At 66.2% G+C, this 55,946-nt stretch carries 56 protein-coding genes (2 of these 56 cut by a window edge); 30 read left to right on the plus strand and 26 right to left on the minus strand.

Going from position 1 to position 55,946, the window contains the following annotated elements; translation table 11 throughout:
- The 9 genes from rpiB to aguB all read left to right on the plus strand — a co-directional run.
- Positions 1-385 carry the 3' portion of a ribose 5-phosphate isomerase B gene (gene rpiB, locus ACT53M_RS04625; protein WP_476231788.1) on the plus strand. Its footprint begins 68 nt before the window's first position, so the window shows 385 of its 453 coding nt (coding positions 69-453); its start codon lies off the left edge, out of view; its stop codon occupies positions 383-385.
- The gene (glyA, locus tag ACT53M_RS04630; protein ID WP_476231789.1) at positions 382-1,689 is read left to right on the plus strand and encodes a serine hydroxymethyltransferase; all 1,308 of its coding nucleotides are present in this window, start codon (positions 382-384) and stop codon (positions 1,687-1,689) included. Before rpiB ends, glyA begins: the two co-directional genes overlap by 4 nt.
- A gap of 129 nt (positions 1,690-1,818) precedes the next feature.
- Positions 1,819-2,280: a transcriptional regulator NrdR gene (gene nrdR / locus ACT53M_RS04635; RefSeq protein WP_476226694.1), complete on the plus strand. Its 462-nt coding sequence runs from the start codon at positions 1,819-1,821 to the stop codon at positions 2,278-2,280.
- Positions 2,277-2,999: an RNA methyltransferase gene (locus ACT53M_RS04640; RefSeq protein ID WP_476231790.1), complete on the plus strand. Its 723-nt coding sequence runs from the start codon at positions 2,277-2,279 to the stop codon at positions 2,997-2,999. Before nrdR ends, ACT53M_RS04640 begins: the two co-directional genes overlap by 4 nt.
- 287 nt (positions 3,000-3,286) lie before the next feature.
- A complete protein-coding gene (gene rpsD / locus ACT53M_RS04645; RefSeq protein WP_476231792.1) occupies positions 3,287-3,901 on the plus strand; it encodes a 30S ribosomal protein S4 in 615 nt (204 codons plus the stop codon).
- 115 nt (positions 3,902-4,016) lie between these two features.
- Entirely contained in the window at positions 4,017-5,648 is a 1,632-nt protein-coding gene (locus ACT53M_RS04650; protein WP_476231793.1) for a M28 family metallopeptidase, read from the plus strand.
- Between the two features lie 64 nt (positions 5,649-5,712).
- Positions 5,713-6,687: an agmatine deiminase family protein gene (locus ACT53M_RS04655; RefSeq protein WP_476231794.1), complete on the plus strand. Its 975-nt coding sequence runs from the start codon at positions 5,713-5,715 to the stop codon at positions 6,685-6,687.
- Entirely contained in the window at positions 6,684-7,034 is a 351-nt protein-coding gene (locus ACT53M_RS04660; protein WP_476231795.1) for a DUF3147 family protein, read from the plus strand. The genes ACT53M_RS04655 and ACT53M_RS04660 overlap by 4 nt, the downstream gene beginning before the upstream one ends.
- 8 nt (positions 7,035-7,042) lie before the next feature.
- Positions 7,043-7,891, plus strand: coding sequence for an N-carbamoylputrescine amidase (aguB, locus tag ACT53M_RS04665; protein WP_476231797.1), 849 nt, complete (start codon positions 7,043-7,045; stop codon positions 7,889-7,891).
- A gap of 38 nt (positions 7,892-7,929) precedes the next feature.
- Here aguB and ACT53M_RS04670 read toward each other — a convergent pair whose 3' ends face one another.
- Complete coding sequence (locus ACT53M_RS04670) at positions 7,930-9,552, minus strand: alkaline phosphatase D family protein (RefSeq protein WP_476231799.1); 1,623 nt, start codon at positions 9,550-9,552, stop codon at positions 7,930-7,932.
- Between the two features lie 170 nt (positions 9,553-9,722).
- Between ACT53M_RS04670 and ACT53M_RS04675 the strand changes: the two genes are divergently transcribed.
- Positions 9,723-11,270 carry a hypothetical protein gene (locus tag ACT53M_RS04675; protein ID WP_476231801.1) on the plus strand — a complete coding sequence of 516 codons (1,548 nt, stop codon included), beginning with the start codon at positions 9,723-9,725 and terminating at the stop codon, positions 11,268-11,270.
- Positions 11,271-11,288: 18 nt separating this feature from the next.
- On the opposite strand, the gene ACT53M_RS04680 is transcribed toward ACT53M_RS04675, so the two are convergent.
- Both ACT53M_RS04680 and ACT53M_RS04685 read right to left on the minus strand, forming a co-directional pair.
- On the minus strand, positions 11,289-11,813 hold the full coding sequence (locus ACT53M_RS04680) for a DUF2141 domain-containing protein (protein WP_476231802.1): 525 nt from the start codon (positions 11,811-11,813) through the stop codon (positions 11,289-11,291).
- On the minus strand, positions 11,810-12,733 hold the full coding sequence (locus ACT53M_RS04685; RefSeq protein ID WP_476231804.1) for a hypothetical protein: 924 nt from the start codon (positions 12,731-12,733) through the stop codon (positions 11,810-11,812). Before ACT53M_RS04685 ends, ACT53M_RS04680 begins: the two co-directional genes overlap by 4 nt.
- A gap of 189 nt (positions 12,734-12,922) precedes the next feature.
- On the opposite strand from ACT53M_RS04685, the gene ACT53M_RS04690 reads away from it, so the two are divergent.
- Positions 12,923-14,017 (plus strand): glycosyltransferase, encoded by a 1,095-nt coding sequence (locus tag ACT53M_RS04690; protein WP_476232395.1) that lies wholly within the window; start codon positions 12,923-12,925, stop codon positions 14,015-14,017.
- A gap of 57 nt (positions 14,018-14,074) precedes the next feature.
- Here the strand turns inward: ACT53M_RS04690 and maiA are convergent, their stop codons facing one another.
- Genes maiA through pyrE form a run of 6 tightly spaced genes read right to left on the minus strand, consistent with a single transcriptional unit; the run spans position 14,075 to position 18,458 of the window.
- Positions 14,075-14,716 carry a maleylacetoacetate isomerase gene (gene maiA / locus ACT53M_RS04695; RefSeq protein ID WP_476231806.1) on the minus strand — a complete coding sequence of 214 codons (642 nt, stop codon included), beginning with the start codon at positions 14,714-14,716 and terminating at the stop codon, positions 14,075-14,077.
- A 3-nt stretch (positions 14,717-14,719) separates the two neighbouring features.
- Complete coding sequence (locus tag ACT53M_RS04700; RefSeq protein ID WP_476231807.1) at positions 14,720-15,811, minus strand: AI-2E family transporter; 1,092 nt, start codon at positions 15,809-15,811, stop codon at positions 14,720-14,722.
- On the minus strand, positions 15,808-16,701 hold the full coding sequence (gene lepB / locus ACT53M_RS04705; RefSeq protein ID WP_476231809.1) for a signal peptidase I: 894 nt from the start codon (positions 16,699-16,701) through the stop codon (positions 15,808-15,810). The genes ACT53M_RS04700 and lepB overlap by 4 nt, the downstream gene beginning before the upstream one ends.
- Positions 16,698-17,111, minus strand: a complete 414-nt coding sequence (acpS, locus tag ACT53M_RS04710) for a holo-ACP synthase (protein ID WP_476231811.1) — start codon at positions 17,109-17,111, stop codon at positions 16,698-16,700. Before acpS ends, lepB begins: the two co-directional genes overlap by 4 nt.
- 40 nt (positions 17,112-17,151) lie before the next feature.
- Positions 17,152-17,880, minus strand: coding sequence for a pyridoxine 5'-phosphate synthase (locus ACT53M_RS04715; RefSeq protein WP_476231812.1), 729 nt, complete (start codon positions 17,878-17,880; stop codon positions 17,152-17,154).
- Positions 17,877-18,458, minus strand: coding sequence for an orotate phosphoribosyltransferase (gene pyrE, locus ACT53M_RS04720; protein WP_476231814.1), 582 nt, complete (start codon positions 18,456-18,458; stop codon positions 17,877-17,879). The genes ACT53M_RS04715 and pyrE overlap by 4 nt, the downstream gene beginning before the upstream one ends.
- A gap of 217 nt (positions 18,459-18,675) precedes the next feature.
- Between pyrE and coxB the strand changes: the two genes are divergently transcribed.
- Both coxB and ctaD read left to right on the plus strand, forming a co-directional pair.
- Positions 18,676-19,740 carry a cytochrome c oxidase subunit II gene (gene coxB / locus ACT53M_RS04725; protein WP_476231816.1) on the plus strand — a complete coding sequence of 355 codons (1,065 nt, stop codon included), beginning with the start codon at positions 18,676-18,678 and terminating at the stop codon, positions 19,738-19,740.
- A gap of 3 nt (positions 19,741-19,743) precedes the next feature.
- A complete protein-coding gene (gene ctaD, locus ACT53M_RS04730; protein ID WP_476231818.1) occupies positions 19,744-21,396 on the plus strand; it encodes a cytochrome c oxidase subunit I in 1,653 nt (550 codons plus the stop codon).
- Positions 21,397-21,452: 56 nt separating this feature from the next.
- On the opposite strand, the gene ACT53M_RS04735 is transcribed toward ctaD, so the two are convergent.
- Positions 21,453-21,761 (minus strand): HNH endonuclease, encoded by a 309-nt coding sequence (locus ACT53M_RS04735; RefSeq protein WP_476231820.1) that lies wholly within the window; start codon positions 21,759-21,761, stop codon positions 21,453-21,455.
- 26 nt (positions 21,762-21,787) lie between these two features.
- Positions 21,788-22,843, minus strand: a complete 1,056-nt coding sequence (locus tag ACT53M_RS04740) for a mannose-1-phosphate guanylyltransferase/mannose-6-phosphate isomerase (protein WP_476231822.1) — start codon at positions 22,841-22,843, stop codon at positions 21,788-21,790.
- Between the two features lie 160 nt (positions 22,844-23,003).
- Here ACT53M_RS04740 and ACT53M_RS04745 point away from each other — a divergent pair, with 160 nt between their 5' ends.
- From ACT53M_RS04745 to ACT53M_RS04765, 5 genes are read left to right on the plus strand one after another with little or no spacing between them, the layout of a single operon-like run.
- Positions 23,004-24,392 carry a TIGR03013 family XrtA/PEP-CTERM system glycosyltransferase gene (locus ACT53M_RS04745; protein WP_476231823.1) on the plus strand — a complete coding sequence of 463 codons (1,389 nt, stop codon included), beginning with the start codon at positions 23,004-23,006 and terminating at the stop codon, positions 24,390-24,392.
- Positions 24,392-26,458 (plus strand): XrtA/PEP-CTERM system histidine kinase PrsK, encoded by a 2,067-nt coding sequence (gene prsK, locus ACT53M_RS04750; RefSeq protein ID WP_476231825.1) that lies wholly within the window; start codon positions 24,392-24,394, stop codon positions 26,456-26,458. Before ACT53M_RS04745 ends, prsK begins: the two co-directional genes overlap by 1 nt.
- On the plus strand, positions 26,455-27,819 hold the full coding sequence (gene prsR, locus ACT53M_RS04755; RefSeq protein WP_476231826.1) for a PEP-CTERM-box response regulator transcription factor: 1,365 nt from the start codon (positions 26,455-26,457) through the stop codon (positions 27,817-27,819). The genes prsK and prsR overlap by 4 nt, the downstream gene beginning before the upstream one ends.
- On the plus strand, positions 27,803-29,878 hold the full coding sequence (locus ACT53M_RS04760; protein WP_476231827.1) for a tetratricopeptide repeat protein: 2,076 nt from the start codon (positions 27,803-27,805) through the stop codon (positions 29,876-29,878). Before prsR ends, ACT53M_RS04760 begins: the two co-directional genes overlap by 17 nt.
- A gap of 23 nt (positions 29,879-29,901) precedes the next feature.
- Positions 29,902-30,711, plus strand: coding sequence for a DUF815 domain-containing protein (locus ACT53M_RS04765; protein ID WP_476231829.1), 810 nt, complete (start codon positions 29,902-29,904; stop codon positions 30,709-30,711).
- A gap of 1,244 nt (positions 30,712-31,955) precedes the next feature.
- On the opposite strand, the gene ACT53M_RS04770 is transcribed toward ACT53M_RS04765, so the two are convergent.
- Entirely contained in the window at positions 31,956-32,402 is a 447-nt protein-coding gene (locus ACT53M_RS04770) for a hypothetical protein (protein ID WP_476231830.1), read from the minus strand.
- Between the two features lie 180 nt (positions 32,403-32,582).
- A complete protein-coding gene (locus tag ACT53M_RS04775) occupies positions 32,583-34,367 on the minus strand; it encodes an ABC-F family ATP-binding cassette domain-containing protein (RefSeq protein ID WP_476231831.1) in 1,785 nt (594 codons plus the stop codon).
- A gap of 104 nt (positions 34,368-34,471) precedes the next feature.
- Here ACT53M_RS04775 and ACT53M_RS04780 point away from each other — a divergent pair, with 104 nt between their 5' ends.
- From ACT53M_RS04780 to ACT53M_RS04790, 3 genes are all read left to right on the plus strand, one after another.
- The gene (locus ACT53M_RS04780; RefSeq protein ID WP_476231833.1) at positions 34,472-34,816 is read left to right on the plus strand and encodes a hypothetical protein; all 345 of its coding nucleotides are present in this window, start codon (positions 34,472-34,474) and stop codon (positions 34,814-34,816) included.
- A gap of 31 nt (positions 34,817-34,847) precedes the next feature.
- Complete coding sequence (locus ACT53M_RS04785; RefSeq protein WP_476231835.1) at positions 34,848-35,510, plus strand: response regulator transcription factor; 663 nt, start codon at positions 34,848-34,850, stop codon at positions 35,508-35,510.
- A gap of 158 nt (positions 35,511-35,668) precedes the next feature.
- Positions 35,669-37,012 carry a sensor histidine kinase gene (locus tag ACT53M_RS04790; RefSeq protein WP_476232397.1) on the plus strand — a complete coding sequence of 448 codons (1,344 nt, stop codon included), beginning with the start codon at positions 35,669-35,671 and terminating at the stop codon, positions 37,010-37,012.
- Between the two features lie 151 nt (positions 37,013-37,163).
- Here ACT53M_RS04790 and ACT53M_RS04795 read toward each other — a convergent pair whose 3' ends face one another.
- Entirely contained in the window at positions 37,164-38,162 is a 999-nt protein-coding gene (locus ACT53M_RS04795) for an LLM class flavin-dependent oxidoreductase (protein WP_476231837.1), read from the minus strand.
- Positions 38,163-38,244: 82 nt separating this feature from the next.
- Positions 38,245-40,440: a S8 family peptidase gene (locus ACT53M_RS04800; RefSeq protein ID WP_476231839.1), complete on the minus strand. Its 2,196-nt coding sequence runs from the start codon at positions 40,438-40,440 to the stop codon at positions 38,245-38,247.
- A 273-nt stretch (positions 40,441-40,713) separates the two neighbouring features.
- Between ACT53M_RS04800 and ACT53M_RS04805 the strand changes: the two genes are divergently transcribed.
- The 3 genes from ACT53M_RS04805 to trhO all read left to right on the plus strand — a co-directional run bounded on the left by ACT53M_RS04805 (position 40,714) and on the right by trhO (position 43,395).
- Positions 40,714-41,376 (plus strand): pyrimidine 5'-nucleotidase, encoded by a 663-nt coding sequence (locus ACT53M_RS04805; RefSeq protein WP_476231840.1) that lies wholly within the window; start codon positions 40,714-40,716, stop codon positions 41,374-41,376.
- A gap of 1 nt (position 41,377) precedes the next feature.
- A complete protein-coding gene (dapD, locus tag ACT53M_RS04810) occupies positions 41,378-42,199 on the plus strand; it encodes a 2,3,4,5-tetrahydropyridine-2,6-dicarboxylate N-succinyltransferase (protein WP_476231842.1) in 822 nt (273 codons plus the stop codon).
- A gap of 230 nt (positions 42,200-42,429) precedes the next feature.
- On the plus strand, positions 42,430-43,395 hold the full coding sequence (gene trhO, locus ACT53M_RS04815) for an oxygen-dependent tRNA uridine(34) hydroxylase TrhO (protein ID WP_476231843.1): 966 nt from the start codon (positions 42,430-42,432) through the stop codon (positions 43,393-43,395).
- A gap of 6 nt (positions 43,396-43,401) precedes the next feature.
- Here the strand turns inward: trhO and ACT53M_RS04820 are convergent, their stop codons facing one another.
- Genes ACT53M_RS04820 through ACT53M_RS04850 form a run of 7 tightly spaced genes read right to left on the minus strand, consistent with a single transcriptional unit; the run spans position 43,402 to position 47,274 of the window.
- Positions 43,402-44,004, minus strand: coding sequence for an SURF1 family protein (locus ACT53M_RS04820; protein WP_476231845.1), 603 nt, complete (start codon positions 44,002-44,004; stop codon positions 43,402-43,404).
- Complete coding sequence (locus tag ACT53M_RS04825) at positions 44,004-44,405, minus strand: DUF983 domain-containing protein (RefSeq protein WP_476231847.1); 402 nt, start codon at positions 44,403-44,405, stop codon at positions 44,004-44,006. The genes ACT53M_RS04820 and ACT53M_RS04825 overlap by 1 nt, the downstream gene beginning before the upstream one ends.
- 1 nt (position 44,406) lies before the next feature.
- Entirely contained in the window at positions 44,407-45,291 is an 885-nt protein-coding gene (locus tag ACT53M_RS04830) for a cytochrome c oxidase subunit 3 (protein WP_476226655.1), read from the minus strand.
- Positions 45,292-45,324: 33 nt separating this feature from the next.
- The gene (locus ACT53M_RS04835; RefSeq protein WP_476231849.1) at positions 45,325-45,864 is read right to left on the minus strand and encodes a cytochrome c oxidase assembly protein; all 540 of its coding nucleotides are present in this window, start codon (positions 45,862-45,864) and stop codon (positions 45,325-45,327) included.
- The gene (locus tag ACT53M_RS04840; RefSeq protein WP_476226653.1) at positions 45,861-46,037 is read right to left on the minus strand and encodes a hypothetical protein; all 177 of its coding nucleotides are present in this window, start codon (positions 46,035-46,037) and stop codon (positions 45,861-45,863) included. The genes ACT53M_RS04835 and ACT53M_RS04840 overlap by 4 nt, the downstream gene beginning before the upstream one ends.
- Before the next feature lies 1 nt (position 46,038).
- Positions 46,039-46,941, minus strand: coding sequence for a heme o synthase (locus ACT53M_RS04845; RefSeq protein WP_476231850.1), 903 nt, complete (start codon positions 46,939-46,941; stop codon positions 46,039-46,041).
- Between the two features lie 45 nt (positions 46,942-46,986).
- Positions 46,987-47,274 (minus strand): hypothetical protein, encoded by a 288-nt coding sequence (locus ACT53M_RS04850; RefSeq protein ID WP_476231852.1) that lies wholly within the window; start codon positions 47,272-47,274, stop codon positions 46,987-46,989.
- Between the two features lie 205 nt (positions 47,275-47,479).
- On the opposite strand from ACT53M_RS04850, the gene thrC reads away from it, so the two are divergent.
- Together thrC and ACT53M_RS04860 are read left to right on the plus strand one after the other, a co-directional pair.
- On the plus strand, positions 47,480-48,871 hold the full coding sequence (thrC, locus tag ACT53M_RS04855; protein ID WP_476231853.1) for a threonine synthase: 1,392 nt from the start codon (positions 47,480-47,482) through the stop codon (positions 48,869-48,871).
- Positions 48,868-49,737 carry a class I SAM-dependent methyltransferase gene (locus ACT53M_RS04860; RefSeq protein WP_476231855.1) on the plus strand — a complete coding sequence of 290 codons (870 nt, stop codon included), beginning with the start codon at positions 48,868-48,870 and terminating at the stop codon, positions 49,735-49,737. The genes thrC and ACT53M_RS04860 overlap by 4 nt, the downstream gene beginning before the upstream one ends.
- Before the next feature lie 6 nt (positions 49,738-49,743).
- Here ACT53M_RS04860 and ACT53M_RS04865 read toward each other — a convergent pair whose 3' ends face one another.
- The 3 genes from ACT53M_RS04865 to ACT53M_RS04875 are packed head-to-tail and all read right to left on the minus strand — an operon-like array spanning position 49,744 to position 51,355.
- Positions 49,744-50,388, minus strand: coding sequence for a heme exporter protein CcmB (locus ACT53M_RS04865; RefSeq protein WP_476231857.1), 645 nt, complete (start codon positions 50,386-50,388; stop codon positions 49,744-49,746).
- Entirely contained in the window at positions 50,385-50,954 is a 570-nt protein-coding gene (ccmA, locus tag ACT53M_RS04870; protein ID WP_476231858.1) for a heme ABC exporter ATP-binding protein CcmA, read from the minus strand. Before ccmA ends, ACT53M_RS04865 begins: the two co-directional genes overlap by 4 nt.
- Positions 50,951-51,355 (minus strand): metallopeptidase family protein, encoded by a 405-nt coding sequence (locus tag ACT53M_RS04875; RefSeq protein WP_476231860.1) that lies wholly within the window; start codon positions 51,353-51,355, stop codon positions 50,951-50,953. The genes ccmA and ACT53M_RS04875 overlap by 4 nt, the downstream gene beginning before the upstream one ends.
- Positions 51,356-51,403: 48 nt before the next feature.
- Between ACT53M_RS04875 and ACT53M_RS04880 the strand changes: the two genes are divergently transcribed.
- Positions 51,404-51,697 (plus strand): 4a-hydroxytetrahydrobiopterin dehydratase, encoded by a 294-nt coding sequence (locus tag ACT53M_RS04880; protein WP_476231861.1) that lies wholly within the window; start codon positions 51,404-51,406, stop codon positions 51,695-51,697.
- 12 nt (positions 51,698-51,709) lie between these two features.
- On the opposite strand, the gene ACT53M_RS04885 is transcribed toward ACT53M_RS04880, so the two are convergent.
- A complete protein-coding gene (locus tag ACT53M_RS04885; RefSeq protein WP_476231863.1) occupies positions 51,710-52,498 on the minus strand; it encodes an SDR family oxidoreductase in 789 nt (262 codons plus the stop codon).
- Positions 52,499-52,558: 60 nt separating this feature from the next.
- Here ACT53M_RS04885 and ACT53M_RS04890 point away from each other — a divergent pair, with 60 nt between their 5' ends.
- The 3 genes in view from ACT53M_RS04890 to ACT53M_RS04900 are tightly spaced (at most 44 nt apart) and all read left to right on the plus strand, a layout consistent with a single transcriptional unit that may run on beyond the window.
- Positions 52,559-53,326: an ATP-binding cassette domain-containing protein gene (locus ACT53M_RS04890; RefSeq protein WP_476231864.1), complete on the plus strand. Its 768-nt coding sequence runs from the start codon at positions 52,559-52,561 to the stop codon at positions 53,324-53,326.
- Complete coding sequence (locus ACT53M_RS04895) at positions 53,323-54,846, plus strand: ABC transporter permease/substrate-binding protein (RefSeq protein WP_476231865.1); 1,524 nt, start codon at positions 53,323-53,325, stop codon at positions 54,844-54,846. The genes ACT53M_RS04890 and ACT53M_RS04895 overlap by 4 nt, the downstream gene beginning before the upstream one ends.
- 44 nt (positions 54,847-54,890) lie before the next feature.
- Positions 54,891-55,946 carry the 5' portion of a glycoside hydrolase family 3 protein gene (locus ACT53M_RS04900; protein ID WP_476231867.1) on the plus strand. It continues 1,398 nt past the right edge of the window, so only the first 1,056 of its 2,454 coding nucleotides appear in the window; the start codon lies at positions 54,891-54,893; its stop codon lies off the right edge, out of view.

The following is a 55,946-nucleotide window of genomic DNA, read 5'->3' on the forward strand; positions in this document are numbered from 1 at the left end:
GTTGCGTGACGCCGGCCACGACGTCCGCGATCTGGGCACCAACGGGCCGGAAAGCGTCGACTATCCCGATTACGGCTATCGCCTGGGCGCGGCCATTGCTGCCGGCGAAGCCGATTTCGGCGTCGCGCTGTGCGGATCGGGTATCGGCATTTCCATTGCGGTGAACCGCAACCCGGCTGCGCGCTGTGCGCTGGTTTCCGAACCGCTTTCGGCCAGCCTTGCGCGCCAGCACAACGATGCCAATGTGATAGCCTTGGGCGCGCGGCTGGTCGGTATCGAAATGGCCAAGGCCTGCATTACCACGTTTCTTGAAACGGCTTTCCTCGGCGACCGGCACCAGCGTCGCGTCGACAAGCTGAGCAACCCCGAAAGGAGCCCCGCATGAGCACCAACCCCGTAACGGCAGGCCTTCAGCCGGATGGCTTCTTCACCAAGACGCTCGCCGAAAGCGATCCGGCGATCGCCGCCGGCGTTGCCCACGAGCTCGACCGCGAGCTGCACCAGATCGAGCTGATCGCATCGGAAAACATCGTCTCCAAGGCGGTGCTCGAGGCGCAGGGCTCGGTCTTCACTAACAAGTACGCCGAGGGCTATCCCGGCAAACGCTATTATCAGGGCTGCCACCCGTCCGACGAAGTCGAGCAGCTGGCGATCGACCGCGCCAAGCAGCTGTTCGGCTGCGGCTTCGCCAATGTCCAGCCGCATTCGGGCGCGCAGGCGAACGGCGCAGTGATGCTGGCGCTGACCAAGCCGGGCGACACGATCCTTGGCCTCAGCCTCGATGCCGGCGGCCACCTGACCCACGGCGCCCGCGCGGCAATGAGCGGCAAGTGGTTCAACGCCGTCCAGTACGGCGTGCGCCCCGACGATCACCTGATCGACTTCGACCAGGTCGAGCGGCTGGCCAAGGAACACAAGCCGACGCTCATCATCGCCGGCGGCTCGGCCTATCCGCGCCATATTGATTTCGCCCGCTTCCGCGCGATCGCGGATGAGGTGGGTGCGCTGTTCATGGTCGACATGGCCCACTTCGCCGGCCTGGTCGCCGGCGGCGTGCACCCGACGCCGTTCGGCCATGCCCATGTCGTCACCACCACCACGCACAAGACGCTGCGCGGCCCCCGCGGCGGCATGGTGATGACGAATGACGAGGCGATCGCCAAGAAGATCAACTCGGCGGTATTCCCGGGCCTGCAGGGCGGTCCGCTGATGCACGTGATCGCCGCCAAGGCCGTCGCGTTCGGCGAAGCGCTGCGGCCTGAGTTCAAGAGCTATGCCGCAGCCGTCGTCGAAAACGCCAAGGTGCTGGCCGCGACTCTCAAGGAGCGCGGCGCGAACCTCGTCTCGGGCGGTACCGACACGCATCTCGCGCTGGTCGACCTGACCCCGCTGGGCGTGACCGGCAAGGACGCAGACGAGGCGCTGGAGCGCGCCGCGATCACCTGCAACAAGAACGGTATCCCCAACGATCCGCTGCCGCCGGTCAAGACCAGCGGCATCCGCGTCGGCTCGCCCGCGGGCACCACCCGCGGCTTCGGCCCGGCCGAGTTCCGCGAGATCGGCAACATGGTCGCCGACGTGCTCGACGGCCTGCGTGCAAAGGGCGAGGCAGGCGACGCCGCCGTCGAAGCCGATGTGAAGGCCCGCGTCCGCGCGCTGTGCGAACGCTTCCCGATCTACGGCGGCTGATGCAGTATACCCCTCTCCCCGCTCGCGGGGAGAGGGCCGGGGAGAGGGGCCTGACGCCTCTTCCCTCGCTGCCCCTCTCCCCCCGCCGCTTCGCGGCTCCTCCCTCTCCCCGGCGGAGAGAGGGCTGATATGCGCTGCCCCTTCTGCTCCAACGAAGCCAGCCAGGTAAAGGATAGCCGCCCCACCGACGACGGGGCGGCTATCCGGCGGCGGCGACAGTGCGAGGCGTGCGGTGCGCGCTTCACTACCTTTGAGCGCATCCAGTTGCGCGACCTCACCGTCGTGAAGAGCGGTGACCGGCGTGAGCCGTTCGAGCGCGACAAGTTGATGCGCTCGGTCTCCACCGCCTGCCGCAAGCGGCCGATCCTGCCCGCGCAGATCGAGCGGCTGGTGTCGGGTATCCAGCGCCAGCTGGAAACCACCGGCGACAGCGAAATCCCCTCGCAGCGGATCGGTGAACTGGTAATGGAAGCGCTGAAGGGGCTGGATTCGGTCGCCTATATCCGCTTTGCCAGCGTGTATAAGGATTTCCGCGAGGCGAAGGATTTCGAGGATTTCGCCGGCAATGTCAGCGAGGTCGGCAAAAGTTGAATTCCCCCGTCATCGTGCTCGTCCGCCCGCAGTTGGGCGAAAATATCGGCAAGGCTGCCCGCGCCATGCTCAACTTCGGCCTGACCGAGATGCGGCTGGTGAGCCCCCGCGACGGCTGGCCCAACCCGTCAGCCGGGCCGGCGGCGAGTGGTGCCGATCTGGTGCTGGAACGCGCGCAGGTGTTCGACAGCGTCGCCGATGCAGTGGCCGACTGCGCCGATGTGTATGCGACGACCGTGCGCAAGCGGGGCGTCACCAAGCCCGTAGTGACACCTGAGGTCGCTGCCCGCGAAATCCACGCGGCGCAGCGCCGCAGCGCGATCCTGTTCGGGCCGGAACGTTCGGGGCTGGAGACAGACGATGTCGCGCTCGCCCGGACGATCGTCACCGTGCCGATCAACCCCGAATTCGGTTCGCTCAACCTTGCCCAAGCGGTGATCCTCGTCGCCTATGAGTGGTCGAAGCATGTCGGGCTGGAAAGCCCGCCCGCCGTCGACCTCGATCCCCCTGCCCCGCAGGAGGAGCTGGACGGGATGATCGGCCAGCTCGACGCGATGCTCGAGGAATCGGGTTATTATTTCCCACCCGATCGGGTGCCGTCGACCAAACGCACGCTGCGCACGCTGCTGACCAAGCCCGGCTGGTCGAGCCAGGAACTGCGCACGCTGCGCGGCGTGCTGTCAGCGCTGGAGGGCAAGAAGCGCCATCGGGCGGATTGACAGAATACCACCCTCCCCCTCCCATCGCCTTCGGCGGCGGGCCCCTCCCTCTCCCCTTGGGAGAGGGAGGGAGCGGCGAAGCCGCGGAAGGGTGAGGGTGATTTGCCAGCGCTTGACTCCAGCCCCCACCCCCGCTAGGCGCGCCGCTTCGCAATTGGCCCCGCACCCCGGTGAAGCGGTGGCCCTGCGCCCTTTCTCTCACGCGAAACGGCACAGGCGAAACCGGGATCGCGATCAGGACGGTTCGCCGCCCGGGTCAACGTCAACGCAATTGGTAAGGAATTACGATGTCGAAGCGCTCCAGCGCCAAGCATAAGCTCGATCGCCGCATGGGCGAAAACATCTGGGGTCGTCCCAAGTCCCCGGTGAACAAGCGCGAATATGGCCCCGGCCAGCACGGCCAGCGCCGCAAGGGCAAGATGTCGGACTTCGGCATCCAGCTACGCGCCAAGCAGAAGCTGAAGGGCTATTACGGCGACATCACCGAGAAGCAATTCAAGCGCTCGTACGAAGACGCGTCGCGCATGAAGGGCGACACCGGTCAGAACCTGATCGGCCTGCTCGAACAGCGCCTCGACATGATCGTTTATCGCGCCAAGTTCGCGCCGACGATCTTCGCCGCCCGCCAGCTCGTCAACCACGGCCACATCCGCGTCGATGGCGAGAAGTGTAACATCGGTTCGCGCCGCATCAAGCCGGGCCAGGAAATCAGCCTGAGCAGCAAGGCGCAGGAAATGGCGCTGGTGATGGAAGCGCAGAGCCTCGCCGAGCGCGACATCCCCGACTATGTGGTGGCGGACGGCGCCGCCAAGGTCACCTTCACCCGCGTGCCGACGCTCGACGAAGTGCCGTACCCGGTGAAGATGGAACCGAACCTCGTCGTCGAATTCTATTCGCGCTAAGCTTCGGCTTCCGTTCGGAAACAGGAAACGGGGCGGTCCTTCGGGGCCGCCCTTTTTCGTTGTGCTGGACCCGCGCGAACGGACTCGGCACAACGAGGACAACAGGAGGATTTCCATGCGCCGTTCGCTGCTCGCCCTTGCTTTGCTGACGTCCACCGCCGCTCAGGCCCAGACCACAGCACCTGCCCTTTCGCTCGACACCCTGAAGTCCGTCACCCAGACGCTGTCCTCCGACGCGTTCGAGGGGCGCAAGCCGACAACGGCCGGCGAAGACAAGACGATCGCCTATCTGATCGAGCGGTTCCAGAAGGCGGGGCTGCAGCCCGGCAATCACGGCCAGTGGGTGCAGGACGTGCCGCTGGTCGAACTGACGGTGAAGAACCCCAGCGAACTCGTGTTCAGCGGCGGCAAGGCGCCAATTTCGCTCGCCTATGGCAGCCAGGCAGTATTCAGCAGCTACCGCGTCGCCCCCCATATCGCGCTTCAGAACAGCGAGATGGTGTTCGTCGGCTATGGCATCAACGCGCCGGAGCGTGGCTGGAACGACTATGCCGGCCTCGATGTGAAGGGGAAGACGGTCGTCATCCTGATCAACGACCCCGACTGGCAGACGATGACGCTCGACGGGCCGTTCGGCGGCCGGGCGATGACCTATTATGGCCGCTGGACGTACAAGTACGAGGAAGCGGCCCGGCAAGGCGCCGCTGCCGCGATCATCATCCATGATACCGAACCGGCCGCCTATGGCTGGGGCGTGGTGGAAAGCAGCTGGGGCGGCCCCAAGCTGGAACAGGATACGCCCGGCGACCATCTCGACCAGTCGCAACTGATCGGCTGGATCCAGCAAGACGCCGCCCGCACCTTGTTCGCCAGTGCGGGCAAGGATTACGCGGCCCTGGTCGAGGCGGCAAAGCACAAGGGCTTCAAGGCAGTATCGCTGGGCATGCGTGCGTCGGCCTCGTTCGACCTCGGCATCAAGCGCCAGGCATCGAAGAACGTGATCGGCATCCTGCCCGGCACCGAGCGCCCGGACGAAGTCGTGCTCTACTCCGCGCATTGGGATCATCTGGGTCATTGCAAGCCGGTCAAGGGCGACGACATCTGCAACGGCGCGGTCGACAACGCGACCGGCACTGCCGGTCTGGTCGCCCTGGCCGAGGCGCAGGCAAAGGCCGGGCCGGCAAAGCGGAGCATCGTCTTCCTGTCGGTCACTGCCGAGGAACAGGGGCTGATCGGCTCGCAATATTATGCCGAACACCCCGTCTATCCGCTGGCGAAGACCGTTGGCGGCGTGAACATGGATGGACTGAACATCGTCGGCAAGGCGAAGGACTTCGTGCTGGTCGGCGCGGGCAAGTCCGAAATCGAGGATATGGTGAAGCCGTTCGTCGCCGCCGAAGGCCGGGTGATCGGGTTGGAGCCGACGCCGGAAAAGGGCAGCTATTACCGTTCCGATCATTTCAGCTTCGCCAAGCTGGGCGTCCCCATGCTCTACGGCGAAAGCGGCGAGGATCTGGTGGTCGGCGGCAAGGCAGCCGGCGCAAAGGCGGCCGAAGACTATGTCACCAACCGCTATCACAAGCCGCAGGACGAATATGATCCCGCATGGAACTGGGACGGCGCGCTGTCCGACCTGCGCGTCTATTATGGCCTGGGCCGCGCGCTGGCGGACGGCAATGCCTGGCCGAACTGGTACAAGAACGCAGAATTCCGCGCGGTCCGCGACGCGTCGCGCGCCGGGCAATAGCCCGCGCCGATGCGACGCGGCCGCAGCCTTTTACCTGTAACCCGATGACGCTAAGGGCGGCCCCATGACCATTACCCCTCCCCCCGAATGGGCGCCGCACGATGCGGTCTGGATCGGTTTTCCCAGCCATGGCGATCTCTGGCTCGACGATCTGGAGCCCGTCCGCGCCGAAGTCGTTGCCTTTGCCCGCGCCGTTCACGCCGGTGGCAAGGGCGAACAGGTGATTCTGGTCGCCGCCGATGCTGAAGCGGCGGCTGCCGCCACAGCGCTTGCGGGCAACACGGCCAAGATCGTCACCGAACCGTTCGGCGACATCTGGCTGCGCGACACCGCCGCGATCCTCGATGGCGCGGGCGCCGCGCACGACTTCGGCTTCAACGGCTGGGGCGGCAAATATGATCTGGAAGGCGACGACGATATCGGCGCCCGGCTGGCTGCCCGGTACGGGATGGACGCGCTGGTGCATGACTGGATCCTGGAAGGCGGCGCGATCGACGGCGACGGCACCGGCCTGTGCGTCACCACCGAGCAATGCCTGCTGAACCCCAATCGCAACCCCGGCCTGGCCCGCGACGCGATCGAGGCGCGGCTCGCGGCCGATCTAGGCTATGACCGGGTGCTGTGGCTCGGCAACGGGCTGCTCAACGACCATACCGACGGGCATGTCGACAATCTCGCCCGCTTCGTCGGCCCCAACCGGCTGCTGATCCCGGAGCCGGCCGAGAACGACCCCAACTGGCGCGTCTATCAGGATGCCGCCGACCGCGCCCGCGCCTTCGGCGTCGAGCTGGTCCGCATGCCTTCGCCCGGCCGGGTGATCGCCGACGATGAAGTGATCCCGGCGAGCTACATGAATTTCTACATCGGCAATGCCGCCGTCGTCGTGCCGCTATATGGCCAGGCCCATGACGAAGCCGCTGTCGAAACGCTGAAGGGCATTTTCCCCGGCCGCACCATCGTCGGCCAGCGCGCCGACCATATCCTGACCGGTGGCGGCAGCTTCCACTGTATTTCGCAGCAGATACCGACCCGGGCATGACCGCCTTCGTCGTCCGCGCGCTGCTGTCCGGGATGATCGTCGCGGCGGTCGCGATGCTCGCCCGGCGCAGCCCGGCGTTCGGAGCACTGGTGGCATCGCTGCCGCTGATTTCGCTGCTCGGCGTGCTGTGGCTGTGGCGCGACACGCGCGATCCGGTGCGGGTTGCCGATCATCTGCAGGCCACCTTCTGGTATGTGCTGCCGTCGCTTCCCATGTTCCTGCTGGTGCCGGTGCTGTTGCGGTCGGGCACCAGTTTCGCACCGGCGCTGTTCGCCGGTATCGGGATGACCATCCTGCTCTATTTTCTGACCGCGGCGGCACTGGCCCGCTTCGGCATCACGCTCTGAGGACTTTGATGACCGAGATCACTGTCGGCGCGCTCCAGCTCGCCTTTTCGAACGACATCGACGCGAACATCGCCCGCGTGTCCGAAATGGTGCGCGAGGCGGCAGCGCGCGGTGCGCAGGTGGTGCTGCCCCCCGAATTGTTCGAGGGCGAATATTTCTGCCGCGTCGAGGACGAAAGCCTGTTCGCCACCGCCAAGCCGGTCGGCGAGCACAAGGCGGTTCTGGCGATGCAGGCGCTGGCCGCCGAACTGGGCATCCACATCCCGACCAGCTTCTTCGAAGCGGACGGGCCGCACCACTATAACAGCCTCGCGATGATCGGCCCCGACGGCAAGGTCTCGGGCGTCTATCGCAAGAGCCATATCCCGGACGGACCGGGCTATGAGGAGAAATTCTATTTCCGGCCCGGCAACACCGGCTTCAAGGTTTGGGACGGCCCGGCCGCGAAGATCGGCGTCGGCATCTGCTGGGACCAATGGTACCCCGAAACCGCGCGCGCGATGATGCTGATGGGGGCGGAACTGCTGTTCTACCCCACGGCGATCGGCAACGAGCCGCATGACGAGAGCCTCGACACTGCGCGGCTGTGGCGGCGTGCCATGGTGGGCCATGCCGTGTCGAACGTCGTGCCGGTGATCGCCGCCAACCGCGTCGGCACCGAACATGGCCAGACCTTTTACGGCACCAGCTTCATTGCCGACGAGCGCGGCGACATCCTCGCCGAGCTGGACCGGGCCGAAGAAGGCGTGATCACCGCCACGCTCGATATCGATCGGGTCAAGCGACACCGCGCCGCCTTCGGCTTCTTCCGCGATCGCCGGCCGGAACTCTACGGCCGGCTGGTGCAGGACATCTGACGACAGGCCTGCCCCCGGGCCACCGGGGGCAGTATCGTTCAGGCCATCACGTTGCGGCCACGCGCGACCGTCGCGCTATAGCCGACGCCTGCCGCCGGCCGCCGTTCGGTGAGGGTGTCCACGAACAGCCAGTCATTGCGCGCCTGATCCGGCGTGAGGGTCAGCGCCATATAGCCGCGACGGCTGGTGTCGCACCATTTGAGCTCGGGGTTCGTCTTGACCAGCGCGGCGGCGACGACCTTGGGGTCAGTGCGGGTCGCCGATTCGTAGCCGGGCGAGGTGACGCTGTGGCCGGCGAACTCGACGCCCGCGGGCTTGCCGTCCTGCGCCAGGTCGAACGCCCAGGCATTGTGGCTGTCGCCGCACACCACCAGCAGATTGGCGCCCATCGCCTGCGAGGATTTGAGGAAACGGGCGCGAGCAGCAGGATAGCCGCCCCAATTGTCATAGTTGAACGGCAGGCCGAACTTGCCCGCCATGATCCCCGCCTGGATATAGGCCCTGGCGCGCGGATTGGCATCGGGCGACAGCCAGGACATCGCCTCGGGCGGGGTGACGGTGTTGCCCATGATCGTGCCGAAGCCGACCACCTGCCAGCGCTGCCCCGCCTTTACCGAGCGGCGCATGGCATGGTCGAGCCACACTTCCTGCTCGGTGCCGAGCATCGTCGCAGCCGGATCCTGCCAGGCCCCGTCGCGGAACGCCTTGAGCGCCTTCGCCGGATCGGCCTCCTTGAACAGCGGCGCGATGTCCGGCTGCTCGGTGCGCGCCAGCAGCCGGCTTTCGGTGCGGAAGAAGGTTGCAAGCGTGCCGATGTCATAGGTGCCCCAGGGCGTTTCCGACACGGGCATCCATTCGCGGAACACCTGCATGGCGGCGGCCTTGCGCGCGCTCCAGTCGCCTTCGCTGTCGGGCTGGTGGTTTTCGGCGCCGCCTTCCCAGCTGTCGTTCGCGCTTTCGTGATCGTCCCACTGGATCAGCATCGGCTTGGCCGCGTGCAGCGCCTGCAGATCGGGATCGCTGCGATAGCTGGCATAGCGCAGGCGATAGTCGGCGAGGTGGATCAGTTCGCCGGCCGGTTCGGGCCAGCGGCCGCCGATCGCGCCGCCCGGAGGTGCATAGCCGCCCTGCTTATATTCGTAGAGATAATCGCCGAGATGGATCCACAGGTCGATATCGTCGCGCGCCGCAGCATGGCCATAGGCGTTGAACCAGCCGAACGGCAGGTTGGAGCAGGAGAAGATCGCGATGCCGAAGCGGCTGGTGTCACCCACCGGCAGCGTGCGGGTGCGGCCCACCGGCGAGAAGCTGCCGTCGGGCGCGATGAAGCGATAGAAATAGCGCGTGCCCGGCGTCAGCCCGTCCACGGTCACCTTGGCGGTATGGTCGCGCCACGGGCCGGTGATCTGTGAGCCTTCCGCCACGATGTGCGCGAAGTCCTCGGTCGCCGAGACCTGCGCGCGCAGCTTCACCGCGCCGCGATCGGCGGGCACATAGCGCGTCCAGAGCAGCATCGTGTCGGGCCCCGGCTCGCCGCTGGCGACCGAATGGGTGAAGCCCCGCGCCGAGGCCTGGGCCAGGGCGATGCCGGGCAGCGACAGCGCCCCTGCGCCGAAGGTGGCCGAGAGAATCAAGGCGCGGCGGTCGATACGAATGCTCATTGCGATGCAGTCCCTGTCGCTGGTTCAGGCGCTGCTTGCCCCCGGTTCGTGGCGTGTTCGTGACAGCGGGCGAATCAGCCGCTATGGCCGTCGCCGCTATTCCAGCGGGGCATCGAGCGGGGGTTCGGGTCCGGCAGCCGTGCCAGCGGACGCAGGGAGTTCAAATAAGCGTGACAGGCCATATCGCCGGTGCAGGCGAGCTCGAACGAAGCACCGCCAAGGCGGCCCATCGGGAACGCGCCGCATGGCTCTCCGCGCTGCCGCAATGGCTGATCCTGCTGCTGGTGGCGCTAGCCGCGCGCGCCGTGACCTTCGGCAACCCGCTCGTCCATGTCGACGAGCAATTCTATTTCGTCGCCGCGCAACGCATGCTGCACGGCGCGCTCCCCTATGTCGACATCTGGGATCGCAAGCCGATCGGCCTGTTTCTGGTTTACGCGCCGGCCGCTGCATTGGGGGTGCGCTGGGGCATCCTCGCCTATCAGGCGATGGCGCTGGCGAGCGTGGTGGCAACCGCACTGCTGATCGCCCAGATCGCGCGGCGCGTGGGCTGGGCGGCGGGCGCTTCTGTCGCCGCGCTGCTCTATATCCTGATGCTCAACCTGGCCGACGGACAAGGCGGGCAGGCGCCGGTATTCTACAATGTGCTTACCGCCGGGGCCGTCGCGCTGATTCTGCCGCGCGCGGACGATCTGCTCGGCGACCGCCGCCGCATAGCCCGCAACCTGCTGGCCATGCTGCTGATCGGCCTGGCGATGCAGGTGAAATATCCGGTTGTGTTCGAAGGCTTCTTCCTGGGTCTGTGGCTGCTGCACCGCGAATATCGGCTGGGTTCGACGGCGGTGCAGATTGTGCTGTGCGCCCTTGGCTATGCCGGCATGGCAGCGCTGCCTACGGTGGCTGCGGGCGCGATCTATGCGGCACTCGGGCATTTCGACGCCTGGCTCTATGCGAACTTCGCCTCGGTGCTCGACCGCCGCAGCGATCCCCCGCTCGAACTGTTCGGCGGGTTCTGCGAAGTCACGCTGGCGCTGGCGCCCGCACTGATCGTCAGCGGGTTCGGCTGGCGCAGCGTGCGGCGCGAAGGCCGCCCGCCTGCCGATGCGACGCTGTTGTTCGGCTGGCTGCTCAGCGCGATTGCGGGGCTTGTCCTGTTCGGCTCCTGGTTCAACCATTATGCCCTGCCGGTGATGCTGCCGGGGTGCCTGTGCAGCGCCGCATGGTTTGCCCATAGCAAGTTCGGCCGCCGCCGGGTCGCGCCGGCGCTGCTGGCGCTGGTGCTGATCGTCGGCGAAGCAATGACGGCTTCGGCTGCCTATCATCGCGGTAGTCATGCGCAGCTCCAGACGCTGGCCGATGGCATCGGCCACGGCCCGGGCTGCCTCTATGTGCACAGCGGCGATTCGATGCTCTACGGCTATACCGGCCGCTGCGCCGCGAGTGCGTGGCTGTTTCCCAGCCATTTGTCGCGCACGCGCGAAAACGGCGCGGTCGGCGTGGATCAGCTTGCAGAAGTCGACCGCATCTTCGCTCGCCGTCCGGCAATCGTGGTGATGCGCACGCCCTATCGCGGTGAGCGGATGGAAGTGCGCGCCCGCGTCATGGCGCACATGGCGCAACTGGGCTATCGCGTGCGCGGCGAGTATCGGCTGGGGACGGTGCCGATCACCGTCTATGCTGCGCCCTGGGCCGCCAGCGAAACGCCGCCGGCGCCCTAGGCGGCGCAGGCGCTGTGCTTATTCAAGCGGGCCGAACCCCCCCAGCCCACGCAGATACTGCGCCTTGATCGTAACCGTCGTAACGCCGTTGCCGGGCACGTCGATGACCGCCTGGCGCAGTTTCGGGCGGCTGCGGCCCAGCCGCTGGTTTGACACGAAGCCCGCGCCGTCGGACCAGAAGTTGAACTTGTTCTTGCCGTCGCGGTCATGGGTGAACAGCACGGCATAGCGGCCGGGCGCCGGTACGCGGATGCACATCACCACCGGCCCCGTGGCGGGCGTGTTTGCCCAGATCCGCCGGAAGGTCTTGCCTTCCTTCTTCAGATCGCGGTCGTCCTTCAGGAAATCTTCCTCATCCGCCGGATAGAGCTCCAGCTTCAGGCGGCCGGTGCGGTCCTTCAGTCCCACTACATTCACTTCGATCGCCGGCCCGTGGCGGCTGGTGCAGGCTGCAGCATCCTCGCCCAGAACCTGGGCGGCGGCGGCATGCGGCAACACCGACGCGGCAAACGCGAGCGCGACCGGAACGGCAAAGCGCTTCATGCTTCTTTCCTCTTGAACAGATCGAACATGGCGAAGGTTGCTATCAGGGCGACGTGGGTGACGAGGCTGAGCGCCGCGATGACCGCCACCAGTTTCGACAGCGCCTCGTCCTGGCCGATGATCATGATCGCGAAATTGGCGAACAGCAGTTCCTTGTTCGGCACCAGCGGCAGGCGCCACGCGAGCAGCCGCCCCGCCGCCAGCAACAGCCATATGCCGAGCGAAACCTGCGGCATCGCATAATGCCAGGCGAAGGCGATCAGCACCGATCCCGTGACGATCCGCACGCAGTGGATGCCGAATACCCACCACAGCTGCCCGCGCGGCAGCGAGAAGACGCGCTTCGAAAAGATCAGGAACGGCAGCGACATTGCGAAGATCACGCCCACCGAGCCCATCAGCGTGTTGAATTCCGACGGCTTGAGCAGGCCGACGCCGAACGGCAGCGCCATCGCGACCACCGCCAGCGTAACCGCGTTGCCGGCGATGGCGGACAGGATCATCACGTCCTTCACCGCACCGAACGGCGCAGCCACCATCTGGGTCCGCTGCCGCGCCCAGGCATAAAAATAGGCTTCGCCCGAATAGCCGAGCAGCACTTCGTTCGAGATGCGCTTCTTGTGAAGCGCGATCATTCCCGAAAGGGGTATGTGCCACAGCCGGCGAAAAATGACATAATCGAAGGTCGGCGGCCCCAGATAGTAGAGTGCAAAGGACAGATAGAACAGCGGGTTGGACGGCAGACTTTGCAGACCCTTGAGCCCAGCGCCGAACAATTCGCGGCCCAGCCCGACAATCATGAGCAAGGTCAATGCCCCACCCAGCAGCATCGGCCAGCGGCGCTTGATCTTTTCTACAGGCTCCAGCCCGGCAAGGCCCGGCGCAACACTCGCGGGAGCCTCTACAATACTCGTATTCACCGCAGCCTCAGGGCCTTCATGATCTTGTGTTCCCAAATGCGCCACCGACAGGACAGACAGAAAGCCACACCGTGTTCCGCGTCCCGTCTGGGCACCATGCCTGGCGCGAAGCGCAGGAAGGCCGATTGCCAGCAGATTGCGGTTTATTCCGGCAGCGATTTGGGCTTTAGCGTGGCAAACCGCAACCCCATGCTCCAATCCGCCTCCCCTCCCACAGCCGCGCATATTCTCACTTTTGCGCAAACGCTTCGCGGCGGCGGGGTGGAGCGCGCCATGCTGCGGCTGGTACGCGGCTGGCTAGCGCATGGGCGGCGCGTGACGCTGGTGATCGGCGATGCCGACGGGCCGCTGGCCGCCGAGCTGCCGCCGGGCGTGGAGCTGATCGAGCTAGGCAGCAGCTATCATCTCGCGCTGCTCCGCCTGGCCGGGAAGATCCGGGCGACAGCCCCCGACATCCTGTTCTGCCCGGGCAACCACTATACCGGTGTGGTGGCCGCCACCCGGCTGCAACTGGGCGGCGCCGCACCGCCGATCGTCGGCAAGGTTTCGAACGCGCTGGTGCGGCCCGAACTCGGCCGGGTGTTCGGCTGGGGCTATCACCGCTGGCTGCGGATGCACCCCGCCTTTCTCGACCATGTCGTGGCGATGACGCCGGCAATGGCGGCGGAAACGATTGCGGCCATGCGGATTGCGCCCGAGCGCGTTAGCGTCATCGCCAATCCCCCGGCACTGCCCCTGCCCGATGCCGATCTGCCGCCGATTCCGGAGGGGCGTTATATCGTCGGCGTCGGCCGACTGGAGCATCAGAAGCGATGGGACAGGCTGATTGCCGCCCTGCCCCGACTGGCCGACCGCACGGTCAAGCTGCTGCTGATCGGCGAGGGCAGCGCCCGGGCTGCGATCGAGGCGCAGGTGGCGCGCCTGGGGCTTACGGCGCGCGTATCGATGCCGGGCCACACGCTCGATCCGCTGCCGGCAATCCGCCAGGCGACGGTCGCAGCGCTTACCTCCGACTATGAAGGCGTGCCCGGCGTGCTGCGTGAGGCGCTGTCGCAAGGGACGCCGGTGGTATCGACGGAAGCGAGCGTTGCGGTCCGCGAGATCATTCACGGGCCGGAACTGGGCAGCGTGGTGCCGCGCGAGGATGACAAGGCACTTGTCGCCGCACTCGATTACTGGCTGCAGCCGGGGCGTCCGCGCCCCGACCCGCAGGACTGGGACGGAGATTCGGTCGGCGACTATCTGGCGCTGTTCGACCGGCTGGTGGCAGAGCGCCGGCGATAGCGCAGGGCTAGGCCCCGGGCAGTTATGCCGCGACCATGGCGCAGGACACCGCGCAGTTCAGCCCGCCGCAGCGACCGTCTCCGGATGGGCGCGGGCAAAGGCATCGAGCGCAGTTGCCGCCGCCTCGGCACGCAACAGGCGCGGATAGGAATCCAGCGCCACGCCGAACCGGCGCGCGTTGAACAACTGGGGCACCAGGAAGCAATCGGAAATATCAGGCGCGGCACCGCCCAGGAACGGCCCGTCGCCGCCATGGTTGCCCGCCAACGCCTCCAGCGCAGCAAAACCCTGGTGCATCCAGTGCGCGGTCCAGGCGGCGCGCGCATCGCCATCCGCACCCAGTTCGCTTTCCAGATAACGCATCACCCGCAGATTGTTGATCGGGTGGACGTCCATGCCGATAACCATCGCCCGCGCCAGCGCCGCCACCCGCGCCGCCGCCTCGCCGGGAATCAGCCTTGGCTCGGGATAACGCGCATCGAGCCAGTCGATGATGGCAAGGCTTTGCGTGAGCATCAGACCGTCGGCCTCCAGCGCCGGCACCAGCCCCTGCGGATTGCGCGCCAGATGTTCAGGGCTCGACTGCTGGTTTTCGAGCAGCCGTATCTCGCGGCGCTGATAGGCGATGCCCTTCAGGTTGAGCGCAATCCGCACCCGATACCCCGCGGACGAGCGGAAATAATCGTGCAGCACCAGCATCGCTCAGTCCCCAGCTTCGTCTTCGCCGTCGTCCGTGTCGTTCTGCTTCGCGTTGCTTTCCAGCGCGACCTTGATCATCGCGACCATCGGATCGGCCAGCGCCAGCCCGAGCACACCGAACAGCGTGCTCGCGAGGATCTGCGAGGACAGGGTCAGCGCCGGCGGCAGGTCGACGGTGCGGCGCGCGACCATCGGAATCACGACATAGCCGTCGAAATTCTGCACGCCGAAATAGATGATCAGCGCCCAGATGCCGGTCTGCTGCCCGGCGCTGAAGCCCACCGCCGCCATCAGTACGCCCGAAATGATCGCGCCGACATTGGGAATGAAGGCGAGCACGCCGGTGATGATGCCGAGCAGCAGCGCCATCGGCACCCCGGCGATGCTGAGGAATGTCCAGGTCATCAGCCCTTCGACCAGCATGCCCAGCAGCCGGCCGGCGAGCAGGCGCCGCATCGTCGTCGCCATGTCGCTGATCATATGCGCGAAGCGCGTGCGGTGATCGAGGGGCACCAGCCATTGCAGCCCGCGCTCATAGATGCGCGGCTCCAGCGCGACGAACAGGCCGAGGATGACGATCATCACCATCGACGTGACGGCGCCGATCGCCGTTCCCACCGCCGTGGTGAGCTTGCCCAGCGACCCCACCGCCTGCTGCACCAGCCCGGTAATGTCAGACCGGCCCGGCATCAGACCCAGTTCGCCCAGCCAGCCGGCAAAGCGGTTCGCCTGCGTCTCCAGCGTGGTGCGCAACTGTTCGGCCTGGTCGGCGATCTGCACGCCGGTGCGATAGAAGACCAGCCCAAAGAACGCGATCACCAGCAGGATCACCAGGGCGATTCGCAGGCTGCGCGGAATCGGCAGGATACGGCCGAGCAGCCGCGCGCCGCCGTCGAGCATCGAAGCGAAGACAAGGCCGCCGAAGATGATGAGCAGCGGCTGGACCAGCAGCACTACCAGCGCGACTCCGATCGCCATCGCGAACCATACGGTTGCGCGCTTGAACTCGGCGCGTACCGCCGGGTCGCGCATTTCGTTCGGCCCCGGCTCGCGCGTCACACGGATGCGGGCGGATTGCAGCGGATCGTCGCTCATGGCGTCACATGGTCCGGATGGAGCGACAGGCCAGTGCGCCCGGCGCGGACCGATCCCGGCATGCGAAGCGGGTTCCAGCCGGCGCTGCCGTCGAGCGAGAAAGTGATGAACTCGGCGCGGCCGCCGATATTCTCCCATGGCACCGGCCCGCCCAGCCCCTGCTGGGCGAGGCTGAACCGGCTGTCGGCGCTGTTGTCGCGGTTGTCGCCCATCAGGAACACATGGTCCTTGGGCACGCGGATCGGGCCGTAATTGTCGCCTTCCGACGGACCCAGATCGGCCGTGTCATAGCTGGCGCCGTTCGGCAGCGTCTCGCGATAGATGGTCAGCCGGCAATAGGCCTTGCCGTCGGGACCGGCCACACGGCGCCCGAGATAGAAGGGCGATCCGCCGCGTTCCTGATTGGAATCGCAGCGAGTATTGGCGTCGATCGGGATCAGTTGCTCACCCATCGAACGGCGCGGCACCGGCTTGCCGTTCAGCCAGACCACGCCGCCACGCACCTCCAGCGTATCGCCGGGCAGGCCGATCACGCGCTTGATATAGTCGGTTTCCTGCCCCGGCGGCGTGACGATCACGACATCGCCGCGCTGCGGCATCCGCCCGAACAGCCGGCCATGGATGGGCGGCAACAAATGGAAGGTCGGCGTGACGAACGAATAGCCATAGGGATATTTGGTCACGATCAGCCGGTCGCCGATGCGCAGATTGGGCAGCATCGATTCCGACGGAATGTAAAAGGGCTTGGCGACCAGGCTGTGGAAGGCGAGTACCGCCAGTACCAGCCACAGCACCCCGCGGATTTCCGCCCACCAGTCGGTGCCTTTTTCCGCAGGTGCCGCTGCGGCCGGCTGTTCCTCGCGATCCAACGCCAATTCTTCGCCCGTCATGCGCCCCCTCCCATCGGCAGCGCCTCGATCATCACCATGGCGAATGCCCAGGGATGATCGTCGGTCAGGGTGAGATGTACCCTGGCGACGTGGCCCGGCGGGGTGATGGCGTCAAGCCTGGCCTTCGCACCCCCGGTAAGCGCCAGCGTCGGCGCACCCGAAGGTGCGTTGACGACGCCGATGTCCTTCAGGAACACCCCACGCTTGAAGCCGGTTCCGACGGCCTTGGAAAATGCTTCCTTGGCCGCAAAGCGCTTGGCGAGCGTGGCGGCGTAATTGTGGGGCCGCTTCGCCGCCTTGGCCAGTTCCACCTCGGTAAAGGCGCGCGCCTCGAACCGGGCGCCGAACCGGTCGAGCGAGGCCTGGATCCGCTCGATATTGCACAGGTCCGAACCAAGACCGAGGATCATGCGGCTCCTCCCCGGTACCGGGGAGGAATCAGGCAGGCACTCACCGCGCCGAATCCATCAGCGCACGCATCCGCTGAACGACCGGGGCGAGCCCCTCGAAAATCGCTTCGCCGATCAGGAAATGGCCAATATTCAGCTCGCGTATTTGCGGGATCGCGGCGATCGGCACGACATTGTCGAAGGTAAGCCCATGCCCGGCATGCGGCTCCACGCCTTCCTTCGCGGCAAGCGCGGCAGCGTCGGCGATGCGCTTCAGTTCCCCCGCACGCTCGGTTTCGGGCAGGTCGCAGTAGCGGCCGGTGTGCAGTTCGACCACCGGCGCACGCAGCCGCAGCGCCGCGTCGATCTGGCGCGGATCGGGCTCGATGAACAGCGAAACGCGGCAACCGGCCTCCAGCAGCTTGTCGACCATCGGCGCCAGATGATTGTGCAGTCCCGCTGCATCGAGGCCGCCTTCGGTCGTCCGCTCCTCGCGCTTCTCGGGGACCAGGCACACGGCATGCGGGCGGTGGCGCAACGCGATGCCCAGCATTTCCTCGGTCGCCGCCATTTCGAAATTGAGCGGCACCGTCAGTTCCGCCACCAGCCGGGCGATGTCGTCGTCGGTGATGTGGCGACGATCCTCGCGCAGATGCGCGGTGATGCCGTCCGCCCCCGCTTCTGCCGCCAGCAGCGCTGCACGCACCGGATCGGGATAGCCGCTGCCGCGTGCGTTCCGCACGGTGGCGACATGGTCGATATTGACGCCGAGCCGGAGCGTATTCTTCATGCTATCGCGCGGCTCCCCGGCTTGATCGCAGGGATCGCCGCCAGTTCGGGCGGCAGCTGGTCGGCCGGATAGGCGGGCACATCCAGCTTGGTGAGCGAAATCAGCGGCACGCCCACATCGGCCGTGCCGTTCGAACGGTCGACGATGCAGGCGGCGCCGACCAGCGTGCCGGGATGTTTCTGGATCGCCGCGATGCATTCGCGCGACGAAAGCCCGGTGGTGACGATGTCCTCCACCATCACGACGCGCGCACCCGCCGGAATCTCGAAGCCGCGGCGCAGCTGGAACTCGCCGTCCTCGCGTTCGACGAACACCGCTTTGCAGCCGAGCGCCCGTGCCGTCTCATAGCCGGGAATGATGCCGCCGATTGCCGGCGAGACCACCATATCCACCGCGCCAAAGGTTTCGCGAATCAATTTGCCCAGCGCGCTGCACACGCGTTCGGTGCGAACAGGATCCTCGAAGATGCGCATCTTCTGGAGAAATACGGGGGAGCGTAGACCGGAAGACAGGATAAAATGTCCCTCAAGCAACGCGCCTGCGCTGCGAAATTCGTCGAGGATTGCGTCACCGGTCAATGTGCGAGCTCCATCTGTGCGTGCGGCCCCGGCCTATTAGGACTCGCATTGATCGACCGCAACCGCGCTCGAAAAACTGTTGAGAAAGGGGTTGTTCAGCGTATACCCCGTCGGCAGTGGGCGCGTGTCCTGCCCGGTTCTTCGCGCTCCAGGGAGAGGGTGAATAAACAAGATGCGCATTCCTCGCTTGACGACATGGATATTGGCAGCAGGGCTGATGGCCGCCCTGCCAAGCCACGCACAGACCAGCGCCGCCCCTGCGGCGGCTCCGGCTGCCGCTACGGCAGCGCCGGCCCCGGCGGGGAAGGTTGCCGACCCGACGCTCGACGCCCAGGGCAAGCCCCTGACCCGGCCGCAGCCGGGAATCGGCCAGCCGGTGGACAAGGCCTTCTATCTGCAGCCGCAGGTGACGCCGACCGGCCAGGAAGCGCACTGGTTCCACAATGAAATTCTGCTGCCGCTGATCACCGCCATTTCGCTGCTGGTGCTCGCGCTGCTGGTCTGGGTGATCATCCGCTATCGCCGCGCCGCCAACCCGACGCCGTCGCGCACCAGCCACAACACCACGATCGAGATTCTGTGGACGCTGGTGCCGGTGCTGATCCTGGTGGCGATCGCGATCCCGTCGATCCGGCTGCTCGCCGCCCAGTTCAAGCCGGCGCCCAAGAACGCCGTGACGCTGAAGGCGATCGGCAACCAGTGGTTCTGGTCCTATGAATATCCCGACCATGGCGACATCCAGCTGACCGCGAACATGCTGAAGGAAGAGGGCCAGGTCGCCAAGGGCCAGCGCTATCGCACCGATGTCGACGGGCCGCGCCTGCTCGCCACCGATCAGCGCGTGGTGCTGCCGGTGGGCGTGCCGATCCGGCTCGTCACCACGGCGACCGACGTGATCCATAGCTGGGCCGTGCCCGCCTTCTGGATCAAGCTCGACGCGATTCCGGGCAAGCTCAACGAAACGAGCTTCATCATCCCGAAGGAAGGCGTGTATTTCGGCCAGTGCTCCGAACTGTGCGGCGCGCGCCATGCCTATATGCCGATCGCCGTGGAAGCGGTGAGCCAGGCCAAGTTCGCGCAGTGGGTCGCCGCCAAGGGCGGCACCATGCCCGGCGCGGCACACGAGCCTGCCAGCGCCACCGCCGCTGGCAACGACCAGAGCGGCGCAACGGCCAATGGCGCCGCGAACGACGCGCCGACCGTCAACGCCACCGCCACCCCGGCAGCGACCAACAAACCTGCGACGGCCAATGCAGCCGGCGCCGGTAACACGGGCAACTGAGCCATGACCGATACCGCGCTTCATTACGCCGGTGCGCACGACCATGCGCACCATGACGCCGATCACAAGCCGGGCTTTTTCGCCCGCTGGTTCATGTCCACCAACCACAAGGACATCGGCACGCTCTACCTGATCTTCGCGATTATCGCCGGCATCATCGGCGGCGCGATTTCGGGCATCATGCGGGCCGAGCTGATGGAACCGGGCATCCAGTATCTGCCCTGGTGGGTCGCCAAGCTGCATGGCGAAGGCACGTTCGACGAAGCGATGCACTTCTGGAACGTGCTGATCACCGCACACGGCCTGATCATGGTGTTCTTCATGGTGATGCCGGCGATGATCGGCGGGTTCGGCAACTGGTTCGTGCCCATCATGATCGGCGCGCCGGACATGGCCTTTCCACGGATGAACAACATCTCGTTCTGGCTGACCGTGGCGGGCTTCATCCTGCTGATGCTCTCGCCGTTCGTCGGCGTGGGTGCGGGCACGGGCTGGACGGTCTATGCGCCGCTATCCACTTATGGCGAGCCCGGGCCGTCGGTCGACTTCGCGATCTTCTCGCTCCACCTTGCGGGCGCGGCGTCGATCCTGGGCGCGATCAACTTCATCACCACCATCTTCAACATGCGCGCGCCGGGCATGACGCTGCACAAGATGCCGCTGTTCGCCTGGTCGGTGCTGGTCACGGCCTTCCTGCTGCTGCTCGCACTTCCGGTGCTGGCCGCGGCGATCACGATGCTGCTGACCGACCGCCATTTCGGCACCGCTTTCTATGATCCGCAGTACGGCGGCGATCCGGTGCTGTACCAGCATCTGTTCTGGTTCTTCGGCCACCCCGAAGTGTACATCATGATCCTGCCGGGCTTCGGCATCATCAGCCACATCATCGCGACCTTCAGCCGCAAGCCGGTGTTCGGCTATCTCGGCATGGCCTATGCCATGGTCGCGATCGGCCTGGTCGGCTTCGTGGTGTGGGCGCACCACATGTTCACCACCGGCCTTCCGGTGCAGGTGAAGATGTACTTTACCGCCGCAACCATGGTGATTGCGGTTCCTACCGGCGTAAAAATCTTCTCGTGGATCGCGACGATGTGGGGAGGCTCCATCAGCTTCAAAACCCCCATGGTCTGGGCGATCGGCTTCATCTTCATGTTCACGGTCGGCGGCGTGACCGGCGTCGTCCTCGCCAATGGCGGCGTCGACGATTACATGCAGGACACCTATTACGTCGTCGCCCACTTCCACTATGTGCTGTCCCTGGGCGCGGTGTTCAGCCTGTTCGCAGGTTTCTACTACTGGTTCCCCAAGATGACGGGGAAGATGTACAGCGAGTTCCTCGGCCAGGTTCACTTCTGGGTGTTCTTCATCGGTGTGAACATGCTGTTCTTCCCGATGCACTTCCTGGGCCTGCAGGGTATGCCGCGGCGCATTCCCGACTACACTAACCAATATGCCTATTGGAATCACTTCGCGACCGTCGGGTACATGGTGATGGCAGCGGGCATGGCGGTGTTCTTCGTCAATGTGATCTGGTCGCTGCTCGCCGGCCGCAAGGCAGAGGATAATCCCTGGGGCGAAGGCGCGACGACGCTCGAATGGACGCTCTCGAGCCCCCCGCCCTTCCACCAGTTCGAAACGCTGCCCAAGATCGACTGATCGATCGGGCTGGAGAGGATGGCGCCCCGAAGGGAAACCTTCGGGGCGCTTTTCTTTTAACTGGCCTTCCGCCGCGTGGGAGCGTGGAAGTCAGGCGGCTTGTCAGCGATCCAGGCAAGGAAGCGGGCGATGTCCGCCCGAGCACGCAAGGCATCGAGCGTCGGATAGGTCCGCGCCAGTTCGGCATTGGTCGCGCTGGCATGGATCGTGCGATGGCAGATCGGATGGAGCGGTACCGTATCGCGGCCGCCCTCGCTTTTCGGCACGACATGATGCCATTCGGTGCGACGGCCGAGCGGCCGCCCGCACAACGCGCAAGTGACGAGCGGCGGAGATTCCTCCACCGCCGCCCATGCGGCGAGCACGGCCCGGTGCCGTACCCGCCCTCGCGTCACTCCTGCATGGCCTCGATGAGCTTTTTGACATCCTGGCTGCGGCCGCGCGGCAGCACCAGCACGTCCGCACCCGAAGCAACGACGATCAGGTCCTGGACGCCAACCAGCGCCACGCGTTTGCCGGGCTCGCTCTGCACCAGGCAGTTACGCGAATCGATCGCGACCACATCGCCGCGAACCACATTGCCGCCTTCGTCGGGGTTGCTGATAGCGTGCAGCGCATCCCAGCTGCCGACATCGCTCCACCCCATCGACACCGGCACCACCGCCACGCGTGGTGCCTTTTCCATCACGGCATAGTCGACCGAATCGGCCGGGCAGGCAGCGAAGCTCTTGGCGTCGGGGAAGATGCGACACCCGTCGCGGCGCGCATTGTCCATCGACTGCTGCGCCGCGACCAGCATTTCCGGCGCATAGACACTCAAGGCACCCAGATACATGTCGGCGCGGAACAGGAAGATGCCGCCGTTCCAGGCATGATCGCCGGCGGCAAGCATCGCCTCGGCCAGATCGCGCGGCGGCTTTTCGACGAATCGCTCGACACGGTGAACCCCTTCACCCAGCGCCTCCCCCACCTTGATCCAACCATAGCCGGTTTCCGGCGCGTCCGGGGCAATACCGAAGGTGACCAGCCAGCCTTCGTTGACGAAAGGCAGGGCTGCATTGATCGCGCTATGAAAAGCATCGACGTTGCCGATGACATGGTCGGACGGCATTACGAGGATCGGCTCACTGCCGCCGCCGGCGGCAATCGCCGCCAGTGCGATTGCCGGTGCCGTATTGCGGCCGATGGGCTCAAGAATCAGCGCCTGCGCGCCGGTTTCCACCTGCCCCAGCTGTTCTTCGACCAGATCGGCGTGGAAAGCGTTGGCGACGACGATCGGACGGGCGAATCGCTCACCGGAGGCGCGCCGGGCGGTCAGCTGCAGCATCGTCTCTTCGGCCGTCAACGAGAGCAATTGCTTCGGCTTTTCCGGGCGCGACATCGGCCACAGGCGGGTTCCCGAGCCTCCCGAAAGAATCACAGGAACGATCGGTTTCGAGTCCGGCATGCAAAACGGCTCCCTGACAGGATGGTAGAAGATGTAGCTAATGGCCCCGCGCATTTAAACAGTACGCGTGGATAACGGTTGCGTTTTACCCACATTCCTGTGCCACCGCGGTTGGCGTGTGTCGGATTCGTTTACAATTCGCCGTTAATGCGGAGAAACGATGACCCGCCTTTTCAAGCAATATGTGCCCAACGCGGTACTGCTGCTCGGCTTGCTGGATGCCGCGGCGCTTGTCGCATCCGGCGAACTCGGGTGGCAGTTGCGCGCCCATCAGATCGGCATGCTACCGGGGGCGATCGACACACGATGGCTGCAACTGACCAGCTTCGCCGTCGCCATGCAAATCACCATGATTGCGGTCGGCGTCTATGGCTCTCATGCGCTGCAGTCGCTACGCCAGGCGCTTGCCCGGCTCATCGTTTCGATCTGCATCGGCGTTATAGCGCTCAGCGTTCTGTATTTCCTGATTCCGCCGATCGGCTTTTGGCGCTCCAACCTGCTCTATGCAGCGGTGTTCGCCATCGTGCTGCTGATGCTGCTGCGTATCCTGCTCGGAAAGACGCTGGGCAGTCATGCCTTCAAGCGGCGGATCGTGGTGCTGGGCGCCGGCCCCCGCGCAGCCCGATTGAAGACGCTGTCCAAACTGCCGGGCGCCAGCTTTGCCGTGGTCGGCTATATCGCGATGAGCGAAGCGAACCGTGTGATCCCCGAGGCGATCGCGCGCGACGCCATCTATAATCTGGCGGACCATGTGGTGCTGCTAAACGCCAGCGAAGTCGTGCTTGCGCTAGAGGAGCGGCGCAACGCACTGCCGCTGAAGGACTTGCTGCGGATCAAGACCACCGGCGTCCATGTCAATGAAATCTCGACCTTTCTGGAACGCGAGACGGGCCGCGTCGACCTCGACAGCGTCAATCCCAGCTGGCTGATCTTTTCCGACGGCTTCTCGTCGGGACGGATGGTGTCGAGCGTGTTCAAGCGGGTGTTCGACATCGTCGCCAGTATGGTGCTGCTCACGACGATGGTGCCGCTGATCCTGGTGACGGCAATCCTGATCAAGCTCGAAAGCCGCGGCCCTGCGCTATATCGCCAGCGCCGGGTCGGCCTCTATGGCCAGGGCTTCGATGTCATCAAGCTGCGCTCAATGCGCCAGGATGCCGAAGCGCCGGGCGAAGCGGTCTGGGCGGAAAAGGATGACCCGCGCATCACCCGCGTTGGCCGGGTGATCCGCAAGCTGCGAATCGACGAAATCCCGCAATGCTGGAGCGTGCTGAAGGGCGAGATGAGTTTTGTCGGCCCGCGCCCCGAACGCCCCCAGTTCGTCGAGGATCTCGAACAGAAGCTGCCCTATTACGCCGAGCGGCACATGGTGAAGCCGGGAATCACTGGCTGGGCGCAGATCAACTATCCTTATGGTGCCTCGATCGAAGATTCGCGCCAGAAGCTGGAATATGACCTCTACTATGCCAAGAATTACTCGCCCTTCCTCGACCTGCTGATCCTGCTGCAGACGGCTCGCGTCATCCTGTTTCCCGAGGGCGCACGCTGATGGTAACGGCGCTCAGCCTCTGGATGCACGCGCTGGCCGCGTTGCTGTTCGGGGCGCTGACCCTGCGCGCGCTACGGCGCGGGCGGCGTGGCACTGCGCCGCGCCTGATGGCCTTCGCGATCGGCGCTACCGCGCTCTGGGCGCTCGCAGTTGCCGGCATTGGCGACCGCGAGCTGGTGACGCAGGTCATCGAAGGCGTGCGCGATCTTGCCTGGATCGCGTTTCTCTTCCGGGTCCATCGCCAGGCAGTAGAAGGGCGGGCACCGCTCGTGCTGGGCAGCGTCTACGCGGTGATCGCCTTTGTCACGGTTGCGGGCATGATCGTCGGGATCGCAGCGCTTGCCCATGCCACATCGCCCCAGGCGCACGCGATCGAGTCTGCCGCACTGCTCTTACGCATGCTGGCGGCGGTCGCGGCGCTGGTGATGGTACAGGCGCTGCACGGCGCATCGGGTGAAACGGCTACGAGCAGCGGGCTGCAATGGCTGGCGCTAGCGATAGGCGGGCTGTGGCTCGCCGATTTCGCGGTGTTCAGCCTAGCCTATCTGGCGGGTAGCTGGTCGGCGACCCTGTCCGCGCTGCGGGGTGGCACGATGGTCGGCGTGGCGCTGGCGATGACGGTAGCGCTGCAACGCAAGCGCGAGTGGCGGGTGCGCGTATCCCGCACGGTCGCCTATCAATCGCTCTCCGTGGCGGCGGCGGGTGCCTATCTCGCCTTGATCGCCTTCGTCACCAGCGCGCTGGGCTCGCTGGGCGGCGGCAATGCGCGGCTGTTCCAGACAGCGTTCGTGTTCGGATCGACCACCGCTCTGCTGACGTTGCTGTCGAACGACTGGCTGCGCGCCTGGGTGAAGGTGCAGCTCGCCAAGCATCTGTTCCGCCATCGCTATGACTATCGTGCCGAATGGATGCACTTCACCGAAACGCTGGGAGCACCCGGCGGCGCCGCCGCGCTGGAGGAGCGGATCGTCAAGGCGCTGGCCGATCTTACTGCCTCGCCGGCCGGCCTGTTGCTGCTGCCCGACGGCGCAGGCCTTTTGCCGGGCGCGAGCTGGAACTGGGACCGTACCATGTTGCCGATCACGGGCGATCCCGATCTGGAAGCGCATCTGGCGGGCACCGGCCGCATCGTTGATCTGGATGCGGTACGCGAACAGGGCGACGCATCGCCCGACTGGGTCGCGGTGCCGCAATGGATGCTAGACGACAGCAGCGCCTGGGTGGTGGTGCCGCTACCGCACATGGGCCAACTCGCCGGCGCAGTGCTGCTCGCCCGGCCCGCCGTGCCGCGGCGGCTTGATTGGGAAGATTTTGACCTGCTCAAGGTGGCCGGCCGGCAGGTCGCAAGCCATCTGGCCGAAGCACGCGCGCAGGAAGCCTTGGCCGAAGCGCAGCGTTTCGAGGAATTCAACCGCCGCTTCGCCTTCATCCTGCACGACATCAAGAACCTGGTGTCGCAACTGACGCTGACCGCGCGCAATGCGGAGCGCCACGCCGACAACCCCGAATTCCGCGCCGACATGGTCGCGACACTGAAGGATTCAGCCGAGCGAATGAACGGGTTGCTCGCGCGCCTGAGCCAGTATCATCGCGGCCGCGCCGATCCGCCACAGGCGACCGACGTCGTACCGCTGGTCGAGCGAGTCGCGGCAACACGGCGCGCGTCGCATCCGATCATCGTCCATGCCCCCCGCAACGCGGTAGCACTCGCTGACAGCACCGCGCTCGAGCAGGTACTGGGGCATCTGCTCCAGAACGCGATCGAGGCCAGCCCGGCTGACGCGCCGGTCGCGCTGGCGGTTGCCGCCGACGGGCTGCAGGTCGTGATCGACGTGATCGACCGCGGCTGCGGGATGTCGCCAGCCTTTGTCCGCCACGAGCTGTTCCGCCCCTTTGCCTCCTCCAAACCCGGCGGCTTCGGCATCGGCGCGTTCGAGGCGCAGCAGCTTGCCCAAGCGATGCAAGCGCGGATCGACGTCACATCGCGGGAGGGCGAAGGTTCGCGCTTCCGTGTCTTCCTCAAGGCGGCCCACGCGGCAGACCTTCCGGCAGAGCGCGCCGCATGAACCAGACAAAACCCGAAGCCATGCCCAAATTGCTGATCGTCGAGGATGATCCCGGCCTGCAGCGCCAGTTGCGCTGGGCCTATGACGGCTACGCGATCCACTGCGCGGCCAATCGCGACGAGGCGATTGCACTGCTTCGTGCTGAAGAGCCGGCCGTGGTGACGCTCGATCTGGGCCTGCCGCCCGATCCCGACGGCACCAGCGAAGGCTTTGCGACGCTGGAAGCGATTCTGCGGCTGGCGCCTGCGACCAAGGTGATCGTCGCATCGGGACATGGCGCGCGGGAATCGATGCTGCGGGCGATCGAGATGGGCGCCTGGGATTTCTACCAGAAGCCGATCGACATCGACACGCTGGGGATGATCGTCGCCCGCGCCTTCCACGTTCATGCACTGGAAGCGGAGAACCGCCGGCTGGCGGCCCGCGCCGAGGCGACGACAGTACTGGGCGGCATGATCACCGGCGCGCCCGAAATGCTGAAAGTGACCCGCACGATCGAGCGGGTGGCCGGCGCCGATGTATCGGTGATGCTGCTCGGCGCCAGCGGCACCGGCAAGGAGTTGCTGGCGCGGGGGCTGCACGAGGCGAGCCCGCGGGCCAAGGGCAATTTCATCGCGATCAACTGCGCCGCCATCCCCGAAACATTGCTCGAATCGGAGCTGTTCGGGCATGAAAAGGGCGCTTTTACCGGGGCCGTGAAGACCACCGAGGGCAAGATCGAGCTGGCCCATCGCGGCACCCTGTTCCTCGACGAAGTCGGCGACATTCCGCTGCCGCTGCAGGTCAAGCTGCTGCGCTTCCTGCAGGAACGGGTGATCGAGCGGATCGGCGGGCGCAAACCGATCGAAGTCGACACCCGCATCGTCTGCGCCACGCACCAGAATCTGGATGCGATGGTGGCGGACGGGCGGTTCCGCGAAGACCTGTACTACCGGCTCGCCGAGATCGTCGTGCGGATTCCCTCGCTGGCAGAGCGGCCAGGCGATGCCGGGCTGCTGGCGCGACATTTCCTCAACAAGTTCGCTGCGGCAATGCACACCGGCCCGAAGACCCTGGCCGCCGATGCACTGGCCGCCATCGATGCCTGGGGCTGGCCCGGCAATGTCCGCGAGCTGGAAAACCGAGTAAAGCGCGCAGCCATCATGTCCGAGGGCAAGTCCGTGACCGCCGAGGATCTCGACCTCGCCCCGCGCGACGACACCCCGATCAACCTGAAGGCAGTGCGCGAAATGGCCGACCGCAAGGCGATCCGCCACGCACTGGCCCGCGCCGAGGGCAATATCTCCAGCACTGCCAAGCTGCTCGGCATCAGCCGGCCGACACTGTACGACCTGATGAAGGCCTATGACCTTCAACCCTAGGCGCCGACGGCGCGGCAGGAGCACGGCGCTCGCCCGGCGCCTGCTCGTCATCGCCGGAGGATTCGCAGCCTTTGCACTGGCGCTGTTCGCCTTCATTGCCTTTTCGGGCGGGATCGGCACGGGCGACGGCGATCCACTGGTGCGCAGCATCGCCCTGCTGAAGGCGGGCAATCCCGATGGCGCCCGCGCCGCCGCGCTGCAGGCGGTACGCGCTACCCCTGACAAGGCTGACGCGCATGTCGCGCTCGCCCGTGCAATGCTGGCCACCGGCGACGGGATCCCCGCCGAAGGTGAAGTGCAGCGGGCGGTTGCCGCGGGCCTCGATGCCAAACTGGCGGCACCGCTGCGCGCCCATGCGTTGCTGCTGCAAGGCGATTCGCGGCGCGCGCTGGCGGAAGCCGGCAAAGCCGCACCTGCCCTTGCCCCTTACGGTTTGCGCATCCGCGCCCGTGCGCTTGCGGCCTTGGGACGCACCGCCGATGCCGCCGCCGCCTTCGACCATGCATTGCGCCTCGCCCCGCGCGACGCGGCGATCTGGAGCGATCTCGGCCGCTTCCGCTATCGCAGCGGCGATCTGCTGGGGGCGGTGCAGGCGGCGAACTGGGCGCTGCAGAACGATCCCGACAATATCGAGGCGCTGGTGCTGCGCGGCGAGCTGGTTCGCAGCCAGTTCGGGCTGACCGGTGCGCTGCCCTGGTTCGAAGCAGCGCTGAAACGCGACCCCGCCTATCACGATGCACTGATCGAATATGCCGCGACGCTGGGCGATGCCGGGCGCAGCATCGATGCGCTCGCCGCCACCCGCCGCGCGCTGGCCACACGGCCGGGCAGCCCCCAGGCCTATTATCTGCAGGCCGTGATCGCCGCCCGAGCCGGGGACGACGAACTGGCCCGCAGCCTGATCGACAAGACCCGCGGCGCGCTGGCCGACATGCCGGGCATGTTGCTGCTGGGCGGTGCGATCGACATCGAGCAGGGCGATTACGAACAGGCGATCGAGAAACTGAAGCAGCTTGTCGGCCGCCAGCCGATGAACATCCCGGCACGCAAGCTGCTCGCCACTGCGCTGCTCCGTACCGATTCCGCCCGCAACGCCATCGACACGCTGCGCCCGGTGCTGCTGCGGCCCGATGCCGACAGCTATGCACTCACGCTCGCCGCCCGCGGCTTCGAGCGGATCGGCGATCGCGCCATGGCCGCGAACCTGCTCGACCGCGCCGCCAACCCGGTGCAGGCAACCGCCGGCCCGTTCAGCGCGGATGACAGCCTGGCAGTGCTGAGCGGACCGGCCGCGACCGCGCCGACCGATCCCGCCATCGCCATCCCCTATATCCGCGCGCTGCTCGCCGACGGCCAGCAGGCCGCCGCGCTTGCCCGGGCACAAGAGATCGCCAAGGCCAATCCCGGCGTGCCCGGGGCGCAGCTGCTGCTCGGCGATCTGCTGATGCTGCGGCACCAGCCCGCCGATGCCGCCCAGCTCTATCGCCGCGCCGCCGATCTGCGGTTCGACGAGCCCACCATGCTGCGGCTGGTCGAGGCGCTCGATACCGCCGGGCGCCGGCCCGAGGCGGCGAATGTGCTGGCGCTGTTCCTGTCACAGAACCCGACCGACATCGCCGCGCTACGGCTGTCGGGCCAGTGGCAGCTCGCCGCCGGCGACAATGACGCCGCGATCGACACGTTCGAGACGCTGCGCAGCCGGATCGGCGACGGCGATGCCGCGATCAACGCCAGCCTTGCCGCCGCCTATGCCGGCGTCGGCGAAAACGCCCTTGCCCGCGACTTTGGCGAGGCCGCCTATGCGCTGGCGCCAACCAATCCAGCGGTGGCCGATGCCTATGGCTGGGCACTGTTCCGCAGCGGCGACAGCGAAGGCGCGCGGCAATTGCTGGAAAAAGCCGTGATGCTGGCGCCGCGCCATGCGGGGCTGCGCTGGCATCTGGCGCAGATCCTGGCCGATCTGGGCCAGCGCGATGCGGCGCGGGTGCAGGCCCAGGCGGCGCTGGCCGACCCCGCTTTTCCCGACCGGGCGGACGCACAGGCGCTGCTCGCCTCCTGAGCGTTTTCGGCTATAGCGCAGGCATGACCGATCCGCTGATCCGCATTGCCGAGGCGCTGGAACGCCTGGCGCCGCCGCCTGCCCCGCCCGCCGATCTGGCTGCCCACCCGGCCTATGTCTGGCGCGGCCGCGATCTGACGCCGGCGCGGGCCTTTGCGCCGATGCCGCTGGCGCTGCTGCAAGGCGTGGAGAAGCAGCGGGCGGCGCTGCTGGCCAATCTGGAGCGGCTGTCGGCGGGCCATGCCGCGCAGGACGTGCTGCTGTGGGGCGCGCGCGGCACCGGCAAGTCGGCGCTGGTCAAGGGCGCGGTCGCTGCGGTGCAGGCGACAGGCGGCCGGCTCGCGCTGGTCGAGGCGGCGACCACGCATCTGGAAACGCTGCCCGAGCTGTTCGCGCTGCTGGCGACGACCGACCGGCCGTTCGCGATCTTCATCGACGATCTCGGCTTCGATGCCGCAGCGGATGCCCGCGCGCTCCGCTCGCTGCTCGAAGGCGGGGCGGAGGCGCGGCCGGGTAATTGCCGGCTGCTGGTCACCTCCAACCGCCGCCACCTGCTGCCGCGCGATATCGAGGCACAATCGAGCGCGATCAATCCGCGCGATTCGATCGACGACGAGCTGGCGCTGGCCGACCGGTTCGGCCTGTCGCTGGGCTTCCATGTCGTCGACCAGGACACCTATGTCGCGATCGTCCGGGGCTATGCCGAGGCGCACGGGCTGGCGTTCGAGCCGGACGACGCGATCCAGTGGGCGACCCGGCGCGGCAGCCGGTCGGGCCGGGTGGCGTGGCAATATGTCGTCGAACTGGCCGGAAGGCAGGGGAAAACGCTGTAGCGGCGAGGCGAAGTTTAGGAAGTTGTGGTCCGTGACGCATTTTTTGGGGGAGCAACGGGTTCAAAGAGCGGCCTTTTGCCCCGTTTGGGGCGTCAGGATTGGAACACATAGGGAACGGTCGCGGGTGGCGCAAGGGCTGGAGGCGTTTATTTGGCGCGTTTCACGCGAAGGCGCCAAGGCACTAAGAAGAAATAAGAATTTTTGATTCACGCGGAGGCGCGGAGGATTGGCGTATGCTGCGCCAGCGGTCCTGGACGCCCGGCCTGTACTGATCACATCGAGGCATCGCGTTCCTGCGAGAGCAGGAATCTAAGCCCGATGGGCTAGCCGGGCCACCTTGCGCTCCTGCTTTTGCAGGAGCGCTTATTTAATGCACCGGGACGGACTCTGCATCGCCCGATGTGAGCAGCTATCGCCGCCACGTTGCCGCTCCGCGCCTTCGCGCCTTCGCGTGAACACACCTTCTCTTCTTCTCTGCGTCCTTCAGGAGGTCGGGGACAGTATACGTAATTGCACGCCGAGTTCACTGAATAAGTATACTGTCCCTGAATTTCCTCTGAATAAGTATACTGTCACTGAATTTCCTGTCCCTGAATTTCCTGAATTTCAAACCCGAATCAGAATCAGATCGCCCCTCCCACATCAATAGGCCCTGATCTTAACTAAAGCCACGCGAACGATTTAAGTAAAAAATCAAAATTTTCACTGAAAAATATACTATATAGAATTCAAAAATAGCAATCGGCATCACTAAACCAAAAACTCCAGCGTGTGGAAAATAATCCCTTAAATTCACCTCATTATAAATAATACAATTCACAGAAACCCACGCGAAAATCACAAACCAAAACAATACTTCTCGAACTAATGGCCTAAAAATTATCATAAAAATCAAAAATAGCGCAGACATTAAACCAATTATTGTGCAAAAATACTTGTCTCTAAAAATTATGTACGCTACAAATGCGCAAAATATACCAAAAACCCCACATATGGCAGACGAAACCCTTCCCGGCACCGGGAAATTTTCTATATTGTATTTGTCGATATCCATACTGACTTGCCTGTCACGTATTTTATCATAGAAATTATAGGCGAAAAATTGTAGCGCAGTATAGCTAATCGCCAATAATCGCCAAATAGATATACTACCCCGGATTGTAGCGCCTTCGCGTGAGCACACCTTCTCTGCGTCCCTTGCGGCTCTGCGCGAAAGCCTCGACCTTACCTACCGACACGAATGTCTAGCGCGAACGCGCGCGCCATGCCCTGGCACATGTAGACAGCAGCATGAGATAGTAGCTGATAAGCGCAAGTATCAACAACACCATCCCCTGCAATATCGGGCCGCCGATAACCGCATCCCAGTCCTGTTCCCCCGCTACGGAAAGCATCAACGCATCGCCGCTCTGGAACAGGCCGATCGCGATGGGGAGAAGCAACACATGGGCTGCCCACCCCCAGCGCCGATGCTGCGACCAGCGCCACAGCAGCAACGACATGACCAGAGGCCCAAATGTCGCCAACAGCCATCCGAAGCAGCCGAGCGCCTTCGCCGTCGGGGAGATGGACTTAAACTGCGCGAACAAGCGCGCGGTGGTAAGGGCGCCCGGGAAAAACAAAATCGTGGTCACAGCCACGCAGGCCAGGGCGAACGCCTCAAGGCGATTGGGACGGAACCGCCGCATCATTGCGCGCATCCTAAAGCGGCGCCCTGCGACCGCAAGAGAGGGGTGGGGTCGCGAGGAATGCCCGTAGTAGGGGAAACCCGCTCCCTCCGGCGGGCGTCCCCCTCACCCTTCCCACCGCCTGCGGCGGCGGGCCCCTTCCCTCTCCCACAGGGGGAGAGGGAGTTTGGCGTCCCCTACCAACTACCCCAACCCTTCCACCATTTCCGCCAGCTCCAGCCAGCGCATCTCGGCAGCGTCCTTTTCCGCGCGCAGCTTCGCGATGCCTTCGCTCAGCTTCGCGAACTTCGCCGGGTCGCGGGTGTAGAGCGCCGGGTCGGCGAGCGCGGCTTCGTCGCGGGCGATGGTCTGGTCGATTTCCTCGATCCGCTTCGGCAGCAGATCATAGTCGCGCTGGTCCTTGTAGCTGAGCTTGGTGCGCGCCTTGGGGGCCTCAGCCACCGGGACAGCGGCGGCAGGCTTGTTCGGCTTTTTCGCCTCGATCCGGGGGCGGCGCTTGGCTTCCCAGTCGGCATAGCCGCCGACCACGACATCGACCATGCCGCTGCCGTCGAGCCCCAGCGTCACCGTGACGGTGCGGTCGAGAAAGTCGCGGTCGTGGCTGACGATCAGCACCGTGCCGGCATAGTCGGCGATCACTTCCTGCAGCAGGTCGAGCGTTTCGAGGTCGAGATCGTTGGTCGGCTCGTCGAGCACCAGCAGGTTCGACGACCGGGCAAATTCGCGCGCGAGCAGCAGGCGCGAGCGCTCGCCGCCCGAGAGCGTGCCGACCCGCGCCTCGGCGATGCTGGGGTCGAACAGGAATTCCTTCAGATAGCCATGGACGTGCTTCTTCACGCCCAGCACCTCGATCCAGTCGCCGCCGTCCGCCAGCACATCGCGGACGCGCTTGTCGGGCGCCATCAGGCTGCGCTGCTGGTCGATGATGACGGCGTCGAGCGTCTGGGAGAGCTTCACTTCGCCCTCGTCGGGCTGGAGCTCGCCGGTCAGCATCTTGAGCAGCGTCGACTTGCCCGCACCGTTCGATCCGACCAGACCGATCCGGTCGCCGCGGGTGACGCGGAAGCTGAAATCCTTGATGATCGTGCGGTCACCGAAGCGCTTGGTGACGTGCTTCGCGTCGATCACCACCTTGGTCTGGTTGCCGTCCGAGGCAGTGACGAGCGCGGCGGTGCCCTGCGGCCCCATCATGCTGGCGCGTTCGGCACGCATTTCCTTGAGCTTGGCGAGGCGGCCCTGGTTGCGGCGGCGGCGGCCGGTGACGCCGCGCTGGAGCCAGTGCTCCTCGATCTTGAGCTTGGCGTCGAGCCGCTGGGCGTTGCGCTCCTCCTCGGCATAGACCTGTTCGGTCCAGGCCTCGAACCCGCCAAAGCCGATTTCGGCACGGCGGATCGAACCGCGATCGAGCCACAGCGTCTGGCGGGTCAGGCGGGTGAGGAAGGTACGGTCGTGGCTGATGACGACGAACGCGCCCTTGTAGCGGGTGAGCCAGTCCTCAAGCCATTCGATCGCGCCGAGATCGAGATGGTTGGTCGGCTCGTCGAGCAGCAGCACGTCGGGATCCTGCGCCAGCGCGCGGGCAATGGCGGCGCGGCGACGCTCGCCGCCCGAGGCGGTGGCGGCTTCGCGGCTGAGGTCGATGCCGAGCTGGTCGGCGATCGCCTCTGCTTCATGCTGGGCCGGGGCGTCGCTGCCGGAGAGGACATAGTCCATCAGCGTGGTGCAGCCGGTCATGCGCGGTTCCTGTTCGAGCAGGATCACGCGGGTGCCGGGGACGATGGTGCGGCGGCCCTCGTCGCTGTCGATCGCGCCGGCGATCAGCTTGAGCAAGGTCGTCTTGCCCGCGCCATTGCGGCCGATCAGCGCCAGCCGATCGCGCTCGCCGATATAAAGGTCGAGATTGCGGAAGAGCCAGCCGGACCCCTGCACGAGGCCCAGCCCTTCATAGGAAAGCACCGGAGCAGCCATGCGGCAGCACCTAGGCGGCGCAAAGCCCCCCCGCAAGCGGCAGGCGATGCACGAATGCCACATTTGCCGAACCACGGATGAGCGGCGTGTTCAGGGGCTATTCAATGCCCGGACCCTATGCCATGCGGATGCCGATGCTGGTGAAACCCGTTCTGTGCGCGCTGCTCGCGAGCCTGATGCTCGTCGGCCCGGCTGCTGCACATTCGAATGGCATCAGCCAGGATCGCGGCCAGGACATGGCGCGACAGCGGCGGGTACAGGGCCAGAATCTGCCGGTGCGCGAGATTGAGCGGCGGGTGATTCCGCTGATGCGGGGCGCGCAATATCTGGGATTCGACTATGATCCCGAAAGCGACGTTTACACGCTCAAGTTCCTGCGCAATGGGTCGGTGATCTGGGTCGAAGTGGATGGCCATAATGGCCAGATCCTGCGGCGTGTCGGCAACTGAAACTAGGCAACGAAAGGACGGGGACCAGCGAATGCGACTTTTGATCGTCGAGGACGAACCCAATCTCGGCATCCAGCTCCGCACCGCGCTGGAAGGCGCCGGCTATGCCGTCGACCTCGCCACCGATGGGGAGGAAGGCCTCTATCTCGGCTCGAACGAGCAATATGACGCGGTGATCCTCGATCTCGGCCTGCCCGAAATCGACGGGCTTACGGTGCTCGATCGCTGGCGCAAGGAAGGCCGGGCGATGCCGGTGCTGGTGCTGACCGCGCGCGATAGCTGGTCGGACAAGGTGGCGGGCCTCGATGCGGGCGCCGATGATTATGTCGCCAAGCCGTTCCAGACCGAGGAACTGATCGCTCGCCTGCGCGCGCTGATCCGTCGCGCCTCGGGCAATGCTTCGGCCGAGCTGACCTCGGGCGATATCCGGCTCGACACCCGCTCGGGCAAGGTCACCAAGGCCGGCGAGCCGGTGAAACTGACCGCACAGGAATATAAGCTGCTCAGCTATCTGCTCCATCACAAGGGCAAGGTGGTGAGCCGCACCGAGCTGATCGAGCATATCTACGACCAGGATTTCGACCGGGATTCGAACACGATCGAAGTGTTCGTGACACGCATCCGCAAGAAGCTGGGCGCCGACGTGATCACCACCATACGCGGCCTGGGCTATAGCCTCGAAGAACCGGTCTGAGGGCAATCCGGGTGGAAAGCGTGTCGCCGTCCGACCTGCCGGAGCACGATCCCGCGCCTGCGCGCGCGGCGGAGACGCGCAGGACGGCGGACGGCGAGCGGGCCGAGGCGGACCGCGAAGGGCGACCGGTACGCATCACGGGATCGGTCAGCCGGCGCATGCTGGCGGTGGCGACGGCGTGGATTCTGCTGCTGCTCGTCGGCGGCGGATTTGCGCTCGACCGGGTGCTGACCAGCGCGATCACCCGTAACTTCGACGACCAGCTCGACTATCTCGTATCGTCGCTGATCGTGTCGGCCGAACTCGATACGCGCGGCGCGGTGACGCTCAACCGGCAGCTTGCTGACCAGCGGTTCCTTGAGCCCAATTCGGGCGCCTATTGGCAGATCAGCGGCAAGGGGTTCGAGCCTTTCCCCTCGATGTCACTCTGGGATCGCCGCCTGAAAGTGGACGCGGTGCACGACGACCGCGACATCCATTTCTATGACAGCGACGAATTTGTCGACAAGCGCCCCGACGCCCGCAGCGACGATCCCGGCAACCAGCGGCTGCGCATCGCGGAGCGCGACCTGACGCTTCCCGGATCGCCGGTGCGCTGGCGCTTTCAGGTGGCGGAAAGCCGCGACACGCTCGACGCGCAGATTGCCGCCGTGCGCCGCACGCTGGTGCGCAGCTTTGCGCTGCTCGGGCTGGGGCTGGTACTGATGGCCGCGCTGCAGACCTGGTACGGGCTGTTGCCGCTGCGCAAGGTACGCAAGGAAATCGCCAGCCTGCGCGCGGGGCGGACCAAGCGCGTCGATGGCCCCTTGCCTGCCGAAGTGGGCCCGATGGTCGCCGAGCTGAACGCGCTGGTCGAGCATAACGACCGCCAGGCTGAAGAGGCGCGGCGCCACGCCGGCAACCTGGCCCATGCGCTGAAGACGCCGCTCAGCGTCATTATGAACGCCGCGGCGGCGGGACAGGCGGACCTGCCCGACACGGTGATCCGCGAGGCGCGGACGATGCGGCGGCAGATCGACCATCACCTCGCCCGCGCCCGTGCGGTCGGGCGGCGGGGCAGCGCACACAGCCGGGCGGATGTGTGGCCATCGGTGCAGGCGGTGGAGCGGGCGGTGGCGCGCCTCTATCCCAATGTGCGGATCGACATCGACGGTGCGCACGACGCGATCGCCCATATCGAGCGGCAGGATCTGGACGAGATTCTGGGCAATCTGGTCGAGAACGCCGCCAAATATGGCGGCGGCAGCGTGTTCGTGACGGTGCGGCTGGAGGCCGGCTTCGTCGAAATTCTGGTGGAGGACGACGGCACCGGCATTCCCGAGGCCGACCGCATCCGCATCTTCGATCGCGGCGTGCGGCTGGACACCGGCAAGCCCGGCACCGGGCTGGGACTGGCGATCGTGCGCGACGTCGCCGAAATCTATGGCGGCACCGTCAGCCTCGAAGAAAGCGAGGATCTGGGCGGGTTGCTGGTGCGGATGCGTTTGCCAGCGGCGGGATAATTTCACCCGTGAAATAATTTGACATTCGCACGCGCGAAAGCAGGTGCAGAGATCATGGCGTCGCGGTGCTACGGCTCCCCCGCCGAACGCCGCGACAGCCTGTCACCAGACATTGTCCCCCGTAGGGCGGCAGGCGCCACCCAACGGGGGATCAGGCCAGCACCCGTGCCTGCATCGCTTCCGCCGCAATCGACAGACTTCGCTTGCGGGCGGCATGATCGAACATCGCGCTCGTCAGCATCAACTCGTCGGCGCCGGTGCGTTCCACGAACGCGGCAATCTCGCGTGCAATCTTTGCCGGCCCACCGATCGCCGAGGCCGACAGCACCTGATCGAGCATCGCATTGCCCTGCGGCCCGAGCGTGGCGCGATAGCCGGGCACCGGCGGCGGCAACTGAATGCCGCGCCCGGTCGTGCGGATCGCGACGAACGCCTGTTGCTGCGAGCTGGCGAGCAGTTCGGCCTCTTCGTCGCTGTCCGCCGCGAAAACGTTGAAGCCCAGCATGACATGGGGCTTCTCCAGCACTGCAGAGGGCCGGAACTGGCGGCGATAGACGGCAATCGCCTCGTCCATCAGGCCGGGTGCGAAATGCGAGGCGAAGGCATAGGGCAGGCCCAGCATCGCGGCGAGCTGGGCGCCGAACAGGCTGGAGCCGAGAATCCACAGCGCCACCTTCGCCCCGGCCCCCGGCGTGGCGCGAATGCCGGTCTGGCCGTCATCGGCAAAGAAGCTCTGGAGTTCGAGCACGTCACGCGGGAACTGGTTGGCATCGCTTTCCAGGTTGCGGCGGATCGCGGCGGCAACACGCTGGTCAGAGCCCGGCGCGCGGCCCAGCCCCAGATCGACCCGGCCGGGAAACAGCGCATCCAGCGTGCCGAACTGTTCGGCAATCTGCAGCGGGGCGTGGTTGGGCAGCATGATGCCGCCCGCGCCGATGCGGATGGTACGCGTGGCATGGCCGACATGCGCGATCACCACCGAGGTTGCGGCGCTCGCAATCCCCTCCATTCCGTGATGCTCGGCCACCCAATAGCGAGAGAAGCCGAGGCTTTCGGCATGGGCGGCCAGATCGGCCGCATTGGCCAGCGCCTGTGCGGCGGTGCCGCCCTGGACGATCGGCACCAGATCGAGCAACGAATACGCAGTCATGGCCGGAAAATGGGGAGCCCCCGCCCGCTCCGCCAGTCCAGACCGGCTATTGCGGGCGACAGCATTTCTTTGTCTGCGCCGGTCAGAACCCCCAGCTCAGCCGCAAGGCGCCCCCCAGATCGTCGGGCATGGCGGCGAAATTGCCCGGCTGGCGGCGCAGGAACAGATTGCTGCTGACATCGCCGCCCAGGAACGGCCGGCGATAGCGCAGCTCGTAATCGATCTCGCGCCCCACCGGCGCCAGATTGATCCGCGACATCGCCCAGCCCGTCACGCTCTCGCTGGCATAGTCCCAGCCCTGCGGCAGTGCGAGGTCGAGCCCGCCGCCCGTAACCCGCAGCGGCTGGGCAATGCGGAAGCCGAAACTGTCATCCGCGGCGAACAGCCCGTCCTTGCCCAGATCGGCAGCATAGCCGCGCGTGCGGATCAGCCCGCCACCCTGCACATTGTCGCGCAGATGGGCATGGGTCCAGCCGCGCCGCATCGATCCGCCCAGGCTCCAGCCGCCGCCCAGAGTCCAGCGCGCGGCAAGGTCGAGGAACAGGCTGTCGGCCCGCGGCTCGCCAACGCCGGGGCTGAAGCGCGCACCCAGCACGGTGTTGCGCTCGTCGAGCCGGGTGAGGCCGAGGCTGGTGGTCAGCCCGCCGAAATGCCGGTCGAGCGCCAGCGTCATCCGGCTATAGCCGAAGCGCTGGTAGATATAGCGCAGCGCCGGAATCGCGCCGTCACGCTGGCTGAGCACATCGCCATATTCGGTGGCCATGGTGATGCCCCACGGCCCCAGCGCCTGGCGCACCGCCGCCGATCCGCCGACCGCCACGTCGAACCCGGCATTGTTGCTGGGATCCCGCGCGATCAGGAAGGCGGGATCGTCGCGACCGGCGAGCTGCGCAGTCAGCACATTGCCGCTCTGCGACGCGCCGAAGGCGAACTGGACATTGCTGCCCAGCCGGCCGCTGACGGTAGTGGCCAGCATCCGCGCGACGCCCGCATCATGGCTGGTGATGTTCAACGGCCGAATCTGTACCGAATCCTGCGCCGGCACCAGCGACACGGCGATTCGCATCTGGTCCCCCCCCACAGAGAAACTGCGGTCTCGGGTCGCCATCAACGTGCTGAGGTTGCGGCTGATCTGCTGATGGCTGAACGTGCCGTGCAGGTCGGTCTGGAAGGCGCGATTGAACGAATCGAGCACCACCGTGCCAAGCGCGCCCTGCTGCGCATCGCCCATCGGCGTCGACAGCGTGCCGTTGACGCTGTCCGAAACCTTGCCGCCCGAACCCGCCAGCGACATGGTGCCGACTGGCTGGAAAGCGCGGGTCAGATCGAGCACGCCGTGCCCGTAGACCGCATCCACGCCCGGATCCCCCACGTCACGCGCAGTGGCATAGAGCAGGTCGACGATCTGCTTGGCGGTCAGGTTCGGGAATGCCTGCGCCAGCAGCGCGACCGCCCCGGCGATTTGCGGCGCCGAAAAGGACGTGCCCGACCAGAGATAGGGCGTGCCATGCGCATCAGGCGCACGCACGCTTTCGCCCACCGCAGCCAGATAGACGTTGGCGCTGCTGCCTGCCCTGTCCGAAAAGCTGGAAATCTTGTCGTTGCTGTCGACCGAACCGGCGATGATCACCAGCCCGCGCGACACCGCACTGTTGGTCGCGGGCGAAGTGAAACCATCGGGGTTGGCGGCACCATCATTGCCGGCGGCGATGACGATGATAACACCGGCCGCAGTCGCCCGGTTGATGGCGTTGATCATCGTCTGCGAGGGCGGATCGCCGCCCAGCGAGATGTTGACGACTCGGGCACCGGCAAGGCGCGCGCCATCCAGCCCGGCGGCGATCGCCGTATCGTCGAACTTGCAGGTGCTGGGATCCTTGCCGTCGCACGTGCCGGGCGTATCGGCGCGTTCAATCACCAGTTGCGCATCGAACGCCACGCCTTGCGTGCCGGCGCCGTTGCGCCGTCCCGCCAGCGTGAAGGCAACGGCAGTGCCGTGGCCGCCGACATCGGCGATGGTGCCATTACCTGCATTGTCGCTCGAACTGGCAAGAATGCGGCAAGTGCCGGTGCCGATCCCGCCCGAGCAGTCGCCAAATTCCTGGCTTTGCAAGTCGATGCCGGAATCGATGACACCCACCTTCACCGTCGCACCGGTGGCGCCGTTGTTATAGGCGACCAGCGCGTTCATCGACACCGCGCCCACCGTCGCACGATATTCGGCGGTGTCGTAATTGACCGCCGGGGTCGGCGTGGGCGTTGGCGTAGGTGTCGGCACTGGTGTCGGGGTTGGCGACGGCGCCGGGCTGGGCGCAGGGGTCGTCGATACCCCCCCGCCGCCACCGCCGCCGGAACATGCTCCCAAAGCCAGCAGTCCGCCTATCGCAACGGACCGCATCCAACACGCATACAACGCCACCCGCATGTCTCCACCCCAATCAGGAGCCCATTGATTAACTTAGATTCTATTGCTTTTTGTTTACCAAGAACCGCCGCAGAAACCCTGCGCCCGCTTGCGGCAGCGCCCGGCAGCCCGTAGAGCCGCGCCGCCATGCTCGCGCAGCTCTCCCATATCCGCAACTGGATTTTCGACCTCGACAATACGCTGTATCCGGCGAAGGCGAACCTGTTCGCGATGATCGACGCGCGGATCGGCGAATATGTCCAGCAATTGCTCGGCTGCTCGCCGGAAGAAGCGCACCGGGTGCAGAAGAAATATTTCCACGCGCACGGCACCACTCTGTCCGGGCTGATCGCCGATCACGGCACCGACCCGCACCATTATCTCAACTATGTCCACGACGTCGACATGAGCGTCCTGGCGCGCAACGAGGCGCTTATCGAAGCGCTGGCGCGGCTGCCGGGGCGCAAGCTGGTCTTCACCAACGGCGATGCGCCCTATGCAGCCAAGGTGCTCGACCGGCTGGGGCTGGGCGAAAGCTTCGAGGCGATCCACGACATTCACGCCACAGCCTATCGCCCCAAGCCGGAGCCTTCCGCCTATCACGGGCTGTGCGAGGCCTATGCGCTGAACCCGCGCGAATCGCTGTTCGTCGAGGACATGGCGCGCAACCTGAAGCCCGCCAAGGCGATCGGCATGACGACCGTTTGGATCGACAATGGCTCCGAACAGACGCCGGACGCCGACCGCAGCTTCATCGACTATACCATCACCGACCTTGGGGCCTGGCTCCACAGCATCCTGGAGAGCTGACATGACCGATCTTGCCGCGACCATAGATGCCGCCTGGGAAGACCGCGCCAACCTGAACTTCGCCACCGAAGGCGCCGTGCGCGAAGCGGTCGCCGAGGCGCTGAACCTGCTCGATCGCGGTGCCGCGCGCGTCGCCGAGCCGACCCCGGAAGGCGACTGGCAGGTTAACCAGTGGCTGAAAAAGGCGGTGCTGCTCAGCTTCCGCCTCAACGACAATGTCGTGATGCCGGGGCCGGAAGGCACCGCCTGGTTCGACAAGGTGCCGTCGAAGTTCACCGGCTGGGGCGAAGCGGCGTTCCGCGAGGCGGGCTTCCGCGCGGTGCCGGGCAGCGTCGTGCGCCACGGCGCGCATATCGGCAAGGGCTGCGTGCTGATGCCGAGCTTCGTGAACATCGGCGCCTATGTCGGCGAGGGCACGATGGTCGATACCTGGGCGACGGTGGGCAGCTGCGCGCAGATCGGTAAGAACGTCCACCTGTCGGGCGGCGTCGGCATCGGGGGCGTGCTGGAGCCGCTGCAGGCTGATCCGGTGATCATCGGCGACAGCGCGTTCATCGGCGCCCGCGCGGAAGTGGCCGAAGGCGTGCGCGTCGGCGAGGGCGCGGTGCTGTCGATGGGCGTGTATCTGGGCGCCTCGACCAAGATCGTCGACCGCGCGACCGGCCAGGTCTATCGCGGCGAAGTGCCGCCCTATGCGGTGGTGGTGCCGGGCACCCTGCCGTCCGAAGGCGGCAAGCCGGGCCTGTATTGCGCGGTGATCGTCAAGACGGTCGATGCGCAGACCCGCAGCAAGACCGGGATCAACGAGCTGCTGCGGGATTGAGGGGCTTCTCTCCCTCCCCTCCCTGAAAAGGGAGGGGCCGGGGGTGGGTGCGCGCGTCTGCGCGCTCCAAAGCGTCTATCCCGCGTTGACAGCGAGTCCCGCCGCCTGCCGGCGGCGGACCCACCCCTGTCCCCTCCCTGCAAGCAGGGAGGGGAACGCATTCGGCAGGTCGTGCGCCCACGCAAGGCATAAAATTCGCACCGCGCCGCGATTGCCGCTAAACCCCCGCGATGCACGAGTCTCCCGACCTTGCCGCGCTGCCCGTTGCAGTCGCGGCGCTTTACCAGTTCACGCCGTTCGACAATCCTGAAGCGCTGCGCGCGCCGCTGGCCAAATTATGCTGCGGCCGGGGCATCAAGGGCACGCTGCTGCTCGCGCGCGAAGGCATCAACGGCACCATCGCCGGCAGCGACGATTCCATTGCCGCCGTGGTCGCCCATATCCGCGCGCTGCCCGGCTGTGCGCAGCTTGATGTCAAATATTCGCGCGCGCCGGCCATGCCGTTCCACCGCATGAAGGTGCGGCTGAAGCGCGAGATCGTCACCATGGGCCAGCCCGACATCGACCCGCTCGGCAGCGTCGGCACCTATGTCGCCCCTGAGGACTGGAATGCGCTGATTACCGATCCCGACACGATCGTGATCGACACCCGCAACGACTATGAAGTCGCCGCCGGCACGTTTCGCGGCGCGATTGATCCGCACACGAAAAGCTTTCGCGACTTCCCCGACTGGTTCCGCGCGCATCGCGACGAACTGCTCGGCAAGGGGGAGGCTCCGCCCAAGGTGGCAATGTTCTGCACCGGCGGCATACGCTGCGAGAAATCGACTGCGTTCCTGCGTGCCGAGGGAATCGAGCAGGTGTTCCACCTGAAGGGCGGCATCCTCAACTATCTGGAGAAGGTGCCGGCCGAGCAAAGCCTGTGGGACGGCGAATGCTTCGTGTTCGACCAGCGGGTGACGGTTGGTCATGGGCTGGTGCCCGGCAGCTACGAACTCTGCTTCGCCTGCCGCCGCCCGGTCAGCGCCGAGGATCGCCGCTCGCCGCTCTACGAGGCAGGGGTGAGCTGCGCCGCCTGTCACCATGAGCGCAGCGACGCCGACCGCGAGCGTTATCGGGAGCGTCAGCGGCAGGAATGCTTCGCCGCGACGCGCGGCGAACCGCATGTCGGCAAGGTCTATCCTGTCGAGGAGTAATCGCGGCTAGCGCCGCCGCAGCGCCAGCAAATAGATGATCACCGCCACGCCGGCGAACAGGAACCACTGCACGGCATAAGCAAGGTGGTTGTTGGGCACGCTCGAAAGGTCCGGCCGTGCGGTGGCCGCCAGCCCGAGCGCGGGGGTGGCAGCGACGAGCATCAGAGGCTTGGGGCTGGAATCGAACAGCGCGACGATCAGCGGGCGGTGGTCGGGCGCATGGGTGATCGTTCCCGCGACCGTGCCGCCCTGCCAGCTCGGCCGGAACATCGGGTCGCGCGCCACGCCCATGTCGAAACGCAGCGGCGCGCCCGAGGGCGTGCGGCACAAGGCGATCTGGCGCCAGCCCTGCCCGCCCGCCGCGCTGCGCCCGCCCTGCCGCTCCCAGCCGGTAACGGCAGCGCAGGTCGCGCTTGCGCGACGGAACAGCAGCGCCATGTCCGTCTCGCCCCCCGCCAGCGTTACGGGGGGAAGGTCGAGATTGGCGGCATAGCGGGCAAGCGCCGCTTCTTTCTCGGCACGGCGCTGCAACTGCCAGACGCCCAGCGCCACCATCGCAGCAACGGCGAGCGCGACGATCAGCGTGGGGAGCAGCGGCAGCCGTCGCATCAGTCCTGGCGCAGCCGCCCTTCCTGCGCCTTGTTGCGATATTCGAGCGCGAGCAGCAGGCCCTTGGCCACCCGCAGCGTCAGCACGGTCAGCAGCGCGGTCAGCGGCACCCACAGCAGGATATGGACATACCAGGGCGGCTCGAAGCTGAATTCCACCCACAGCGCCAGGATGGTGATGATCGTGCCGATACCCAGCGTCAGGAACACCACCGGCCCGTCCCCGACGTTGAAGGCCCGGAAATCGAGCCCGCACGCGGAACAGCGATCGGCAAAGGCAGTGAAGCTGCGAAACAGCGTCTTGGCGCCGCAGCGGGGGCAGCAGCCATAGAGGCCGGAAGCAATCGGGGGAGGCAGCGCGGCGCTGCCTCCCCCGGGCGTGTTCGGATCGGGTTGGCTCACGTCAGCCGGCGTGTACCGGCGCGCCCCAGCCGCCCCAGACATAGATCGACGCGAACAGGAACAGCCACACCACGTCGACGAAGTGCCAGTACCAGGCAGCGGCCTCGAAGCCGAAATGCTGGCGGGGCGTGAAATCGCCGCGATAGGCGCGGACCAGATTGACGATCAGGAAGATCGTGCCGACGATGACGTGGAAGCCATGGAAGCCCGTCGCCATGAAGAAGGCGCCGCCATAGCTGGAGCCGCCCGGACCGGACGCCGCGAAGGGGAACGGTGCTTCCATATATTCATAGGCCTGGAAGCAGCTGAACGAGAGGCCGAGCACGATCGTCAGCCACAGCCCCTTCTTGACGCTGTCATTCTCGCCGACGCCGAGCACGCCCCACAGGCCCTTCATCTCGCCGCCGCGTTCATTGTGGATCAGGCCGTGATGCGCCCAGGTGACGGTGCAGCCCGAGCAGAGCAGGATCAGCGTGTTGAGCAGCGGGAACTGCCAGGCGTTGAGCACTTCCATGCCCTTGGGCGGCCAGGTGCCGCCGACCGCCTCGACATGCGAGGGGAAGAGCGAGAAATCGAACCAGGCCCAGAACCAGCCGACGAAGAACATCACTTCGGAAGCGATGAACAGGATCATGCCGTAGCGCAGGTGGAGCTGCACGATCGGCGTGTGATCGCCGGCATGCGCTTCCTGGATCACCTTGCTCCACCAGCCGAACATGGTGAGGACCACCATGGCGAGGCCGGTGAAGAACACCAGATTGGCATTGGGCACCTTGTTCATCCACAGTGCCCCGCCCGACGCCATGATCAGCGCGGCAGCCGACCCGAACAGCGGCCAGATGCTGGGGGGCAGGATGTGGTACTGGTGGTTTCTCGCTCCAGCCATTCGCTCTTCCTATGCCTTGTGTTTGGTCAAACTCTAACCCGGTGTTTTCTCCGAATCCACAGGATAAAATGTATAGGAAAGCGTGATCTCTTCCACGTCGCGCGTGTCCGGATCGTTGAGGATCTTCGGATCGACATAGAAGATCACCGGCATCCGCACCGTCTCGCCGGGCTTCAGCGTCTGCTGTGTGAAGCAGAAGCACTGGATTTTGGTGAAATATTTGCCGACCTGGGACGGCGTGACGTTGAACGTCGCAGTACCCGTAATGGTATGGTTCGACTGATTGGTTGCGGTGAAGAACGCCATGTCGCGCCCGCCGATGTCGATGGTGTCGGCGCGACGTTCGGGCACGAATTTCCACGGCAGCTTGGGGCTGACATTGCTGTCGAACGCCACCGTGATCTTCTGCCCGGTCGCCCCCGGCGCGCGCAGCCCGCGCTGGGTGGTGCCATTGAGGCCCGTCGCCTGGCAGAACATGCGGTAGAGCGGCACGGCGGCAAAACCCAGCCCGGTCATGCCGCACACGAGCAGCGCGGCAAGCAGGCCGACGCGCAGATTGCGGCCGATCTTCATCCGCCGTGTCCGATCTTCATCTTCACGATCGAAATCGCGAACACCAGCACCACGAATCCGCCGAGCAGCAGCGCCATCACCCGCGCGCGCGCCATTTGCCGCGCGCGAACCGCCTCCGCCTCGGCCTTGGGCGTGGCGGGGCGGCGAATCAGGTCATCCTCTCTGTCTGTCATTTTATAGCCACCTGTCGATCACCAGCGCCCCGAATAGCACGAACAGATAGAGGATCGAGAATTTGAACAGCCGTTTTTCGGGGACCATCTTGTCCTCCGGCTCGGTGCGGCGCGTTGCCACCTGCACCGCCATCGCCAGGAAGATGCCCGACATCACTGCCGCCGTCAGGCCATAGACCATGCCGGTCAGCCCCAGCGGCCAGGGCGCCGCGGCTGCCGCGATCATCGGCAGGGTATAGAGGCCGATCTGGATGCGCGTGCTGCGCTCGCCCGCCACCACCGGCAGCATCGGCACGCCGGCATTGGCATAATCGGTCTGGACGAACAGCGCGAGCGCCCAGAAATGCGGCGGCGTCCACAGGAAGATCAGCAGGAACAACAGGATCGGCAGCGGCGCGACGCTGCCCGTGGCCGCCGCCCAGCCGATCAGCGGCGGAAAGGCGCCGGCCGCGCCGCCGATCACGATATTCTGCGGCGTCCGGCGCTTCAGCCAGATCGTGTAGACGAAGACATAGAAGAGGATCGACGCTGCAAGGATCAGCGTCGCGGTCAGGTTGATCGCGAAATACATCAGCGCCAGGCTGAACCCGGCCAGCCCGACGCCGAAATGCAGCGCCGATTCGCGGTCCATCCGCCCGTCGGGCAGCGGCCGGCCGCGCGTCCGCTTCATCTTCGCGTCGAGATCGGCCTCATACCACTGGTTGAGCGCCCCTGCCGCACCGGCGCCCAGCGCGATGCACAGAATCGCCGTGAAGCCCAATACCGGGTGGATCGGCACCGGCGCGGCCAGCATGCCGCACAGGCCGGTGAACACCACCAGCGTCATCACGCGCGGCTTGGTCAGCGCAAGGAAATCGCGCCAATCGGCGGGAAGGGCGGGATTGGCGTTGGCGGCAGACGTCATCGGCGGAGCTATACGGCGCCGCGCCGGTCCGCGAAAGATGGCGCGTCAGCCAAGCCGCCGGGCATTGGCCCGCACCTTGCGCCGATAATGGCGAAGCGCCTGGCCTGCCTGGCCATGCGGGGTGCTGCCCAGCCGGCCGGTAGCCGCCGCGAGCTGCAATTCCCACGCCGCCTGCATCTTTTCCGCCACCATCCGCTGTGCCTCGGCCGTGGCGGCAGGGCCACCGGCCGCAAGCTTCGCCATGCGCAGGCCGATTACGGTGGAGGCTTCCAGCCCCAGCATCCAGGTGTCGAGGCCAATCTTCATCCAGTCGGCGGCATTGGGATTGCGCATCGTCGGTCTCCGATGGGGAATGTCGGGGAGCAGAACGCGCCGGCGGCAGATATGGCGGCGCGGTAAAATTGTTTTCCTCCCCTCCCTGCTTCGCAAGGAGGGGAGCGCAAATTACGAGCGAAGTGATTTCTGCCCCAGCCGCACCACCCCCGCCCCCAAGCACAGCTATCTTGTCGCGCCGCGCCCGCATCGCTAACCCCCGCCCATGCAATATCAGAGCACCCGCGGCGCAGCGCCGCTGCTTGGCTTTCGCGACGTGACCATGGCTGGCCTTGCCAGCGATGGCGGTCTGTACGTGCCGACTGCCTGGCCGAGCTTTTCCGCAGAGGCGATCGCGGCGATGCGCGGCCTGTCCTATGTCGAAACCGCCGTCCGCGTGATGCTGCCCTTTGTCGAGGGCGATCTTTCCGAAGACGAACTGCGGGCGCTGTGCACCCAGGCTTACGGCCGATTCTCGCACGCCGCAGTCACGCCGCTGGTGCAGCTGGACGAACAACACTGGCTGCTCGAGCTGTTCCACGGCCCCACCCTCGCCTTCAAGGACGTGGCGCTGCAGCTGCTCGGCCTGCTCTTCGAGAAGTTCCTGAGCGGGACCAACCAGCACATCACCATCGTCGGCGCGACCAGCGGCGACACCGGCAGCGCGGCGATCGATGCTGTCGCCGGGCGGATGGGCGTCGACATCTTCATGCTCCACCCGCAGGGCCGCGTATCCGACGTGCAGCGCCGCCAGATGACGACGGTGCTGGCCCCCAACGTCCACAACATCGCGATCGAAGGCAGCTTCGACGATGCCCAGGCGCTGGTGAAGGCGATGTTCAACGACGCCGATTTCTCCGGCCGGTTCCAGTTGAGCGCCGTCAATTCGATCAACTGGGCGCGGCTGATGGCGCAGGTGGTCTATTATTTCTACGCCGCCGTCCGGCTGGGCGCGCCCGAGCGGCCGGTCGCCTTTTCGGTGCCGACGGGCAATTTCGGCGACGTGTTTGCCGGCTATGTCGCCGCGCGCATGGGCCTGCCGGTGGCGAAGCTGGTCGTTGCCACCAACGTCAACGACATTCTCCACCGCGCGCTTTCCGCCGGCGACTATTCGGCGGGCACCGTCACCCCCACCGCCGCGCCGTCGATGGACATTCAGGTAAGCTCGAATTTCGAGCGGCTGCTGTTCGACCTGGCCGGCGCGCCGGTCGCCGAGCAGATGCGCGGTTTTGAGGCGACCAAGGCGATGCGGCTCACCAACGCCCAGCAGCAAGGCGCCGCCGCGCTGTTCGCCAGCGACAGCATCGATGCCGCGACGATGAACGAGGCGCTGCGCTGGGCACATGCCGATACCGCGCAGTTGATCGACCCGCATACGGCAATCGGCCTTGCCGCGGCGCGCCGCGCGGGGCTTGCTCCTGATGTGCCGGTGGTGACGCTGGCGACCGCGCACCCCGCCAAGTTCCGCGAAGCCGTGGAACGCGCCACCGGATCGCGCCCGCATGTGCCCAGCCGGCTGGGCGACCTGTTTGAGCGGCAGGAGCGCTATGACGTGTTGCCAGCGGAGTTTGGCGCAATCACCGGCTATATCGCCGAGCGCGCCCGCGCCCGGGCATGAAACTCGTCACCCTCACCGGCGAGCCCTGGGGCGACTATGGCCTGATCGATTCGGGCCATGGCCGCAAGCTGGAACGCTACGGCGCGTATCGCTTCATCCGGCCCGAGCCGCAGGCGATGTGGGCGCCCGCCTCGGCCGACTGGGATGCGCATGCCGAATTCGTGCCGGGCTCCGACGAGGATGGCGGCGGCCGCTGGGAGTATCTGAAGCCCACCCCGCGCGAAGGCTGGCCGCTTTCGTGGCGCGAGGTGCGCTTCACCGCGCAGACCACGCCGTTCCGCCATCTGGGCTTCTTCCCCGACATGGCACCGGTGTGGGACTGGATGCGCGGCCGGATCGCGGGGATGGAGAGCCCTGAGTGCATGAACCTGTTCGGCTATACCGGCGTCGGTTCGCTGGCGCTGGCGGCGGCGGGCGCAAAGGTCACGCATGTCGATGCCTCCAAGAAATCGGTGATGGAAGGCAAGGCCAATGCCCAGCTATCCGGCATGGCCGACAAGCCGATCCGCTGGATGATCGACGATGCGATGAAATTCACTGCGCGCGAGGTGCGGCGCGGGCGGCGCTATGACGGGATCATCCTCGATCCGCCGAAATGGGGCCGCGGCCCCAATGGCGAGGTGTGGAAACTGGAAGAAGGGCTGCCCGGCCTGATTACCGATGTCGCGAAGCTGCTCGACGCGGATTCGCGCTTCCTGTTCCTGACGGTGTATGCGGTGCGCATGTCGGCGCTGGCGATCGGCGAGCTGGTGCGCCAGGCGATGGACGGCAAGGGCGGTACGGTCGAAGCCGGGGAACTGACCGTGCGCGAGGAAGCACGCGGGCTGGAACTGCCGACGGCAATTTTCGCGCGCTGGAGCCGCTAGGCTTCCTCAGCTCCGCCCGATCCGCATCGCCATGCCGGCGACCCAGGGACAACCCGCGACCAGCAACAGGCTGATCGCGGCGAGGAGCTTGAACGCGCCCGGCTGATCCCCGGTCGCGCCCGCGCCGAAGATCAGCAGCGGCACGGCAAAAGGCAGCATCACCAGACCGGCGAGCGCCCCGGCCCCGCGCAGCCCGGCGACCAGCCCCGCCGTCACGATACCCAGCGCGGCAAGGCCCGGCGTGCCTATCGCCAGCCCCAGCAGAATCGCCGTCAGCGTTTCGACCGGAACATGCAGCAGGGCGCCCGCTACCAATGTCGCTGCGAGTAGCGCAGGCGCGAAACCCAGCCAGTGGCCGGTCATCTTTGCTGCGGCGACCAGCGTGTCGGACAGCCCGCGCGCCACGAACTGGTCGAGCACGCCGCTGTCGGCATCGGGCGCAATCAGCCGTTCGACCGGCAGCAGCGCCGCGAGCAGCGCCGCCGCCCAGATCACCCCGCCGCCGATCCGCCCCAGCAGCTTTGCGTCGGGCCCGACCGCAAAGGGAAACAGGATCGCCACCAGCAGGAAGAAGGCAACCGGCATCACCAGCCCGCCGCTGCTCCAGGCGCGGCGCAGTTCGCGCCAGACGATCGCGACAAAGGCGTTCACAGCTGCACCGCCTGCGCGCCGGGCAGCGCGATGGGCAAATGGGTGGCGACCAGCACAATGCCGCCCGCCGCGCGATGGTCTGCGATCAGCCCCTCGAGTACCCCGACCGATGCCACGTCGAGCCCGTTGGCGGGCTCGTCGAGCAGCCAGACCGGGGCGCCGCTTGCCAGCACTCGCGCCAGCGCAGCGCGGCGGCGCTGGCCGGTGGAAAGGAAGCGCACCGGCACCTGCGCCAGATGGCTGAGCCCGACTGCGGCGAGTGCCGCGGCGACGTCCCCGCCCTGCCCGTCGATCCGCGCCCAGAAACCCAGGGCGGTCGCAACGCCCAGTTCGGGATCGAGCGCCGCCGCCTCGCCCAGCAGCGCCCGTGCGCCCTCGCCGCAGACTTGGCCCGCAGCGGGCGGCAGCAGCCCGGCGGCGATGCGGATCAGGCTGGACTTGCCCGCGCCGTTGGGCCCCACCACCTGCGCCGCCTCGCCCGGCGCCAGCACAAAGCTGACGCCCTCGAACAGCAACCTGCCGCCGCGTATGCAGGCGACGTCGTCAAAGGTCAGAGCCGCGCTCAATCGATCGAATCTTCAATCGCGTGCATGTCCTCGTCGGACAGGCCGAAATGATGGCCGACCTCATGCACCACGACATGGTTGACCAGCGCGGAAAGCGTCACGCCGGTCTCGACCCACTCGTCGAGGATCGCACGGCGATACAGGTGGATCCGGTCAGGCATCGCCCCCGATTCGAACGCGGATTTTTCGCCGAGCGGACGGCCATGATACAGGCCGGTGAGCTGGAAGGGATCCTCGATGCCCAGCGCGTCCAGCGTTTCGTCATCGGCAAATTCTTCGACGATCAGCACGACATCGGCCAGGTGCCGCTGGAACGGCTCCGGAATCCGGGCGAGCGCAGCGCGCGCCAGCGCTTCGATCGTTGCCGCGTCGGGCGGCGTGGTTGGAGCTTGCCCCTGCATCGCCAAACCCATAGGCGGAGCAGGGAATAGGGAGCAAGGAGGCTGATCATGGTGGGGCGTCTGACTGATGGGCTGCGCAACGAATCGCTGGCCGCGCTGCCGGACTGGACCTTCGTGCCCGACCGCGAGGCGATCACGCGCCGCTTCACCTTCGCCGATTTCAATCAGGCCTTTGGCTTCATGGCGCGCGTCGCGCTGCTAGCGGAGAAGGCGGACCACCACCCCGAATGGTCGAACGTGTGGAACCGCGTCGACATCCTGCTGACCACGCACGACGCCAACGGGCTGTCGATGCGCGACATCCAGCTTGCCCACGCGATCGACGCGCTGGTCGCGGGCTGAACGGTAGCCCTTTTATCGCGCCAGCCGGCTGCGGCGGTTCTGCTTGCGCAGCGCACCGGGCATCCAGCGGGCGGCGAACCACATTCTGCGCGCGGTCTTGCCGACGCGGGTGTGGATCTGCTCGCCATGCACCGCCGCCCAGGCAGCTTCGGCCACAGCGTCGACAGGCGTGATCTCCAGCCCCGCCGCCGTTACCGATTCACGGATCAACTTGTTCGTCCCGGGCGATGGCTGGTCGAGCAGCGGCGTGTCGATGAACGACGGCATCAGCGTGCGCACCTTCACCCCGGCAGCGGCCCATTCCGCGTCGAGCGATTCGGCGAGCCCGCGCACTGCGAACTTCGTTGCCGAGTAAATGGCCGCCCCCGGCGCGCCATAAATGCCGGCGGCCGAGCTGGTGATCAGCATCACCGATCCCGGCGTGCGCGCCAGAAAGGGGAAGCCGGCATGCGCGCCATGCACCACGCCCATGAAGTTGACGGCGTTGCAGCGTTCGAGATCGGCCGGATCGCTGCTCGCGAATTCGCCGCTCACGGCAATGCCGGCATTGTTGAACAGCACATCGATACGGCCGGTATCCGCGGTGAACGCCGCCAGCACCTCGCCCCAGGCGGCGCGGTCGCGCACGTCGAGCGGATAGGTCAGCGCCATGCCTGCCGGCAGCATCGCCGCGGTGGCCGCCAGCCCGGACTGATTGACATCGGCAAGACCGACACGCCAGCCGCGTGCAGCGAACAGCGTGGCCACTGCCCGGCCGATTCCCGACGCACCGCCCGTGATGAAAATCGCGCGTTCCGCCATGTTTCTCGCTCTCCCCTGTTTCTTTGACCTTTCCGGCAGCATCCCGCACAACCGTCCGTGATGCCAGCGCAAACGCACCGCGTTACCTTCAAAAATGTCAGCAAGCTGTATGCGAGCGGCACGCGGGCAGTCGACGACGTCTCGCTGGACATAGAAGGCGGCAGCTTCGTTGCGCTTGTCGGCGCGTCGGGATCGGGCAAATCGACGCTGCTCAAGATGGTGAACCGGCTCGTCGCGCCAAGCGCGGGAACGGTGCTGATCGACGATGCGCCGGTTACCGCCGAAGCGCCGCACCTTCTGCGCCGCCGGATCGGTTATGTCTTCCAGAATATCGGGCTGTTCCCGCACCTGACGGTCGGGGAGAATGTCGCGATCGGCCCGCGGCTCGCGGGCGAACGGCTGTCGAAAACCGAAATCGCCGACCTGCTGCAACTGGTGGACCTGCCGCCGGAAATGGCCACGCGGATGCCCGATGCGCTTTCGGGCGGGCAGCGCCAGCGCGTGGGCGTGGCGCGCGCGCTGGCGGGGCGGCCGGGCCTGTTGCTGATGGACGAGCCGTTCGGCGCGCTCGACCCTGTCACCCGCGATGCGCTGGGCAAGGCGATCCGGGCGCTGCACGACCGCATGGGCCTTACGACGATACTGGTCACGCACGACATGGCCGAAGCGCTGCTGCTCGCCGATCGCGTGCTGGTGATGGCGCAGGGGCGAATCGTCGGCGACGCCAGCCCCCGCGACCTGCTCGCCGGCAAGGGAGGCCCCGAGGCCGATGCTCTGGTGGCAGTGCCGCGCGAACAGGCACAGCGGCTGGCGGGGTTGGCCGAATGACCGCCGCTTTCGCCCGCGTGCCGGAATTGCTGGCGCAGCATCTGCTGCTTGCGCTGGCAGCGCTCGCACTGGGTCTGGCGATCAGCCTGCCGCTGGCCGTGCTGTCGGCGCGCAGCCGCGCCGTGGCGCGGGTCGCGCTGGGGGTGGCGAGCCTGATCCAGACGATCCCCGGCCTGGCGCTGCTCGCGCTCTTTTACCCGCTGCTGCTCTGGCTGTCGCGGCTCGCAGGGGGCGGCATCCCGGCGCTGGGCTTCCTGCCGTCACTGCTCGCGTTGACGCTGTATGCGGTGCTGCCGATCCTGCGCAACGCCGTCACGGGGCTCACGACACTGGATCCCGCCGTGGTCGAGGCGGCGGACGGCATGGGTATGACGCGCTGGCAAAAGCTGCGGCTGGTCGAAGCGCCGCTGGTCGCGCCGGTGGTGATGGCCGGCATCCGCACTGCCGCCGTCTGGACCGTCGGGGCGGCGACCCTGTCCACCACCGTCGGCCAGCCGAGTCTGGGCGACCTGATCTTCGCCGGGCTGCAGACGCAGAACTGGGCGCTGGTGCTGGCCGGGTGCATCGCGGCGGCGGGGCTGGCATTGGCGGTCGACGGACTGTTGGGCCTGGCAGAATTCGGTATCGCCCGGCGGCGGCGCGGGCTGGTGTGGCTCAGCCTCGGCCTGCTCGCCGCCGGTACACTGGCGGCACTGGCGCCAGCCTGGCCGGCAGCGCGTGGCACCGTCACGGTGGGCGCCAAGAATTTCTCCGAGCAATATATTCTGGCCCGGCTGGTGGGGCACCGGCTCGAAGCGGCGGGATACCGGGTCCGCTATCGCGAGGGGCTGGGATCGGCAGTGGCATTCGATGCGCTGGCGAGCGGCGCGATCGACGTTTATGTCGACTATTCGGGTACGCTCTGGACCGGGCAGATGCACCGCCGCGACGTGCCCCCCCGCGACGCCATCGTCCGGGGCGTGGCCAACTGGGCGCGTGCGCAGCATGGCGTGACGCTGCTGGGATCGCTCGGGTTCGAAAATGCCTATGCCTTTGCGATGCGTGGTGACGATGCGCGGCGGCGCGGCATCACCAGCCTCGCCGATCTGGCGCCGATTGCACCCACCGTGCGCTTCGCCACCGACATCGAATTTCTGGAACGCCCCGAATGGGCCGCGGTGGAGCGCGCCTATGGCCTGCGCTTTGCCGATGCCCGGCCCTATCAGCCGACCTTCATGTATCGCGCGCTGGCGAGCGGTGCTGCGGACGTGATCTCCGCCTTTTCCTCCGACGGGCGGATTGCTGCGCAGCATCTGGCCGTGCTGCACGATCCGAAAGGCGCGATCCCGGGCTATGACGCAATTGTGCTGCTGGCCCCGCGCCGCGCCGGCGACACGCGATTCCAGGCGGCGTTGCGGCCGCTGATCGGCGCGATTTCGGTCGAAAAGATGCGCGAAGCCAATTACATGGTGGATCGCGATACGGACAAGACAAGCCCGGACTCGGCGGCGCGCTGGCTGGAACATGGACTCCGCCGCTGATTTCAGGGTAACGCTACCATTACAAAAATTCTGGGAGAGATAGGATGCGCGTCAGGCTGAAGCTGTTGCTGACCACCACCCTGCTGGCTGCCACACCGGCGTTCGCCCAAACGGCACCGACAACGCTGTCTGGAATCGCCCATCCGGAGAAATGGCCCGCCACGAAAAGCCTAGGCCTGATCGACCCCTCCACCGAGAAGTTCGTCACCGAACTGATGACGAAGATGACGCTGGAGGAGAAGGTCGGTCAGATGATTCAGGCCGACATTGGCAGCATCAGGCCCGAGGATCTGGCGACCTACCCGCTGGGCTCGATCCTGGCCGGCGGAAGCTCGCCGCCGCTCGGCGCACCCGACCGTTCCCCACGCGGACCATGGCTGGCAACGGCGCAGGCCTTCCAGAAGGCAGCGCTCGCCCGCAAGGCTGGCCACACCCCTATTCCGATCATGTTCGGCATCGATGCGGTGCACGGCAACAACAATGTCGTCGGCGCGACGCTCTTCCCGCACAATGTCGGTCTGGGCGCGACGCGTGACCCGGCGCTGATCGAGAAGATCGGCCGCGCCACGGCAGAGGAAACCAGCGCGGTCGGCATCGACTGGGCGTTCGGACCGACCCTCGCGGTGCCGCAGGACGAGCGCTGGGGCCGCGCCTATGAAGGCTATTCCGAAGACCCGGATGTCGTGCGCAGCTATTCGGGCGCGATGATCCGCGGGCTGCAGGGGGCACCCGGCACCAGGGACCGGCTCCAGAAGGGCTATGTCGCAGCCTCCGCCAAGCATTTCCTGGGCGATGGCGGCACGTTCGGCGGGCAGGACCAGGGCGACACCCGCGTTTCCGAAGACGAACTGATCCGCATCCACAATGCCGGCTATCCGGGCGCGATCAACGCCGGCACGATGACGGTGATGGCCTCGTTCAGCAGCTGGAACGGCGTAAAAATGCACGGCAACAAGTCGCTGCTCACGGATGTGCTGAAGGGCAGGATGGGTTTTGCCGGCTTCGTCGTCGGGGACTGGAACGGTCATGCCCAGGTGCCGGGCTGCACTGCCACCGATTGCGCGGCGACGTTCAATGCCGGGCTCGACATGGCGATGGCG

The sequence above is a fragment of the Sphingomonas sp. DMC6 genome, from assembly GCF_056314225.1.

Coding starts and splice junctions, on each gene's coding strand:
- glyA (WP_476231789.1), top strand. CDS start 382: ATGAGCACCAACCCCGTAACGGCAGGCCTTCAGCCGGATGGCTTCTTC.
- nrdR (WP_476226694.1), top strand. CDS start 1,819: ATGCGCTGCCCCTTCTGCTCCAACGAAGCCAGCCAGGTAAAGGATAGC.
- rpsD (WP_476231792.1), top strand. CDS start 3,287: ATGTCGAAGCGCTCCAGCGCCAAGCATAAGCTCGATCGCCGCATGGGC.
- ACT53M_RS04650 (WP_476231793.1), top strand. CDS start 4,017: ATGCGCCGTTCGCTGCTCGCCCTTGCTTTGCTGACGTCCACCGCCGCT.
- ACT53M_RS04655 (WP_476231794.1), top strand. CDS start 5,713: ATGACCATTACCCCTCCCCCCGAATGGGCGCCGCACGATGCGGTCTGG.
- ACT53M_RS04660 (WP_476231795.1), top strand. CDS start 6,684: ATGACCGCCTTCGTCGTCCGCGCGCTGCTGTCCGGGATGATCGTCGCG.
- aguB (WP_476231797.1), top strand. CDS start 7,043: ATGACCGAGATCACTGTCGGCGCGCTCCAGCTCGCCTTTTCGAACGAC.
- ACT53M_RS04670 (WP_476231799.1), bottom strand. CDS start 9,552: ATGAGCATTCGTATCGACCGCCGCGCCTTGATTCTCTCGGCCACCTTC.
- ACT53M_RS04680 (WP_476231802.1), bottom strand. CDS start 11,813: ATGAAGCGCTTTGCCGTTCCGGTCGCGCTCGCGTTTGCCGCGTCGGTG.
- ACT53M_RS04690 (WP_476232395.1), top strand. CDS start 12,923: ATGCTCCAATCCGCCTCCCCTCCCACAGCCGCGCATATTCTCACTTTT.
- maiA (WP_476231806.1), bottom strand. CDS start 14,716: ATGCTGGTGCTGCACGATTATTTCCGCTCGTCCGCGGGGTATCGGGTG.
- ACT53M_RS04700 (WP_476231807.1), bottom strand. CDS start 15,811: ATGAGCGACGATCCGCTGCAATCCGCCCGCATCCGTGTGACGCGCGAG.
- lepB (WP_476231809.1), bottom strand. CDS start 16,701: ATGACGGGCGAAGAATTGGCGTTGGATCGCGAGGAACAGCCGGCCGCA.
- acpS (WP_476231811.1), bottom strand. CDS start 17,111: ATGATCCTCGGTCTTGGTTCGGACCTGTGCAATATCGAGCGGATCCAG.
- ACT53M_RS04715 (WP_476231812.1), bottom strand. CDS start 17,880: ATGAAGAATACGCTCCGGCTCGGCGTCAATATCGACCATGTCGCCACC.
- coxB (WP_476231816.1), top strand. CDS start 18,676: ATGGCCGCCCTGCCAAGCCACGCACAGACCAGCGCCGCCCCTGCGGCG.
- ctaD (WP_476231818.1), top strand. CDS start 19,744: ATGACCGATACCGCGCTTCATTACGCCGGTGCGCACGACCATGCGCAC.
- ACT53M_RS04740 (WP_476231822.1), bottom strand. CDS start 22,843: ATGCCGGACTCGAAACCGATCGTTCCTGTGATTCTTTCGGGAGGCTCG.
- ACT53M_RS04745 (WP_476231823.1), top strand. CDS start 23,004: ATGACCCGCCTTTTCAAGCAATATGTGCCCAACGCGGTACTGCTGCTC.
- prsK (WP_476231825.1), top strand. CDS start 24,392: ATGGTAACGGCGCTCAGCCTCTGGATGCACGCGCTGGCCGCGTTGCTG.
- prsR (WP_476231826.1), top strand. CDS start 26,455: ATGAACCAGACAAAACCCGAAGCCATGCCCAAATTGCTGATCGTCGAG.
- ACT53M_RS04760 (WP_476231827.1), top strand. CDS start 27,803: ATGACCTTCAACCCTAGGCGCCGACGGCGCGGCAGGAGCACGGCGCTC.
- ACT53M_RS04765 (WP_476231829.1), top strand. CDS start 29,902: ATGACCGATCCGCTGATCCGCATTGCCGAGGCGCTGGAACGCCTGGCG.
- ACT53M_RS04770 (WP_476231830.1), bottom strand. CDS start 32,402: ATGATGCGGCGGTTCCGTCCCAATCGCCTTGAGGCGTTCGCCCTGGCC.
- ACT53M_RS04775 (WP_476231831.1), bottom strand. CDS start 34,367: ATGGCTGCTCCGGTGCTTTCCTATGAAGGGCTGGGCCTCGTGCAGGGG.
- ACT53M_RS04780 (WP_476231833.1), top strand. CDS start 34,472: ATGCCCGGACCCTATGCCATGCGGATGCCGATGCTGGTGAAACCCGTT.
- ACT53M_RS04785 (WP_476231835.1), top strand. CDS start 34,848: ATGCGACTTTTGATCGTCGAGGACGAACCCAATCTCGGCATCCAGCTC.
- ACT53M_RS04790 (WP_476232397.1), top strand. CDS start 35,669: ATGCTGGCGGTGGCGACGGCGTGGATTCTGCTGCTGCTCGTCGGCGGC.
- ACT53M_RS04795 (WP_476231837.1), bottom strand. CDS start 38,162: ATGACTGCGTATTCGTTGCTCGATCTGGTGCCGATCGTCCAGGGCGGC.
- ACT53M_RS04805 (WP_476231840.1), top strand. CDS start 40,714: ATGCTCGCGCAGCTCTCCCATATCCGCAACTGGATTTTCGACCTCGAC.
- dapD (WP_476231842.1), top strand. CDS start 41,378: ATGACCGATCTTGCCGCGACCATAGATGCCGCCTGGGAAGACCGCGCC.
- trhO (WP_476231843.1), top strand. CDS start 42,430: ATGCACGAGTCTCCCGACCTTGCCGCGCTGCCCGTTGCAGTCGCGGCG.
- ACT53M_RS04820 (WP_476231845.1), bottom strand. CDS start 44,004: ATGCGACGGCTGCCGCTGCTCCCCACGCTGATCGTCGCGCTCGCCGTT.
- ACT53M_RS04830 (WP_476226655.1), bottom strand. CDS start 45,291: ATGGCTGGAGCGAGAAACCACCAGTACCACATCCTGCCCCCCAGCATC.
- ACT53M_RS04835 (WP_476231849.1), bottom strand. CDS start 45,864: ATGAAGATCGGCCGCAATCTGCGCGTCGGCCTGCTTGCCGCGCTGCTC.
- ACT53M_RS04840 (WP_476226653.1), bottom strand. CDS start 46,037: ATGACAGACAGAGAGGATGACCTGATTCGCCGCCCCGCCACGCCCAAG.
- ACT53M_RS04845 (WP_476231850.1), bottom strand. CDS start 46,941: ATGACGTCTGCCGCCAACGCCAATCCCGCCCTTCCCGCCGATTGGCGC.
- ACT53M_RS04850 (WP_476231852.1), bottom strand. CDS start 47,274: ATGCGCAATCCCAATGCCGCCGACTGGATGAAGATTGGCCTCGACACC.
- thrC (WP_476231853.1), top strand. CDS start 47,480: ATGCAATATCAGAGCACCCGCGGCGCAGCGCCGCTGCTTGGCTTTCGC.
- ACT53M_RS04860 (WP_476231855.1), top strand. CDS start 48,868: ATGAAACTCGTCACCCTCACCGGCGAGCCCTGGGGCGACTATGGCCTG.
- ACT53M_RS04875 (WP_476231860.1), bottom strand. CDS start 51,355: ATGCAGGGGCAAGCTCCAACCACGCCGCCCGACGCGGCAACGATCGAA.
- ACT53M_RS04880 (WP_476231861.1), top strand. CDS start 51,404: ATGGTGGGGCGTCTGACTGATGGGCTGCGCAACGAATCGCTGGCCGCG.
- ACT53M_RS04885 (WP_476231863.1), bottom strand. CDS start 52,498: ATGGCGGAACGCGCGATTTTCATCACGGGCGGTGCGTCGGGAATCGGC.
- ACT53M_RS04890 (WP_476231864.1), top strand. CDS start 52,559: ATGCCAGCGCAAACGCACCGCGTTACCTTCAAAAATGTCAGCAAGCTG.
- ACT53M_RS04895 (WP_476231865.1), top strand. CDS start 53,323: ATGACCGCCGCTTTCGCCCGCGTGCCGGAATTGCTGGCGCAGCATCTG.